Genomic DNA, 48,727 nt, shown 5'->3' on the forward strand with positions numbered 1-48,727 from the left:
ATGACAATCAAGACCCATCAGTTGATACAAAAGACCCTGATGAGCCGAAGAAAGAAGGTCAAGTAGATGAAAATCAAAAAGATGAAGCAAGTAAAGAAGATGGTTTAAAAGCTGAAGATACTCCAAAAGTAGATGAAACTCCAAAAGTAGATGAAGGTTCAAAAACTGAAGATAAAAAAGAAGAAGTTAAAGAGCCAGAATCAAGCAAAGAAGATACAAATAAAGAAGATGCAAATAAAGGTGAAGAAGATAGCAAAAAAGATGAAGCTACTAAACCAATCAAACCTGATGTAAGCACACCAGCTGTCCCAGAGAAATCTCCTGAAGAAGTTAAAAAAGAGCAACTAATCAAACAAACAGAAGAAATAGTAAAAAATCTAGGTAATCTAGGAAATATGGCAAAAGATAAAGTAAATGAACTTGTAACTATCCTAGTAGATAGCGGAGTTAGTGATTTAGCTACATTTAATGCAAATAAATTAGACGCTACTACAAAAGCAAAAGTTCAAACAGCAGCAAATGCAATAGCAACAAAAGTAATTGATAATGAAAAATCAAATATCACAAGCAATGCTCTAGGTGCGTTTAATGTGCAAATTAATAATATGAACAAGCGTTTAGGTGAGATTAGGGGATTAAATTCTGATATTGGAACTTGGTTTAGAGCTTATGGCGGAAGATTTAGCGATAGTAGCAATCATATTAATTTCTACTCAACTCAATTTGGTGCTGATAAGATGAGTAATTTAAGTGATGCTGATGTGATAACTGGTGCGATGATAGGATTTGATAAAGTTAATGCTGATACTAAGGCAAATGGCTTTAATATTGGTGTATATGGAAGTTATATCCATAATAATGGTTTATTTGTTGATAGCGTTTTAAAATATGCAAATACAAGCTTTAAAAAGACTGGCGTAGAGTTTAAAAAACAAAACTCTGTATTATTAAGCGTTGAAGGTGGATATAGAGCTAAGATTAATGAAAAAGCTTATGTAGAGCCAAGTTTAGAAATAATCACTGGTCGTGTAGGTAAATATGAAGCTAAGAGCAAGGCTAATACAATAAGTGTTAAATCATTTACGCCAATTATGATTAAGCCACAAGTTTATACAGGTATAGAGCATAAAGACTTTGTATTTAGAGCTGGAGTTGGTGCTGTAGTTAATGCGAAAAAACAAGAAGCTGATATAGTAATCAACAATATCGTAAATGGAATTGATGCTAAAGCTAAAACTAAGTTAAATAGCAATAATCACGGATTTGCAAGTGTAGGTGGTAGCTATAAAGTAAATGATAATCTAAGAATTAATTTAGGCGTAGAAAAGAGCTTCGGAAGTAAGTTCAAAAAAGACTATGAAGTAAATGCAGTTATTAGATATACATTCTAATTTGTTTAAAGCTTAAGGTATTTAAACCTTAGGCTTTAAAATTTAGATGGTTTTGTTTGATAAAGAAGATAAAGAGCTTTTGAGTATGATTGTAATAGCAATGGTTGATGAATTGCCAAATCCTAAAAAGAAGCTTAAAAATAGTAAAGATTGTATTAGTAATTAAAATATTTATAAAAATTCTTAATTTTTAAATTCTCATAGCTATTTTGATTGAAATCTTGTGAAAAGTATTTAATATATTTATAATATATCAAGATAACTTGATATTTAGAATACTATAATAAATTTTCAAAATTATTTTATTTTGAAAAAGGATTTTTATGGAATTTACAAGTGAGAAATTATTAGAAACTTTTTATGAGTTTTTGTTTTTAACTGCTGAAATAAGCTTTTTATTTATTTTTATCAATATGATTATGTTTTATATTAATTCAAGATATAGCTTTAATAAATATTTAAAGAATAATGTTTTTTCATATTTTATAGCAATATTTTTAGGCTCAATTACTACTTTTTGTTCTTGTTCAACTATACCTGTTTTTAATTCTTTAATTAAAAATAATATTAATCACGGAGTAGCTAGTGCTTTTTTACTAACTTCGCCATTAATTAATCCTATGCTAATTACTATGCTACTTAGTACATTTGGTTTTAGCATAACTTTTTATTACATTATTTATATAGTTATATTTGTATTTATTATAAGCTATTTAATAGGTTTAATACCTGCAAGATTGCTATTAAAAGATATTGTAACTAAAGAATTTCAATTTAATCAAAATACCAAGCTTAATTTGTATGAATGTTTATACAAGTCTTTAAAATCATATAAGGATATCTTTTATTATGTATTATTTGGTATGTTAATAGGTGCTTTTTTGCATAATTTTATGCCTGTTGAATTTATTAAAGATTATTTATCTAGTTTTGGAATTTATGGTATATTTTTGGCTAGTTTTGTTGGTTTGTTGCTTTATATACAAACTTGCTTGATTATTCCATTGGGAGTAACTTTAATAAATGTTGGGTTTCCTATCGGTATATTTTTTAGTTTTTTAATAGCTGGTGGGGGTTGTTCTTTACCTGAATTAATTTTACTTAGGTCAATGTTTAAAATTCGTATGATGATAATATTTATACTTAGTATTTTATCAATGGCAAATATTTTTGGAATTTTACTTTATTTATTTTATTAAGGATTAAAATGAAGAATTTATTAAATTATACAGCAGCTATAAATGATGAAACTAGGCTTAAAATATTAGCTTTTTTAGATATTCATAAAAAATGTTGCGTATGTGAGATATGTGAGAGTTTTATGATGCTTCAGTCTAGGATTTCAAGGCATTTAAAGATATTAAAAGATGCTGATTTATTAATAGCTAGTAGAGATGGGGCGTTTATTTATTATGAGATAAATTATGAAAATACTAAAGAGATTTTAGAGCTTTTAAAAAAGGCTAATTTTACTTTACCTGATTTAAAAACCCCAAAAGAATGTAATTCCTAGAAAATCTAGGAATTAAAATAAAAATCCAACAAAGCCATTAACAACAAGAGCATTTACAATATCTACTAAAAATCCACCCATAATAGGAACGATAATAAATGCTATTTTGCAAGGTCCGAAGTGATTTGTTACTGCTTGAAGATTTGCAATCGCGGTTGGAGTTGCACCCATACCAAAGCCACAATGTCCTGCTACAAGGCAAGCTGCTGCGTAGTTTTTGCCACAAATAACAAAGGTTACATATCTTACATAAATAATAATTGCTATTGTTTGAATTATTAATAAAACGCTGATTGGAACAGCTAATTTTATAAGTTCAACGATATTTAAAGTCATAATTGACATAGCAAGGAATAATGATAAAGCCACATTTCCTATCACACCTACTTCTCTATCAAATACTTTATGAATATTTAGTGAGCTAAAGCCATTTCTAATAATAATACCTGAAAATAAGCACCATACAAATGTCGGCATACTATCTAAGAATTTTAAAAAGCCAATTTCTTTATTGGTAGCTACATTTGCTGCTTGGCACGCATAATCAATTGCATTACCAATCACTAAAGCAAGAGCAATTAAACTTAAGCTTGTAATAAAACTATAACTTGTAATTAATCTTACTTTTTGCGGACTTGTAAATGCTTCATCACTTGATGTTTCGTTGTTTTCTACTTCATCGCTTTTTAGATTAAATTTTTTGATTAAATAATTCGCCATAGGACCACCAATAAGCCCACCAGAAATTAATCCATAAGTAGCACACGCCATTGCTATATCAGTTGCTTGTGCGAAATTATAAGGTGCTTCTTGAAATGTAGCTCCCCAAGCAGCACCAGTTCCGTGTCCGCCACTAAGTGTAATTGAGCCACCAAGTAAGCCTATTAATGGATTTTCACCCATAGCACTCATTACTCCAACACCAATTGCGTTTTGAACCACTAATAAGACGAAAACAGCAATTGAAAAAGTAATTAGTAATTTCCCGCCCTTTTTGATACTATCAAAATCAGCACTAAGCCCAACCGTTGCATAAAATGCTAACAAAAGTGGGGTTTTTATATCTTCTGCGAATTTGATTGTAAAATTTGCATAATAACTAGATAAGAATAAAATAAATGCTACTATGATACCACCAGTTACAGGCTCTGGAATATCGTAATTTCTTAAAAAGCTAGAATATTTAGTAATTATTCTACCCAAAATTAAGACAAGCATAATACAAATAAATGTGCTATAAAAATTAAGTTCAAGCACACTAGTGCCATTATCATTGCTAAGCAAAGTTGCAATACCGAGATTGATTTTTTCCATTAAAACTCCTTTTATTAAATCGCTTTATTTTGTCTTAAAATATTTAATTTGTTACAAATATAAGCAATTAATTTTGTTTTTTTAAAAAAGTGAGTAATTTTGTAATAATTTTGAGATTTTATTTAATAAAGTTTTGATTGATATATAAAGAGGAGCTACCTAAAAGGTAGCTTAGAAATTATTTGCTTTCAGCGTCTTTTTTTTCTGCTTCTGGCTCAACTGCAACTGCTTGTGCGTTTGCATCAGCATTTTCTACTGATTGAGTTTGTTCTACTGGTTGAACTTTTGTAGCGTCTGTATTTTCTTCTGCGAATAAACCTGCACTAAATGCACCTAAGATAGCTGTTAAAACTAATAACTTTTTCATTTTTTCTTCCTTTTTAATTAAAATGCGCCGGCATTCTACTCCTACAATCTTAAACTTTACTTAAAAAAAATAAATTTTGAAAAAATATTCTGAAATTCCTAATATATAGTCAAATTAGCGATTTTAAATTAGCAAAATATTTATAAAATTATTAAATATATTTATATAATTTAAATTAAATAATTATAGATTTTAAAATAGGAATTTAGTTCCTATTTTATTGATTTTGTTTTTGCATTATCTGTGTTTAGTAAAGAACTAATTCTTACTCCATTAAGATAAATTATCCAAGAAAAATAAAGCCATATAAAGAAAAATAAAACAGCAGAAAAACTACCATAAATGCTAGCATATACTTTATTTAATGATATATAAAATACAAAAAGACTTTTAAAAATGCTCCAAACCAAAGCTACTAAAAAGCTTACTAGAGCTATGATTTTAGGATTTAAATGTTTATTAATTGATATATGAAAACATACAAAAAACAAAGCCCAAATGATTAAAAAAGGTAAAATTCCTAAGAAATTAAACTTAAGTCCTATTGCATCTATATATTTTTGAATTTTATAACTTAAATAAAAGCTAGTTAATAAGCCTAAAGGCGCTAGAGTAATTAGCGACCAATATGTGCTAAGTGATGAAAAAAAGCCCTTTTTAGGAGTATTGCTAATGTGTGAGATGGTATTTTCATAAGCATTAAAAAACATAAATAAAGCAAAAACCATAGCGATAATTCCTGCTACATCAAGTTTTGTGCTATTTTGTAAAAATTGCTCTATGTAATTTACAGAATTTGCTTCTTGGTTTGGCAAAATTAAGCTAAATATAAAATTATTTAATTGGCTGCTTTGTTCTTTAAAACTTGGCATATGAGCGAATACAAAAAAACTTAAAGATAAAATCGGAATAATATTTAAAACACTATAAAAAGAAAGCGAGCTAGCGTGTTGTAAAATACCTTTATCACTTACATTAATAATTGTTTTTAAAATGTGTAAAATCTTTTTCATAAAAATCCTAGATAAATAAAAAATATTAAGTTCAAACTTATAACAAAAATTGCTAAATACCTATGAAAAATTGATAAAAAACTAAGTATTAAATAAATGAAAAAATATTTAAATTCCAATTTAAAATTAATTGCAAACATTTTAAAATCTAAAAATATTAATAAGTATTTATCTAATAAATCTCCTAAATTAATAATATGTAAAAACAAAACTAAAGGATAAAAAATCACAAAAATAGGAGTTAAAATAATCCCTAATAATTGTTGAAAACTAAGCAATGGAAAAAAGTATAAAACAGGTGCAACCATTGCAAAAAAGGTGCTAAGTTCAAGGCAGATTAGTTTTGTAAGTGAATTAGCATTAAAATGATAAATAAATAAAAATATATAAAAGACCCCAAGGCAAGAGAAGAAAAACCCTACATTAAATAAAAAACTAGGATTAATAGCAATGCAAATAAAAAATGCTAAAAATAAATGTGAAAAACTAAGAATTTTAATTGCTCTAATTATAAAATAAAATCCCAAAATAGCCATTATAAATGAGCGAAAATAGCTTGCAACTAGACCAATTTCATAAAAATATAAGGCTAGGATTATGAAAATAATTATTCCTAAATCAAAATGAATTGACCTATATGGAAAAAATCTTTTTTGAAAATATTTATAAATAATTGAAAATATAAAGAAAAATATGGAATAAATAAGCCCTAAATGATAGCCTGATATTGCTAGTAAATGTGCAATTCCATAGTAATTTACGCTATCTCTTAAATCCTTGCTAATGCTTTTTGCAAAAAATAAAGCTCCAAAAAATTGCTTCATAGTTAAATTCTCGTGCTGATTTATAAAATAACTTACAAAAGCGTTTTCTTTAATCTCATCTAATTCTTCTAAAGCATAGCTTGGTAAATAAAATCTAGCTTGTAAGTATTCATAAAAATTAAGCTTATTTTTAGCTGCGAATTTTAAGCTGATTTGATTGGATTTAATTTCTTTTTTAGTAGTTGTGTATATTAAAACATCTTTATATGCAAGTGCTAGAACATAATAACTTTTATTATTTTTAGTTTTTGAATAATTATTGCTTATTTTTAACTCATAACTATCTTGTTCTAAAAACTCGCAAAAATCTAAGAATTTCAAGTGCACTTGCAAACAAAATATAGCAATTAAAACAATAAATATTATAAAATAATGTTTTTTATTGATTATTAGAGTTCTTTTGCTCTTTATATTCATCACATAAATCGTTTAAAAAACAATTATTACAATCAGGTTTTTTAGCCTTGCAAATATATCTTCCAAACAAAACCATTCCTTTATGCAATTTATCAAGGTCGGTTTTAAATAGTTTTGTAAGCTCTTTAGCACAATCATTAGGAGTTTTTGCATTTGATATTTTTAATCTTTTGCTAACTCTAAAAATATGAGTATCTACAGCCATTACATTTGCACCCAAACTCTCGCATAAAACCACATTAGCAGTCTTTTCTCCAACCCCTGCAAGATTTATTAAATCATCAAATCTCATAGGTATAATTCCTGAATGAAATTCCACAACACTTTTTGCCATTTTGATAAGATTAATTGCTTTATTTTGATAAAAATTACAACTTTTAATTAATTCTTTTATATTCATTAAATTTGCATTTGCTAAAGAATTTATATCAGGATAGTTTGCAAATAAACTTGGTGTTATTAGATTAACTCTACTATCAAGGCATTGAGCTGATAGCATAACACAAACTAAAAGTTCATAATCATTATTAAAAATTAATTCACTTTTTGCGTTTTTATAATTATTTAAAAATCTATTTTTAATTTCTTTTTCTCTTCTTCTCATAATTACTATCTTACTATTTTTTTACACAATATTTGTAAAATGATATATCAAATCAATTGAAAAAGGAAGATATTATGAAAAAAATTTCATTAGTTCTAGCAGGACTTTTATGTGGTGTAAGCTTAAATGCAGCTGTGGTTGCAACTTATAAAGGTGGAGAAATTACAAGCGATGATTTAGCACCTTATTTAGCTCAATTTCAAATAAGCGATGTAAGTGCGCTTCCAAAAGAAGTTAAAGATGGTTTAATAAGAGATGTATTATCAAAAAGACTTTTTGCTAAAGAAGCTGAAAAGATGAAATTAGATAAAGATGCGAAATTTCAATCAGCTTTAAATAGTGCAAAAGAATTATTACTTGCTCAACAATATTTATTGAAAAAATTTGAAGGTATCAAGGTAAGTGATGCTGAAATTAAAAAATATTATGATGAACATTTAAATGATTTTAAAGTTCCTGAAGCTGTAAAAACTAAACATATTTTAGTTGCTAGCGAAGCTGATGCTAAAGAAATATTAAAACAATTAAAAGGTCTTAAAGGAGATAAATTAGTAGCTAAATTTAGCGAACTTGCTAAATCAAAATCACTTGATAAAGGTTCAGGAGCAATGGGTGGCGATTTACCTTATATGAGTGCAAATGAATTAGTTCCTGAGTTTTTCAATGCAGCTAAAAAACTTAAAAAAGATGAAGTGTCAGAACCTGTAAAATCTCAATTTGGTTTTCATGTAATCTTAGGAGAAGATTTTAGAGCTAGCAGACAAGGAAGCTTACAAGAAGCAACTCCATTTATTGAAAATGGTTTAAAAAATGAAAAACATAAAGAATTAATTAAAAACGAAGTTGAGAATTTAATTAAAAATTCAGGCTTACAAGTTAAATAAGGATTTATAATGGGTGTTTTAGAATTAGTAAAACCAGGTGTTATTTATGGTAAAGATTTAGAGCGTGTTTATGCTTACGCAAAAGAAAATAAATTTGCAATTCCAGCAGTAAATGTTGTAGGAACAAATTCTATAAACGCCGCATTAAAAGCTGCTCGTGAAGCAAATTCGCCTATTATTATTCAATTTAGTAATGGCGGAGCTAGTTTTTTTGCAGGAAAAGATTGTCCTAATTCAGCAGTAATTGGAGCAATTGCAGGTGCAAAGTATGTGCATGAAGTAGCAGCTGCTTATGGGGTAGTTGCTATTTTACATACTGATCACGCAGCAAAAAAACTTTTACCTTGGATAGATGATTTAATTAAGGCAAATGAAGAATTTTATGCAATTCATAAAAAACCTTTATTTAGTTCTCATATGCTTGATTTAAGCGAAGAAAGTTTAAACGAAAATATTGAAATTTCTTGCGAATATTTTAAGAAATTTAACGCATTAGAAATCGGTATAGAAATTGAATTAGGTTGCACTGGTGGAGAAGAAGATGGAGTTGATAATACAAATATTGACAATGCTAAATTATACACTCAACCAAGCGATGTAGCACTAGCTCATAAAGAATTAAGCAAAATTGGGACAAATTATACAATCGCAGCAAGTTTTGGTAATGTTCATGGGGTTTATAAACCAGGAAATGTAAGACTTGAGCCAGTAATTTTGCATAATTGTCAAGAATATTTACAAAAGGGTGCAAAACCACTTAATTTTGTATTCCACGGCGGAAGTGGTAGTGAAGCAGAAAAAATCACTGAAGCAATCAATTACGGCGTAATTAAAATGAATATAGATACTGATACTCAATGGGCATTTTGGGATGGTGTTCGTGAATATGAAGTAAAAAATCACGGATATTTACAAGGACAAATCGGAAATCCTGAAGGCGATGATAAGCCTAATAAGAAATATTATGACCCAAGAATGTGGTTAGTTGCTGGAGAAAAATCTATGCAAAAACGCCTTTTACAAGCGTTTAGCGAGTTAAATTGTATGAATAGGAATTAATCTTGCAAACAATAATTGTTAAAAAGAAGAAAAGTGTATTTTCTTCTTTTTTATTTTTAATCTTTTTACCCTTATTAGTCTTCGTGTTAGCGATTTTAGCTTATTTAAATATTATAAAACTTATTATGCCATTACATACTATTATAATGTGTGCTGTGCTTTTAGTATTTGTTATGTTTTTTGCACCGCAAAATGAATATTGTGTATATGCAAAAATTAAAAAGAATTCGTCAATTTTTGAAAATGATTTAAAAGATTTTATTAAAGATAATTCTTTAAGAATTGATGAAATTAGTAAGGCTAATGTGAGTTTTGATGAATTTTTTGATAATTATTTACATAAGCTAAAGCCACTTTCATTTGGATATATTGCTAGTGCTGTTTTTCCAATGATTGGAATTTTAGGAACTTTTATAAGTATTGCAATATCTATGCCTGATTTTAAAGTAGGTAGTTCAGCTGCGCTTGAAGGAGAAATTAGCTTATTGCTTAGTGGAATTTCAACTGCTTTTTATGTTTCAATTTACGGGATTTTTCTTACTATTTGGTGGATGTTTTATTCAAGACTTGGTATTGCTAAAATTAATAATTTTAAAGAAAATTATAGAATTAATAGTAAAAAATATTTTTGGAGTAAAGAAGAATTAGAAAGAATTTCTCTTAGAAAAAATAGTGAGTTATTTTCTAATACAAATTTATTATTATCAAAGCTTTATGATAATGAGTTTTTTAATGAAATATCAAAACTCCATCAAGATAAATTTACAGGTTTTAAAGAATTATTTAAATCTTATGAAAAAATTGCGATAGTTCATACAAATTTAGCTCAAAAATCTTTAGAATTAAGCAATAAAAATACTAAGCAAATGCAAGAAAAGATAGATGAATTTTCATTAAGAATTGAAAATAGCTTGAAAGAATTTGCTAAATTAAAAGAAGATTTAGAAGCTAAATTATTAGATTTTAAAAATATTTATGAAGATGAAAAACACGAATTTAGAATAGTTGATGAATTAAAAGCTGATATTGAAAACCTTAGTAAAGAAGCAAATCAGGTATTAAATAAAATAAATAATGCGTAATAAAGATAATAATAATTTTTGGATAGTTTATGCTGATTTGATGGCTGGATTGTTGTTTGTATTTATTTTAGTTCTTAGTGCTATTGTTTTAAAATATATTTTTACACAAAATGAGCTAAAAAATGAACAAAAACATTTAGATGAATCAAAAGCTTTAATAATTAGCAAAGATGAGCTTTTGAGCTCGTTAAATGAAGAGCTTGAAAAACTCAATATTTCATTAAACGATGAGTTAAATAAAAATAAAGATGCAAATGATTATATTAAAAAATTGCTTCTTAATTTAGATGAAAATGCAAAAAATAAGGAAGAATTATTAAGCAATATTGACAAAAAAGACGCACAGATTTTAATGCTACTTAAAAATCTTGAAGATACTGAAATAAAAATAAAAAATAAAGATGATAAAATAGACGAATTAGCAAAGCAATTGAGTGGGTTTAAGGTTGAATACGAAAAGCTTAAAAATAATAAAACAAAATTAATTCAAGCTTTACAAAATAAGTTATCAAATGATATTTTAATCAATCTTAATTCAGGCAGTATTAGCTTAAATGCTAGTATTTTGTTTGATAGTGCGGAGTATTTGATTAAAGATAGTGCAAAAGAAGAGCTTAAAAAAACTTTAATTAAGTATTTTGATGCCTTGCTTAGCTCACCTGAAATTCTAGCTAATATTGATAGTATAGTGATTGAAGGACATACTGATAGTGTTGGTGGATTTACTTATAATCTTGAGTTATCTCAAAAAAGAGCTTTGGAGATTATGAAATTTATTAATTCGTTTTATAATGATAAAAGATTAGAAAAACTACTTGTAGCAGTTGGCAAAAGCTATAATGATTTAAAATTTAAAGATGGCGTTGAAGATAAACAAGCAAGCAGAAGAATAGAAATAAAATTACAATTTTCAAATGAACAAGCAATCAAGGAATTTGAAAGTGTAATTTCAAAGGATTTAAGTGAAAATAGCAATAATTAGACTTAGTGCAATGGGCGATATTTTTCATATGCTATGGCATATTAATTATATAAGAGCTGCATATCCTAAAGCTAGGATTGATTTTTTTGTAGATTCTAGGTTTTATTTTTTATTTGATGGACTTATTTGGTTTGATAATATTTATTCGTTACCACTCAAAAAACACCCAATAAAAGCATTAAAAGAGATAAAACATTTAAAAAAATTATATGATATTAGTATTGATTATCAAGGAAGAATAAAATCAGGTTTTTTAGCAAATTATTTGAGCGCAAATTCTTATGGATATTCTAAAAATGGTTTAAGAGAAAAGTTAGCTTATTATTTTTATAAAAACCATTGCAATTGTGATTATTTAGAAAATGTGTATAAAAGAAGCCTTGAATTAACTCGCTTTGCTTTAAAAGAATTTAACAATGATGAGTTAGTAACTAGCGATGTATTAATTTATGATGAGATAAAAACTCAAAATATTATGAATAAAATAAAGCCTTTAGTAGAAGATGAATTTATATTATTACATAATGGCTCAAGCAAGATAAATAAAATGCTTCCTTTAGAAAAATTGATTGATATTTGTAAAAATTGTGATTATAAAATATTGCTTAGTTGGGGTTCTCAAATAGAACTTGATAGAGCAAATGAGATTGCAAAAGAATGTAAAAATGCTAAAGTCTTGCCTAAAATTTCATTAAATGAATTAGTATTTTTAAGCAAATTAGCAAAATTAATTATAGGAAATGATAGCGGGACTACTCATATTGCTGTGGTTTTAAATCGTCCTAATATAACTTTTTTAAACGAATGTGATAAAAAACCTGCAAAAAGATTAATAAGTCCATCTAATTTACAACATTATTTTTATAAATTTAGCGATGTAAATAAAGAAAAAGTTTTAGATATTATTAATAAGGTTTTTAGCAAATGAGAGATTATTTATATATTTTTATTTTTTATTTTTTTAATTTTTTACTAAAATTAATTCCCAATAAGATTTTAAAATTCTTTGCTAATTTAATCGGTAGCCTAGCATTTAGAATTAATAAAAAACATAAAAATATAATCTTAAAAAACTTAGAGCATTTTTGCAAACTCACACAAGCTCCAAAAAGTATAGAAATTACCAAACAAGTTTATAAAAAATTTGCCTTTTATATATTATCAATGGTAAAAAATCAAAATATAAGCCAAGAAAAATTATTAAAACAAATTAAATTATTTAAAAACGAAGAATATTTACAAGATTTATTAAGTGCTAATGCAAAAATAGTTTTTACAACAGCACATTATGGATATTGGGAGATTTTGCCATCTGCTGTTGCTATTAAGTATAATTGTAAAATTAATATAATTGGAAGAGCTTTAGAGAGTGCAAAAATTAATGCCATACTTACTAAATATAGAGAAAATTTCGGAGTAAAACTAATAGAAAAAACAAATGCTTTAAGACCTATGATTAAGGCTTTAAACAATAATGAATTAGTAGGAATTGTAAGCGATCAAGACGCACATATTAAAGAAAGTAGCGAGTTTATTTTATATGGTAGAAAAGTTACTCAAAGCAATGCAGCAAGTCTTATAGCTAAAAGGTGTGATGCTTATTTATTGCCTGTTTATATTTATGAAATTAGCGATGGTTATTGTATAGAGTTTTTTAAGCCATTAAAGGCTAGTGAAAAAACAATAGAAGAACTTAGCTTTTATCAATTAGAATGCACGAAAAAAATGTGGGAAAAAAATCCTAGCGAGTATTTTTGGTTTCACAAAAGATTTAAGACATTTTATGAGGATGAGTATTGAAAATTTTTATATATTTACCTAATTGGCTAGGCGATGCTATTATGGCTGCTGGTGCTATTAATGCTTTAATTAAAAAATATCCTAATGCAAAAATTACTTTTTATGGAAGTTTTGTAGCTTGTGAGCTTTATAAGGATTTAGGTGAAGTTGTAGTAGAGATAAAAAAACAAAGATTAAAGCAAATTAAGGCTTTAAAAGGAGAATTTGATTTAGGAATTTCATTTAAAGCAAGTTTGTCATCTAAGTTTTTGTTATTTATATTAAATGCTAAGAAAAAATTTTATTTTAAAGCAAACAAAAGTGATAATACTCATCAAGTTTTAAAATATTTTAATCTAATAAAGCCACTTGGATTAGACGAGCAATTAAACACAGCTTTACCTTTTAAAAAGCTTAAAACAAGAAAACTAATAGGAATAGCAGCTGGTGCTAATTATGGTGCTGCTAAATGCTATGAGCCTAGTTATTTTGCAAAAATTGCTAGCACTTTTAAAGAACATAAAATAATACTTTTTGGGACTAAAAATGAAGCTGGAATTTGTAATTTTATTGAAGATGAGCTTAAAAAATACGATATAAAAGCCATTAATTTGTGCGGCAGAACTAATATTAAAAGATTGGCTTTAGCAGTTTCTAGCCTTGATTATTTATTGGCAAATGATAGTGGAATTATGCATTTAGGTGCTAGTTTTAATATAAAAGTTCTAGCATTTTTCGGACCTACGAATACAAAACAAACATATCCTTTTTGTAATAATGGTAAGTTATTTTCATTGTTTTTGCCTTGTTCTCCTTGTGCTAAAAAAGTATGTCCTTTAAAGCACCACAATTGTATGAAACAAATGACACCTGAATTTGTATTAGAACAAATGAGATAAATCAAGTCTTTTTATTTCTTTAAAGAGTAAAATACTCCTAAAATTATTCAAAGGAGATTTTATGAAATTTAATGTAATTTATGAAGTAAAAGAATGGCAAGGCAATTCAAGTGGGTTAAAAATAACTCCAATTTATGATGATGAAGCAAACAAAGAAATCCAAATTATTTTACCAAAAGGTAAAATTATGCAAGAGCATAAAGCTCCAGGAGTGATTGTGGTTCAGGTTTTAAAAGGGGATATTGAGTTTATAATTGATAATAAAAGTATAAATCTAAAAGATTTGATGAGTATAAAAGTAGCTGCTAATATTAATCATAGTTTAATCGCTAATGAAGATAGTATAATTAGACTAAGTCTTGCAAAAAATGATAATTTTAGTAGGGTAAAAAGCGTTCAAATTGATTAATACTTTAGAGGTTTTTCAACCTCTAAATAATTAGCAAGAATATGTAGTTTTAAATTCGTATGCAGTTGGGCGTTGTTCTACTGGCCAAACTTGATTTTTAAACTTCATATGTTGATAATCTTGTATGCAAACATCAGTAAATGCAGGTTTTAAATAAGCATTATCACGGATTAAGCTCTCTAAAGCACCCCTTAGAGTATGTGGTAATTGCTCTATTCCTTTTTCTCTAATTTCATCAAGGCTTAATTTAAATAAATTCTCATCCATAGGTCCAGCTGCAGTAAGCTCATTTTTAATTCCATCAAGTCCTGCTAAAAGCATAGATGAAAATGCCAAATACACATTACTAGAACTATCAGGAAAACGCATTTCAACTCTAGCACTTTTTTCGTTAATTCCATAAGGCACTCTACAACTAGCTGAACGATTTTGACAAGAGTAAGTTAGAATTGATGGAGCTTCAAACCCTGGTATTAATCTTTTATAAGAATTAGTAGTTGGATTTGTAAATGCTGTTACACTTCTTGCGTGTCTTAAAACCCCACCTATATAATGAATTGCAGTCTTGCTAAGTCCTGCATAGCCACTTTTATCATAGAATAAGTTTTTACCATTTTTAAATAAGCTCATATGAACGTGCATTCCGCTACCATTATCAAGATGAAGTGGTTTTGGCATAAATGTAGCAGTTTTACCATTTAGATGAGCTACCATTTTTACTACATATTTATATATTTGAACATTATCAGCAGCTTCTACTAAAGTATTAAACTTAACCCCGATTTCTCCTTGACCTTGTGCGTTTTCGTGGTGATGAACAAAGCATTCAATACCAACACGCTCTAAAACTTGAACCATTTCAGCTCTTAAATCTTGCATACTATCAACAGGAGGAACTGGAGTATAACCACCTTTTCTTCTTGGGCGATGACCGGTGTTATAAGCGTCTTCATAATGCTTACCATCATTCCATTCACCTTCTTCTGTGTCTATTTGATACATAGCATAATTCATTGTATCTACGATTTTAATATCATCAAAGATGAAAAATTCATTTTCAGCACCAAAATACGCAGTATCAGCAATATCACTACTTTCTAGCATTTTAAGAGTTCTTTTTGCTATTGTTCTTGGGCATTTTTCATAAAAATCATTTTTATAAACATCAAAAATATCACAGATTACAATAACGGTATTGTCGCTTGTAAATGGGTCAATAAAAGTTGTTGTAACATCAGGGATTAATATCATATCACTTTTTTCAATTGGTTGCCATCCTTTATACGAGCTTGCATCAAAAGGAATTCCATTAGTAAGTGTATCTTTTGTTACACTTTTCATAGTGTATGTATGATGATTCCAAGTGCCATCAAGAGAAGTAAATCTAAAATCTACAAACTTTATTTCATTGCTTATGCAAAAATCAAAGAATTCGGTAACATTATTTACAAATTTAGCCATTTTTTTAACCTTAAGTTAGATTTGATTAGCTATGATTTTAGCTAATATTTTTTAATTAAGTATTATTTTAAGGAAGAAAAATAATGACGCAAGAAGAATTAGATGCTTTAATGGCTGGTGGGCTTGATGATTTTGAAGATGAAATTGTTAATGATATAAAAGAAGAAGTTGTAGAGCCTAGTGAAGCAATTGAAGATTTAGAAGATGAAGAATTGAGTTTAGAAGAAGAATATAAATCATATAGACCAGATTCAAGGAAATCTTGGCCACCACCACCACCAACAGAAGATCATAAAGTTGTAAATCAATTAGATGATGTAACTCGTGATAGTGAAGTTAAAGCTACTGAATTACTTGAAAAAATTGAAACAATGATGGATTATTTTGCAACTGCTGAAAAGATTATAAAAACCTTTAAAAAATCAGTTCAAAATCAAGTTGAGTTATTTACAACTTTAAATGAGAAATTTCCTAATGTTAATAAATTTAGTGAATGTTTAGCTGAATGCAAAGAACAATTAGCAAAAATTGATGAAGCATTAGATAATTTAGCAATGGGACAAGATGAAGCTATGATGGCAATGGATGCTATGCAATATCAAGATATTCATAGACAAAAAATTGAGCGTGTAATTAATGTAATGAGAGCATTATCTAAGTATATGAATAGCTTGTTTGAAGGCAGAATTGATGATGAAAAAAGAGTTAGTAGTGCTGTTCATATTGAAGGAGATAGCACAGCTGATTTGGTTACAAATGATGATATTGAAGCATTAATTGCGTCATTAGGTAAAAAATAATGCTAACTCCACAAATAATTGCTCCAGCAGGTAATTTAAAAAAATTAAAAATTGCTGTAAATTATGGTGCTGATGCTGTTTATGCAGGACTTTCATCGTTTTCTTTACGCTCTCGTGCTGCTAAAGAATTTGATGAAACTAGCTTTGCAGAAGGTATAAAATATGCTCATAGCAAAGGTGTGCAAGTTTATGCAACTGTTAATGGTTTTCATGTGAGTGCTCAATTAGAAGGTCTTAAAAGACATTTAGCCTTACTTGCTGAGTTAAAACCTGATGCGTTAATAATCGCTAGTATAGGTGCTATGAGATTAGCAAAAGAAATAGCTCCTAATATTCCTATCCATGTTAGCACTCAAGCAAATATTTTAAATTATGAAGATGCTTTAGTTTATAAGGATTTAGGTGCAAAAAGAGTTGTAATTGCTAGAGAATTAGGCTTAAAAGATGCTTGTGATATAGCAAAAAATGCAGATATTGAAATAGAAGCATTTGTGCATGGCTCAATGTGTTTTGCTTATAGTGGAAGGTGTTTAATATCAGCAGTTCAGAGTGGAAGACGCTCAAATCTTGGTGCATGTGCTAATGATTGTAGATTTCCTTATGAATTATATGCGAAAAATCCAGAAAATAATGCTTTATTTAGAATAGTAGAAGATGATTTAGGAACACATATTTTTAATTCTAAAGATTTAAAACTTGCTAATTATATAGACAAAATTATGGAAAAAAATGCCATAAATGCCTTTAAAATAGAAGGAAGAACTAAGAGTGAATATTATGTAGCTTGTGCAACTAGAACTTACAAACAAGCTGTAATTGATACTTTAAATAATCAATTTGATGCGAAAAAATATGATGATGAGTTAAATACTTTAAAATCTCGTGGATTTACTGATGGGTATTTAATGGCTAGACCTTATGAAAAAGATGATACTCAAAATCACGAAACTTCAATAATGCAAGGCACAATGCAAGTGCATGGGTTTAGTGAAAATGGTAAAAGCATAGCTAGTAAGGGAATTATTAAAAAAGATTATGAATACGAAATATTTGCTCCATTAAATGCAAGTATTGAATTAGTAAATAATGAAATAGGCGAAATTTATAAGCGTGATGATAAATATTTTTGCAAATTTAAAAAGCTTATAAATGAGAATAACAAAGAATTTGGCGAATTACATAGTGGTAATATAAATGAGATTTTAAGCCCATCTTTATTGCCAGAATTTAGCTTTTTAAGAGCATAGGAGTTTTTATGCAAACATATCTTGAACTTAGTGAATTTTGCAAATTAGTTCATTTGAATGAAGAAGTTGTAATGGCTATGATTAAAAGTGGTTCATTAAAACACAAATATGAAAATGAAAAGCTTTTAATAGAAGCAAATGCGGGGACTTTTGCAATCGTTCCTGTAAAAGATAAAAACATAGAAGTTCAAGATATTGCAAATACCCCTGCAGGTAATTTTATAGAAAAAACTATCGGAACTATTCTTAATCTTCACGAGAAAGTCTTAGATGCAAAAGATGAAACTTTAGAAGTTTTAAGGGGTGAAAATGCCTTTTTAAAAGAAGCACTTTATTCTATGCAAGAGCTTTATGATGAAGATAGAAAAGTAATAGATACGCTAAATAAAGAATTAGAATTAGCTAGAGAAGAAATTGAATATCTTAAACGCAAATATAAACTGATGTGGAATAAAGCTGTAGAAAATTATCAAAAAGATATTAAAGAATAAAAATGAGAAAAATCTTATTATTTGTATTTATTAGCGTGTTTTGTTTTGCTAATCAAGGTTTAGAGTATTATAAAAATAAAGAATACGAAAAAGCTGCTAAAATTTGGGAAAAAGAATGTGCTAAAGATAATTTTAAGTCTTGCAGTTTTTTAGGTTATATTTATAGTCAAGAAAAATATGTAAAGCAAGATTATTCAAAAGTAATTAAGCTATTTAAAAAAGCTTGTGATGCAAATGAGTTTGGTGCTTGTTTTGGTTTAGGTTGGATATATAAAAATGGAAAAAGTATAAAACAAGATGACAAAAAAGCAAATAACTTATATGAAAAAGCTTGTAATGCAGATATTTTTGAAGCGTGTTATAATTTAGGTAATTCTTATTATATTGGACAAGGTGTAAAGCAAGATTATAGTAAATCAATCAAGTTGTATGAAAAAGCTTGTGATGGAGAAGTTTTTAATGCTTGTTATAATGCTGGCGTCTCGTATAGCGAAGGAAAAGGCGTAGAACAAGATTACAATAAAGCAATTAAATTATATGAAAAAGCTTGTGATGGAGAATATCCTATGGCTTGCAATAATTTAGCTCTTGCTTATTTTAATGGTGAAGGTGTAAAAGAAGACTATGATAAAGCGCTTAAATTAAGTAAAAAAGCTTGTGATTTAGGCGAGCAGATGGGTTGTTATAATTACGACATACTTAATCAAATAAAGTATTAGAATTTAAATCATTCATTATAGATTTAAATTCCACATAATAATTTGCGTAAAATATACTTTTTTTTATTACAATCAATAATATTACAAAAAGGAGAAATTATGAAAGTTTTATTAATTAAAGATGTAAAAGGCTTAGGTAAAGCCGGAGAAGTTAAGGAAGTAAAAGATGGTTATGGTCAAAATTTCTTAATTGGTAAAGGTTTTGCAAAAGTTGCTAGCACAGAAGTGCTTAGAAAACACGCAAGTGATTTAAAGAAAAAAGAAGAGCAAGACAGATATGAGCTTGAATTAATGAATAAATTAAAAGATAGTTTAGCTGATAAAAAAGTTATTATTAAAAAACAATTAGGTGCTAATGGAGCATTATTTGGTGGAGTTACAAAAGATGAAATTTCACACGCTATTAAAGAGCAATTTAACCTTGAACTTGATAAAAAAAGTATTCAAGATTATGCTATTAAAGCAGAAGGTGAGTATAAAGTGAGTGCAAAATTAGGTCATGGCATTGTTGCTGAATTTATAGTAGTGGTAAAAGGTGCTTAATGTTTCACGCTACTACGATTTTAGCTTATAAAGGAAAAGACGCTTCAGTAATTGGTGGTGACGGGCAAGTTACTTTTGGAAATACGGTTTTAAAGGGTAATGCAGTAAAACTTAGAAAGCTTTATGAAGGAAAAGTATTAGCAGGTTTTGCAGGAAGCACTGCTGATGCTTTTACTTTATTTGATATGTTTGAAAAAATGCTTGAGAGTAAAAAAGGAGATTTAGAAAGAGCTGTTATTGAGTTTTCAAAAGAGTGGAGAAAAGATAAATACTTAAGAAAACTTGAAGCTATGATGATAGTTTTAAACAGAAAACAAATCTTTTTATTAAGCGGGACAGGCGATGTAGTTGTGCCACAAGATGAGTGCATTTGTGCTATTGGAAGTGGTGGAGCATACGCACTTAGTGCTGCAAGAGCATTGCATAATCATGCGAATTTAGATGAATTAACTTTAGTTAAAGAAAGTCTTAAAATTGCAGGAGAGATTTGTATTTATACAAACACAAATATAACTACTTATGAATTAAGGGATTAAGAATGCAGATGTTACCTAAAGAAATTGTTGAATTTTTAGATGAATATGTAATAGGTCAAGAAAAGGCTAAAAAGGTAATTGCTATTGCTTTAAGAAATAGATATAGAAGATTAAAGCTTGAAGAAAGTATGCAAGATGATGTTGTTCCTAAAAATATTTTAATGATAGGAAGCACAGGTGTGGGTAAAACAGAAATTGCAAGAAGAATTGCTAAATTAATGGGCTTACCTTTTATTAAAGTAGAAGCTAGTAAATATACTGAAGTTGGTTTTGTTGGTCGTGATGTAGAAAGTATGGTAAGAGATTTAGCTAATGCGGCTTTAACTTTAGTAAAAAATGAACATTTAGAAAAAAACAAATCAAGATTAGCTGAACTAATAGAAAATAAAATTTTAGAAAAATTATTACCGCCATTGCCAAAAGGTGTTAGTGAAGAAAAACAAGCAGAGTATGAAACTAGCTTAGAAAAGATGAAAGAGCGTTTAAGAAATAAAGAATTTGAAGATAAGGTTATAGAAATTTATGTAACCCAACGCTCACTTGAGACAAATCCAAATCTACCACCAGAACTTGCAAGTATGCAAGAGATGGTAAAAGTAATTGGTATTGCTGATAAAAAAGTGAAAAAAGAGTTAAAAATTAAAGACGCTAGAAAAGTTTTAGAAACTGAATTAACAGATAGTGTTTTAGATAATGAAAGCATTAAAGATGAAGCCTTAAAAAGAGTTCAAAATGAAGGAATAATCTTTATTGACGAGATAGATAAAGTTGCGGTAAGTTCGGGTAATTCAAGTAGACAAGACCCTAGCAAAGAAGGAGTTCAAAGAGATTTGTTACCTATCGTAGAAGGTAGTGTAGTAAATACTAAATTAGGTAATGTAAAAACTGATCATATATTATTTATTGCAGCAGGTGCATTTCATTTAAGTAAGCCAAGTGATTTAATCCCTGAATTACAAGGTAGATTTCCACTAAGAGTTGAGCTTGATAGCTTGGGTGCTGATGAATTATATGAGATTTTAACAAGACCTAAAAACTCACTTTTAAAACAATATAAAGCCCTTTTAGAAACTGAAGGAGTTAATTTAGTGTTTGAAGATGATGCTATTAAAAAAATTGCAAAAATAGCAGCACAAGCAAATGAAAGTATGGAAGATATAGGTGCTAGACGCTTACATACTGTTATTGAAAAATTAGTAGAAGATATTTCTTATGAGTGTGATAAATACAAAGATAAAGATTGTGTAATAGATACAAAATTAGTTGATGATAAATTAGGCTCTATTATAGAAAATCAAGATATAGCAAGATATATTTTATGAAAAGCGGTTTTGTAAGTGTAATCGGCAGAACAAATGCCGGTAAAAGCACAATGATTAATTCTTTACTAGGCGAAAATATTTGCCTAGTATCACATAAAGAAAATGCCACAAGAAGAAAAATGAATGTGGTAATAATGCACGATGAAAATCAAATAATATTAATAGATACTCCAGGCCTACACGAAAGCAATAAGAATTTCAATCAACTATTAATAGAAGCTGCTAAAAAGAGCTTAGATGAGTGTGATTTGATTGTATTCGTTATGAGTATTTTTGATAGTTTAGATGAATATAAAAAATTTTTAGATTTAAAGCCAAAGGTTGAGCATATTGTAGTTATAAACAAAGTTGATTTGGTTGAACCTAAAAAATTGTTAGATAAATTAGAAGAATTTAATAAATTAGATATTGTTCCTAATATCATTCCTTATTCATCAAAAAATAAATTCTATAAAAATAAATTATTAGATGAGATGGTAAAGTATTTACCAGAACACCCATATTTTTTTGACCCAGAATTTAGCACTGATAAAACAACTAAAGATGTTATTAAAGAATTAATAATAGAAAGCATTTATCAAAATCTTAGTGATGAATTGCCATATTGTTGTGAAGTGTTAATTAATAAAATTATAGAAAAAGATAATTTTTTAACTATTTATGCCGATATTATTACAGATTCAGAAAATCATAAAGCAATGCTAATCGGTCGAAATGCTAATACAATTAAGCGTATTGGAATAGTTGCTAGGAAAAGAATTGCTGAAGTTTTTTTATTAAAAATTAACTTAAAGTTGGTTGCAAAAGTTCAAAAAAAATGGTACGATAATGAGAACTTTTTAAAAAAAGTAGGCTTAAAACAATAAAAAATAAAAGGTATTTAAATGGCGAAAACAGCGAAAAAAAGAGAATTGGTCGCTTTTGATTCAAGTACAAAAAAACTCTATAAACTTGCTGATAATGTCCTTAGTGAAATTACCGTTAAGGAAAAAAGCAATTCTGCTTACAATATTGGCTATATGCCAGGTGAAAATGTAAAGTATGCTTCTGTTGAGGTTCCAAACGATACAGATGAGGATGAAATCAGTATAATTACAAACAAAACTTATGAAGTATTAGAATTAGATATAGACAAGGATTATAAGATATCTTATAGTATTTCTAATGCTAGTATGGGAATTAATACAGTATATAATGTATTTGTAGTAGAAAATGAAAAAATTGAAACAGAATTTAAAGATGTAGCTAATAAGCTTCAGTATATTGATTATATAGATATTGAACCATTGATGTATCAAAATTATTATACAAGCAAACTTATAGAAAGTGATGGAGTTCAAGTATTTATATATTTTCATAAAACATATACAACACTTACCGTGTATAAAGATGGAGAATTAATAAACTATAAGATTATTAATAAACTTAGCATAGATATGTTACATGGTAGTTTTTCTCATGATTTAGGAGAGAGAATTCCTGAACATATGTTTTTAAATGAATTATCAAAATATGGTTTTGACCATGTAGACGATGCAAAAAGAGTTTCACTTAATAAGGTTTTAAGCGAGTCTTTTAAATTCTTAATTAACAATTTATCTTTAATATTAAGAGGTGCTCAATTAGATAATGTTACTATTACAAAAGTATTTGTAGGAACTGATATTGGGTTAAGTCAAAATTTCTTAAAAAAAGTTGAAGTATTGTTTTCTTGCTTTAGGTGTCTTGATGATGATATTATACTTGAAACTATGCTTAATAATAAAGTTGAAATCGGAATTAATAGTCTTGAAGTAGCAGAATTTGTTAATATCCATAAAATTAAATATGATTTATTTAAAAATATTAGAAATTTTACCGTTGAGGTTAATACACCTTCTGAATTTACAACTACTCCTGAAAAAGAAGGCGGAGAATTAAGGATTAATCCATTTGTTTTATTAAGCTTGTTAAGAGCTAATGAACAATTAAAAATGCCAAATGATGTATTTAACATATCTACATTCTTAAGACCACCACCTTTTGCAAAGAGATATTCTGGGAAGTTAATTTTATCAATTTTAGCTGTTATTGTATTGGCTAGTATTTATCCTATATATAATTACATAAATGGTAAATTTATTGAAGTAGAAGAAAGAGATACTAGTGAAAAAATTCCTGCTAAACAAACAGAATATACAAGAATTGATAATGAAATTAAAAATCTTGAAAGTAGATTATCTAGTTTATCAGCTGAAGTAAATGAAGCTAGAAGAACTTTAGAATTTAGATATACACTTTTAGATAATATTTATGATAAAAAAGTTAATTATCTATCAAAAGCTAGTGCAGCTACAAAAATGGCTAGTATCTTAAATCAAAGCAATATTAAAGTAACAAGTATGTCTTTTGATAATGATATTATAAATGTTAATTTAAAAGGAACTGCAACAGGTATAACTTCATTCTTAAAAGAAATAGGTGCTGATGATACTTATAGTATTGAATCAAGAGATGTATTGATTAAGATATTAAATCTTGATGATAAAGATAAAGAGCATGAAAGTAATATTGTAATAAAGGTTTTAAGATGAAACAAGGTAGTATTTTTGATAAAATAGATAATTATTACGAAAAGCAGCCTAATACTAATATATTCTATATGAGTATATTTATGTGTGTATTTTTATTTGGTTATTTAATCTATGATTATACATATGAGAGTTCAGAGCAGTATGTGGCAGAACAAACAGAATTATTAAATAAAGCTAAAGAAGAGTTAAGAAGACTTGATGATTTTATTGAAAGAGAAAAGCAAAATTCAAGAATACAAAAATTAACACAAGATATCATTAGCGAAGAAAAAGCAAGAAAAGAAATCAGTGATGAGAATATGTATTTTGATGACAAATTAAAAGAAGCGTCAAAATTATTATATAATCAAAAAAATTGGTCTGAGTTTATGGCTAAAATTAATGAATTATCTAAAAAATATCAAGTAGTTTTAGGTGATGTAAGAAGTAGTGTAAATGATTTGGTAAGTCAAAAAGTAGAAGAAGTTTTTAATGTTCAATTTTCTTTAACTGGTAAATTCCAAAATATTTTACATTTTGTAAATAGCTTAGAAAAATCAATTGATGTTGTAGATGTAAATATGCTTAAACTATATAAAATTGAGCCTACAGATAATCCTAATAATGATAATAATGGTGGCGAAAATAACAAAGTTTATACAAATGACATTCAAGCTGATGTTAAAATCTCAATATGGGGGATTAAATATTAATGAAAAAAGTATTATGTATATTAGTTTGTATTCAAGCAATTTTTGCTATGACAAGAACAGAACTTGACAATAAATTTAATGAATTAGTTCAAGTTAGAAATACAATAGACTATCTTGAAATTACAAAAACAAATGATCCTTTTTATAAGGACAAAATCAAATCAGACGAGGTTATAACTTTTACTTTATATGCTATTGTAGATAAAAGAGTGAAAATCAATCAAAAATGGTATGGTTTAAACGAAATAATTACTGCAGGTTATAGGGTAGTTAGTATTAATAATGAAAGAGTTGGTCTTTCAAATTCAATTAATTATGTAGAACTTAATTTAAAGGATAATCAGAATGTTCAAATCAGTGTTAAATAAAACTATTATATCTTTAAGTGCAGCGCTAATGCTATCTAGCTCATTAAGTGCAGCAGATTGCTCAAAAAGAGCTTTTGATATTAAAGTAAATAAAGAAGATACTTCAGCTTACGAAATAATTAATCAATTATCAAAAGTATGTGATTTTAGTGTAGTTTATAAAGATTCATATTCAAAAGGAATATTGAGTACTAGACAAGATGGAATAAGTATTAAAAATATGCATATTAATGGCATTTTTGATTTGCTTATTGCTGAACAAGGTTTAGATTATGATTTTTCAAATAATATCTTAAAAATTCAAGGTTTAAATACTAAAACATTTAAATTAGATTATATTACTTCAGTTCGTAAGGGTAGTGCTATTACTAAGGCAAATGTTGAATCTCAAGCAAGCAGTAGCGATAGCAGTAGCTCAAGTTCAAGTTCAGGTTCAAGTTCAGATAGTGATAATATGATTGAAACTAAAGAAGAATTTGATTTTTGGAAAAACATAGGCAAAGAGATTTCAGAAATAGTTCAAAATTCAGGTCAAAATATTCCTATTACCCCTCCTACAATCAATGCTAATGCGGGTTTAATCACAGTTACTTCAAGTAATGAAATTTTAGATAGGATTGAAACTTATTTAAATCAAGTTCAAGAATCACTTAAAAAACAAGTAGTAATTGATGTTTCAATTATTGAAGTAAGCCTTAATAAATATCATAAAACAGGTATAGATTGGACACAATTTAATTTAGGTTTTAGTACGGCTGGTTCTACTATAGGAGACCGATTACAATTTACTGGTATTGGAAGTTACTTGCCTACAATTTCGCTTGGTACTGGTAGTCCAAGGGATAAAACAGCAAATTATACAGGTTTGCAAGTTGGTAAATCTCATAATGGTAAATGGTTTGGTAAAGAAAATATATCTTTAAATATGGGTGTTAATTTAACAGGTATGATAAATTTTCTTAAAGAAAGTGGAGATGTTAAAGTTGTTTCAAGTCCTAAAATCGCAACTTTAAATAACCAACAAGCATTAATCACGGTTGGTGATACATATAATTATAAATTAAAAGGAAGTAGCACAACTACAGATAGTGGTAGCACGGGTGATGCTGATGAAGAAAAATCAATTTTCGTAGGTATTTTATTAAATATCTTACCTGAAATATCAGATGATAATAAAATTATGCTAAGAATTAATCCAAGCATTAGTGAGCTAATAAATAGTGAAGATAAAAACGTTAAAGATGGCTATAGGGTTGTTGCTCCAGATACAAAACAAAAGAAATTATCAACAGTTGTTCAAGTAAGAGATGGAGAGACTATTGTTTTAGGTGGTCTTATTACTGATACTGAAGTTTTTAGTAAAAATGGAATTCCGGTATTACAAGACATTCCTTTATTAGGAAAATTATTTGGCTCTAAATACAAATCAAAAGACAAAACAGAATTAGTGTTTGTTATCACTCCGCATGTTGTTGATTTTACTAAAGATAAAGAAGAAGTAAGAAAATCTTTAGAAGATTTAGGATACTCTTTAGCACTAGATTATAAAGAAGATTTAAAACCTACTGCTACTAAAAACTTATTTAAAGAAAAAGCAGAAGAATTTGATTCAATAAATAATGTTGAATAAGGGTTGCTATTGAATAAATATACATTAGCTAAAGAATTATTTATAGACAATTTAGAAAGCCTTAGATTTATCAATCTTGATAAATCTAAGATTGCTTATCATAAGATTATAACTTCATTAGAAAAGCCTTTAAAATTAGTATTGTTTTATGGTAAGCCAGGTTGTGGTAAGACTTTTTTATTAAATAAAATAGAAAAAGATTTAAAAGAAAAAAATAAAAAGATTATATTATTAGAACAGCCATTTTATTCAGAATCAGGATTTTACACAGAGTTGCATAGAAAAATTTTTAATGAATATGTAGAGATTGAAAAATACGAAGATTTTTTAAGAATTTTTAAAGATAAAGTTACTCAAACTCCTGAAGAATTAAAATACGATGGATATATGGTAATGCTTGATGAAGCTCAAATGTATCCTAATATATTAATAGAAAAAATTAGACTACTATCAGATACTAGAATGTTTAAATTCTTATTTACAGTTCATAAGACAATTGCTGATGAGGATATTTTAGCTCAAGAACATTTTACTACTAGAATTTGGGAAAGTATTGAACTTAGTGAATCTAGTGAAGATGAAATTAAAACTTATATTAATAAGAAATTAGAAACTTTAAAGAATGGTTTGGATAAAGGATTTTTTAGTAATAAAAATTATAAGTTTATATATAGCGTTACTAAAGGAAACTTAAGAACTGTTAATATGTTATTGTATAAAGCATTTGAAATATATGAATTTTACGAGCAAGAAAGATTTAGTGAGTTTAGTAATCCAAAAATCAATGAAAAAGTATTAGAAATGGCTGCTCTTGATAAAGGTTTATTAAATGCTTAATTTACATGAAGTTATAGAATTAGAAAATAAATGGAAAATTTATTCAAGTAAGAAAAAAAAGAAAAAGTATATCTTTTTATACATATTAGCTTTTATTATATTTGTTATTTTTATATCTGCTTTAATATATTTTGCATACTCAAAAGGTGCTAGCGAATTAGAAACTAATGTAAAAAAAAGTAATAATGAAGTTAAAAAGATTATAAATGATACTAAGGTTAAATTAGAAAAAGAAAAAATATTAGATAATAAAAATATTATCAATAAACCAGTAGAAGTAATTAGTAATAAGCTAGATAATGATAAAAAATTAGTAGATATGCCTAAACAAGAAGAAGTTAATACTACTACTTTAGCAGACACTACAAATGATGAAACTATATCATTAAGTATTATGAATATAGATGTTAAAAACTCATCTTTTAAATCAAATACAAGTGAAACAAAATCAAGTAGTATTAAAAATAATAACATTATTAAAAATATACCTAAAAATATAGAAACTAACACAATAGTTATTACTGATTTAAATTCTAAGGCTGCACCTAAGGTAGAAAGCAAAAAAGAATTAGATGATTTAGAATATTTGAAATTAAAATTTTCTGAAACTAATAGTATATATTTTGCTTTAGATATAGCTGATGTATATTATTCTAAAGGCGATTTTAAAAACGCTAGAGAATGGGCATTGACTGCAAATAAATTAGATGTTAAAAACGATAAATCTTGGGTTATGTTTGCAAAAGCAAGTTATAAATTAGGTTTAAAAGAGCAAGCTATTAATTCTTTAACTAATTATTTAAATTCTAATAGTTCAACTCGTGTTAAACAAACTTTAGACTTAATTAAAGAAGGTAAATTATGAGAAAAATTATTTTTTTATTAATAGCTTTAAATTGTTTTGCTATTAGTTTAGCAGATATTAATAAAGCTATTGAAAATCAAGAATATTCAAAAGTATGTAATAATTTAGTATATGATTTAGCTGTAAAAAATAAAGATGATGGATTGATGAATTTGTATGGTATTGCATGTTTAAGATCAGATTATATAAATAAACTATCAGCTGTTATTATTGCACTTAGAAATTCAAAAGAAGCAAGAGCTAATGCTGTTTATTATTCAACTATTTTATATAAGAAAAAATTATTGCATTCAGCACTAGTTGATAACCTTAATATAAGCTCTATTAAGCTACCTAAGTGTGATTATATTTTATCTGATATTTACGATGATTATATATTAGGTAATTATATAAAGGAAAATGATAAATATATTTTTAGATATAATGATAAAATCTATGAAATGAGTTTGAGATTTGATAAACCATTTACTAAGATGGTTTTAACTATTTTAAATTCAAACAATCAAATATTAGAAGTGAAAGAGTACTGGTAATGGAATTTGTAGATCGTTTAGGAGTTTTAGTATATAGAAGAAAAATGGAATTAAAAGACACTATTATGTCTTTTGAAAATCCACAAGATAAGTTAAATTATTTAAAAAGCGTTTTAGATGAAAGCACATTAGAATCTTTATTGATTGACCTTTATAAGACTAATGGTATTACTTTAGATGATATTGCATTACATTTTGAAATAGGTAATAAAGAATTTTTAGAAAAAATTGCACAAAAATTAAGATTTGAATATATAGATTTAGATTCAGTTGATATTAATTATAAGATTTCTGAAAAAATTCAGTATTCAGTTTTATCAAACTATGGATTTTTACCTTTTAAAGAAGATGAAATTAATTTATATGTAGCATATAAAGAACCATTTAATTTAGAAACTCAAGATAAAGTTCAACATTTATTTAGTAGAAAACTTGTTAAAAACTATGTCGCACATCCATCTCAAATTGATAGATATTTAAGTAAAATTCAATTAAATGAAAGTATAAAGGATATTATCAATGATATTAGAAAAGAGTTAAGCTCTGATCCTACAATGACTGGTGGAGAGCAAGATAGCTCTGGAATTTTAAAATTAATTGAAGTTATCCTTAGAACTTGTATTGTAAATCGCTCAAGCGATATTCACATTGAACCAACCGAGACAAACTGCATTGTTCGTGGTAGGATTGATGGTATGCTAACTGAAATATTTATTTTTGATAAAGATATATATCCACCAATGGTTTCTAGAATGAAACTTTTATCAAATATGGATATTGCAGAAAAAAGAAAACCACAAGATGGTAGATTTTCTGCTAGGGTTTTAGATAAAGAATATGATTTTCGTATTTCAACATTACCTATTATAAATGGCGAAAGTATAGTTTTAAGGATACTTGATAAATCAAAGATTTTAATTAGTCTAGGCAATCTTGGAATGCACCCTACAAATCTTGAAAGATTTCAAGCAGCAATGCATGCACCTTATGGGATTATCCTTGTAACTGGTCCAACGGGAAGTGGTAAAACAACTACTCTTTATGCTGCGCTTAATGATATGAAAAGCGTTGAGACTAAAATCATCACGGTTGAAGACCCTGTAGAATATCAGCTAAACTTAATTCAACAAGTGCATGTTAATGAAAAAGCAGGGCTAACATTTGCGGCTGCACTTAGGTCTATTCTAAGACAAGACCCTGATATTATAATGATAGGTGAGATTAGGGATGCTGAAACATTAACAATTGCTATTCAAGCAGCACTTACAGGACACTTAGTATTTTCAACTCTTCACACGAATGACGCAGTTTCAGCCGTTACTAGGATAGTTGATATGGGGGTTGAGCCTTATATGGTTAGTGGTGCATTAACAGCAATTGAAGCACAAAGACTTGTAAGAAAGCTTTGCCCTAATTGCAAGCAAGTTACAAAATTACCTGATAATTTTTATTCAAGAATTGAAAAGTATGTAAAAGAAGTAGAAAATCCACAATTTTATAAGCCTGTAGGTTGCCCTAAATGTTCTCAAACAGGCTATACTGGTCGTGAAATGATAAGTGAAATTCTACCAATCAGCGATAGAATTTCTTCTATGGTTGCAGCGGGTGCATCTAAAGAAGAGATTAGAAAAGTAGCTTATGAAGAAGGTTTTGTTGATATGTTTCATGATGGTATAGTAAGAGCTGCTAAAGGTGTTACTAGTGTTGATGAAGTATTAAGAGTTGCGAAAGAGTAATAAATGAAGAAATTTCAAGTTGAGTATATTAGTAAAGGACAAAAAAAAGTCTTAACTCTAACAGCACAAAGCAAGGCAAGTGCTGTTGAACAAGCTAAAAATAAAAATTTAGGTCGTATAGTAAAGGCTGGCGAAGTTCAAACCGTTTCGCTAGGAAGTGCTGTTGATAAATTAAAAAATTTATCTTTTTTTTAAACCTACTATAAAATTACCTGATTTGATTGCTTCAATTAACCAATTAGGTGTTATGGCTGGTGCTGGTATTTCTATCCATGATAGTGTGAGAGAAGTTGCAAATTCAAGTGCAAATAAAAGGGTAAAAGAGATTTTTTCTAAAGTTTATGAGGACTTGAATGCTGGTCTTAGTATAAGTTTATCACTTGAGCCATTTCAAGCTGAATTAGGTGATATTACACTAGCTATGGTTAAGCTAGGTGAAAGCACTGGTAAATTGGGTGAAAGTTTAAAAAAACTTGCAGAAATTTTACAAGAATTATATGACAATCAACAAAAGTTTAAAAAGGCTTTAAGGTATCCTATAATAGTTGTTACAGCTATTGCTATAGCATTTACTATCTTAATGCTTGTTGTTGTTCCGCAGTTTAAGGAGATATTTGAACAACTAGGGGCTAATTTACCACCTGCTACTAAGGCTTTGTTATTTATTGAGCATACTTTAAGAAATTATGGGATATATGTTTTAGTTGTGCTTATTGGTGGGATATTTGCTAGTAAAAGATTTTATGGAATTAATGATAATTATAAAGCTTTAGTTGATAGATATGCTTTAAAAACTTATCTAATAGGAAAGATTATTTTATTTGCTACTATGAGTAGATTTAATCTTATTTTTACAGAGCTAGTAAGAGCAGGTATTCCTATTGCAGATGCACTTGATACTTCACTTAGAACAATATCTAATACAACTATGAAAAATAAATTAAATGCTACTAAAGTTTCAATTTCAAGAGGGCTTAGCTTAACTGAATCTTTTAAAGAAACAGAACTTTATGAGAATATGCTTATTCAAATGATTAAAGCAGGCGAAGCCAGTGGTCAATTAGATGCAATGCTTGAAAAAGTTACTGGGTATTATAAGGAAAGATTTAATAACATTATAGATAACCTATCAAGCTATATTGAGCCAATTCTTATGTTATTTATTGCTGGTATGGTTCTTTTCTTAGCACTTGGTATTTTTATGCCTATGTGGGATTTAGGAAGCGCTGTAAAAAGCTAAATAAAATCTTTAGTCAAGAATTTGACTAAAGATAATACATTTCTTTATTAGTTTGAATTTACAATAATTTAACTAAGTTCTATACAATCACTAAGCTACAATATTTTTTAATTTGATAAATAGTTTTAATTTTAATGAATTAAAATAATCTTTGTAAGCTATTTGGTTTATAATATAAATTATAGATTTTGATAAGGTTTTATCTGTATTAGTAATTATTTAAAGGAGTTAAAATGACTAGAATATTAATGATTGAAGATGATTTAGAATTAGCAGAAATTTTAAAAGAATATTTAGAGCAATATGATATGAAAGTTGATATTGCTGATGAGCCATATATTGGATTGTCAAAATTAAATCTTACTACATATGATTTGATTATATTAGATTTAACATTGCCTGGAATGGACGGACTTGAAGTGTGTAAAGAAATTAGAAAAAAATATACAAGTCCAATTATAGTATCATCTGCAAGACACGATATAAATGATAAGGTAGAAGCTTTAGAATTAGGCGCTGATGATTATTTACCAAAACCGTATGATCCAAAAGAATTAAAAGCTAGAATTACATCACATTTAAGAAGATTTGAACAAATTCAAATAAGTGCAAACGAGCATAGCAACAAGACTTTAGAATATGATGAATTTAAACATGCTATTTATTTTAGAGGCAAAGAATTAGTTTTAACAAATGCAGAATTTGATATTTTAAGTTATTTAATTAAAAAAGAAGGTGGTGTAGTTAGCCGCGAAGAATTAATTTACAATTGTTCTTCAATTAATGAAGAAAGTTCTAATAAAAGTATAGATGTAATTATTTCTAGAATAAGACAAAAAATTAGTGATGATAGCAAAACTCCAACTCATATTCACGCAATTAGGGGAATTGGTTATAAGCTAACACAATGAAATCTAGTATTTTTTATGTAATTACTTTTATTTTTATATTAGCTACTTCAACTATAGGAATGGCGTTTATTTGGTTGATTAATTATGATAAGGATAATTATTCAAACGAACTAAACGCTAGATATTCTTACTTAGCGAATTTAAAACTCCAAGAATTAAATAATGCAATTACTGAAGATGAATTTAATTACAAACAAAATCAATTTAAACTTAAATTAATAGACCAAGATAGTAAAAAATTAATTTTATTTGATGCTATAACATTGGCTGAAGATAGTAATAACTTAGGAGCAAGTAAAATTCTTACAAGTAATGGTAAGAATTATTTATATATAATAGCAAATGATAAAGATTTCTTATATGAAGATACGAATTTTAATTCTTATAGATATATGAGTATTCAAATAATATTATGTATAGTTATTTTGGTTTTATTAATTAGTTATATATTTGTTATAGGTAAATTAAGACCTATTAGAAGACTTAAAAGACAAATTACAAAATTTGCTAGCAATGACTTAGATAATATAGAAAATATAAGCAAGGGTAATGATGAGATTTCTCAAGTTTCAGATGCTTTTTATCAAGCTATTAAAAAAATTAAAGATTTAAATACTTCAAGACAATTTTTTTTAAGAAATATAATGCACGAGCTTAAAACTCCAATTACAAAAGGTAGAATTACAGCTGAAATGCTAGAAGATACGAAATTTAAGCAAAGACTTATAAATGTATTTGATAGAATGGTTATTTTAATAGATGAATTAGCCGCAGTAGAGCAAATCACAAGTGGAGTTGCAAAAAATCCAAAGAAAATTTCAATTAATCACATTTTTAATGAAGCAAAAGAAATGTTGCTTTTAGAAAATGAAAAAATTAATATTATAAGTGATAATACTTTTGTAGTTTATGTTGATTTTAAACTATTTACAACTGCAATTAAAAATTTATTAGATAACGCTATTAAATATTCAGATGATAATGCTGTAAGAGTTATAATTTGCCATGAAAGTATAAAGTTTTATAACAAAGGTAAAAAATTAGATAAAAATATTGAGTATTATTTAGAGCCTTTTACTCAAGGTGGTAATAAGAGTTCAAATTCTTTTGGCTTGGGGCTTTATGTTGTAAATACGATTTTAGAAGCTCATAAATTGAAATTAAATTATAACTATGATAATGGTTATAATATTTTTGCTATTACTAATCTTGATAATATAATCAAAGAAGAAAAAACTCAAGAAAAATAACTTTTATTAACTTTAAAAAAGCTAAAATACCCGCTTATTTCACACACACCAATCCTTATTTGTTGCAACGCTAGTTGTATTTGGGTGTGGAGGTAAAAACAATTTTTTAAGGAGAAACCTATGGTTACAATGAGAGATTTATTAGAATGTGGTGTGCATTTTGGGCATCAAACAAGACGCTGGAATCCTAAAATGAAAAAGTTCATTTTTGGTGAGAGAAAAGGTATTTATGTAATTGATTTACAAAAAACAATTAGATATTTTAGATATACATACAATATCGTTCGTGATGCAGCAGCAGAAGGTAAAACAATTTTATTTGTTGGAACTAAAAAGCAAGCAACAGATGCTATTAAAGAATATGCAATTAAATGTGGAATGCCATATGTAAATCACAGATGGTTAGGCGGTATGATGACAAACTTTGAAACTATTCGCCAATCAATTAGAAAACTTGAAGTTATTGAAAGTATGCAAGAAGATGGAAGCATTAATTTATTAACTAAAAAAGAAGCATTAATGCTAAATCGTAAAAAAGAAAAATTATTAGATTATTTAGGCGGTATTAGAGACCTTAAAACTCGCCCTGATATGATTTTTGTAATTGATACAGTAAAAGAAAAAATTGCAGTTGCAGAAGCAAATAGATTAAAAATCCCAGTAGTAGCTCCAATTGATACAAACTGCGATCCTGATGTTGTAGATTTTCCTATCCCAGGTAATGATGATGCTATTCGTTCAGTTCAATTATTCTGCCAAGAAATGTGCGAAGCTATATTAGAAGGTAAAGCTTTAAGAGAACAAGATGGTGAAGTAGTTGAAAGAGCAGAAGTTAGTGAAGATGAAAAACAAGAAGTATTAGAAGAAGCTATGATGGAAGGGGAAATGTAATGGCAGAAATTACAGCAGCAATGGTAAAAGACCTGCGCGAAAGCACAGGTGCTGGAATGATGGATTGTAAAAACGCACTTAAAGAGTGTGATGGAGATATGCAAAAAGCGGTTGAATACTTAAGAGAAAAAGGCTTAAGTAAAGCTGCTAAAAAAGCTGATAGATTAGCAGCTGAAGGTTTAATTGGTGTTAAACTTTCAAATAATTTAGCAAGTTTAGTAGAAATCAATTCAGAAACTGACTTCGTTGCTAAAAATGATAAATTTATAGATTTAGTAAATAAAACAGTTGAGCAAGTTCAAGTTAGTGGAGTTTGCGATGTTGAGAGTTTATTAAATAGCAATATTGATGGAGCTAAATTTGAAGATTATCTAAAAAATCAAATCGCAACTATTGGAGAAAATTTAGTTGTAAGAAGATTTGCTACTTTAAAAGCAAATGATAATGAAGCTTTAAGTGGTTATTTACACACAAATGGTCGTGTAGGTGTTATCGTTAAGGCTAAATTTAATAATGCTGCTAATAAAGCAAAAGTTGAAGAATTTTTAAAACAACTTTGTATGCATATTGCAGCTATGAAACCAAGTGTTTTAAGCTATAAAGATTTAGATAAGGAATTTGTAGAAGCTGAATATAGAGCTTTATGTGCTGAACTTGAAAAAGAAAATGAAGAATTAGTTCGCCTTAAAAAGCCACTTCATAAAATTCCACAATTTGCAAGTAGATTACAAATTACTGATGCAGTTTTAAAGAAAGCTGAAGAAGATATAAAAGCTGAATTAAAAGCTCAAAATAAACCAGAGCAAATTTGGGATAAAATTGTTCCTGGTCAAATGGCAAGATTTATAGCTGATAACTCAATTTTAGATTCTCGCCTTACATTAATGGGACAATTTTATGTAATGGATGATAAAAAAACTATAGAGCAAGTTATTGCTGATAAATCAGCTGAATTAAAAGATGAATTAGTAATTGAAAGCTTCGTAAAATATGAAGTTGGCGAAGGCTTAGAAAAGAAAAACGAAGATTTCGCAGCAGAAGTTGCAGCTCAAATGGGTAATTAATGTTAAAAGCAAGCGGTATTGGTAAAAAATACGATGCCGTTTTATTTAACAATTTAAATTTAACTTTAAATCCGCAACAAACTTTAGCCGTCTTAGGCAAAAGTGGTTGCGGAAAATCTACATTATTGCATATTTTATCAACACTTTTAGCACCTGATAGCGGGGAAGTCTTTTATAAAGATAAGAATATTTATAAACTTAGCGAAGATGAAAGATTATTAATAAGAAGAAATGATTTTGGAATTATTTTTCAGCAGCATTATCTTTTTAAAGGATTTTCAGCTTATGAAAATATTGAATTAGCAAGTGTTTTATCAAATAATAAAATAGATGATGAGATAATTAATTTTTTAGGTATTAAAGAAATTCTAAATAAAAAAGCTAATGAATTAAGTGGCGGAGAGCAACAAAGAGTAAGTATTGCTAGAGTTCTTTGCAAAAAACCTAAAATTATTTTTGCTGATGAGCCAACTGGAAATCTTGACCCAACAAATGCAAAAATAGCTATGAAATTATTGATTGATTATGTTAAATTAAATAATTCAGCCTTATTTTTAATTACTCACGATGAAAATTTAGCTTTAATGTGTGATGATATTTTAAGGATAAATAATGAGTAAGTTAGTTTTTTTAAGTGGAGCTGGTCTTAGTGCCCCATCTGGCTTAAGCACTTTTAGAGATAATGATGGTTTGTGGGAGCAATATGATTTAGATATAGTTTGTAATTATCAAACTTGGATTAAAAATTTTAATTTAGTTCATGAATTTTATAATAAAAGAAGACTTGAATTAAGAAAAGTAACACCTAATAAAATGCACGAAAAAATTGCTGAAATATCAAAGCGTTTTGAAATTATTAATTTTACTCAAAATGTTGATGATTTATTAGAGCGTGCAGGGTGTGAAAATGTAATTCACTTGCACGGAAAATTATTAGAATTACACTGCACTAATTGTAATGATATTACTAAGCTTAATTTAAATGATGATTTGGAATTTAAATTTGAAAATTGTAAAAAATGCCAAAGTAAATTAATTAAACCTAGTGTGGTATTTTTTGGAGAACAAGCGCCATTTTATACTGATTTATATTCAACATTTTACAATCTTAATGAAGATGATTTGGTGGTTATCATAGGAACAAGTGGTGCAGTTATTAATATAAATTATTTATTAAGGTTTGCAAAATCTAAAAATATATTAATTAATTTAGAAAAAAATAAATATATAAATGAAGCTTTATTTTCTCATATTATTTATAAATCTTGTGATGAATGTATAGATGAATTAGAGCAAATTATTCAAGAATGGAACTAGTAAGATTATTTAGTGAGCAAAACATAGTTTTGTTTATGCTATTACTTGCTAGAATGAGCGGACTTTGCTTGTTTTTTCCATTTTATTCGCATTTACAAATTCCTGTGGTTATTAAGTCTAGTTTTGTTATTATTATGACTTTTTTTTTCTATCCATTAGCTCATACTAATATAACGCCAAATTATTTAGTTATTGCTCTTATAACTGAGCTTTTGTTAGGACTTGTTGCAGGTCTTTGTTTGCAGCTTACTTTTACGATTTTACAAATGAGTGGAGAACATATTAGTTTTATTATGGGTTTTTCTATGGCTAGCGTGCTTGACCCAAATACCGGTGCAAATACTCCTATCATTGGTCACTTTATTTCTCTTATTGCATTACTTTTGTTTTTAGCTTATGATGGACATCATTTGGTTTTGTTATTTTGGGCAAAGAGTTTAAATGGTATTGCTTTAGGTGATTTTGCTTTGCATGATGGTTGGTTTAGACAGATAATGAATGAGACTAAAGACATATATTTAATTGGTCTTAGCCTTGCGTTTCCAATAATTGCTATATCAATGCTTAGTGATTTTGTATTTGGTTTGCTTATGAAAACAATGCCACAATTTAACCTTTTAGTGGTAGGCTATCCTATAAAAATAACGATAGCATTTATTGTTTTGATGACAATTTTAGCTACAATCTTGTTTTATTTTAAAGAATTGGTTTTAAAAGTGTTTTTACAACTTGAACTATTTGTAAGTTAGGAAGGTATAATGAATGCAATATTAATTAATAAAAATCCAGCAATTTCAAGATTAATAAGCCTTAGTTTGCAAAAATTAAATATTACTTATAAAGAAATAAATAATTTAGAAGAGCTTGAACCTTGTGATATTATTATAGCTGATAATGAGTGTGAAGTTGATATTAAATTATGTCAACAAATGTCTAAAAAATTAATTCTTATATTAGCAAAAAATGAAACAAGTAATGATGCAATAGTTATTCATAAACCATTTTTACCTACTGATTTTATAGATTTGATAAATAGTTTTAAAGACGAATTAAAAGAAGATTTTAATACTAGCGATTTAGATAATATTGATTTATTAAGTGATGATATTGATTTGGAAGAATTTAAAATAGATAATATCACTGATTTAGATAGTTTAGACTTGAATGATTTTGGTAATAGTTTAGGTTTGGAAACTAAGCTTGATTTAGATAATGCTGATGAATTAAATTCTATAGATGATTTTAATATAGATAATATTGAAGAACTTGATAATTTAAATAATGATGAATTATTACAAGATTTAGATAGTTCTAATGATTTAACTTCTTTAGATGATGAATTATTGCAAGATTTAGAGAATTTAGATGATGTTGATAATAAATTTAGTGAAGAATTGGATAATATTGAAGAACTTGATAATTTAAATAATGATGAACCAACTCAAGGTTTAGATGATATTAATGATGAATTAGATGAGAATTTAAGCGCTCTTAATGATTTAAATTCTTTAGATAATGAATTAGATACTAAATTATCTGATTTTAATGAAGATGAGAATTTAAATAATGATGAATTATCGCAAGATTTGGATAGTTTTAATGATTTAACTTCTTTAGATGATGAGTTAGCACAAGATTTAGATGATACTAATGATGAAATAGATGAGAATTTAAATACTCTTGATGATTTAAATTCTTTAGATGATGAATTAGATACGAAATTATCTGATTTTAACGAAGATGAGAATTTAAATAATGATGAATTATCGCAAGATTTGGATACTTTAAGTGATATTGAGAATTTAGATGAATTAAGTAATGCTATTGTTTTAGAAGAAGATTTAAAAACTACGAAAGACATAGATGATTTAGAAGAGAATTTAAATAATGATTTAAATTTAGATGATTTGAATAATATTGATGAATTTTCATTACCTGAAAGTTTTGAAGAATTAAGTAGAGATTATCAAGATTTATTGCAAGATGATATTGATTTTACAAGTTCAAATGGTTTAGAAGAAGATATAAATAATAGTTATGAAGATGATAATTTTAAAGATTTAGAAGATGATTTAAATACAGAAATAACAAATGATTTTGATGTTGTTACGGGTGATTTAGATGTAGCTGAAGATATGAAAGATGATTTTATTGATAGTGGTTTAGAAGAAGAATTTGAAGATGTGAAAGAAGATTTGAATGTTAATAATCATTTAGAAGATATTCAAGATAATGAATTAGGTTCTTTAGCTGCTTTTGATGATATTAAAGATGATATTGAAGATATTCAAGAAATTGTAGGAGATGAAAAAGTGAGTGATTTTGATGATTTAAATGAAATTGAAATTAAAAAAGCGTTAGGGGAGGAAGTTGTAGAATTATTAGACAATAATGAAGATATAAAAGAAAAAAATAATGATTTTACTAATAGCATAGAAGCAAATGTTGATGATGACATTAGTGAAGTTAGCGAAAATATTACAAAAGCAGTAAATCAAGCTATTATCAATAGCACAAAAGGCACGAAAAATCGTATAAAAGATATAAATATATCAATTAATATAAGTTTTAAAGATTAATTATGGCAGGAATTTTATTAATATCAGGCCCAAGTGGTGCGGGCAAAAGCACACTATTAGAGCGTTTAGCACAAGATTATAATGATTTTTATTTTTCAATATCAGCAACCACTAGAGCTCCTAGAGCAGGAGAAAAAGAGGGTGTAAATTATTATTATTTGACCCACGAAGAATTTGAATTAGGAATTAAAAATGATGAATTTTTAGAATATGCTAATGTTCATGGGAATTATTATGGAACGCCATTAAAACCAATTTATGACGCTTTAGAAAATGGTAAAAATGTTATTTTAGATATAGATGTTCAAGGCTTTAGAATAGTAAAAGATAAATTAGGTAAAGATTTTTTATCAGTTTTTATAAGTCCTGAGAATGAAAAAGTATTAAAAGAACGCCTTGTTTCTCGTGGCACAGAAAATCCTGATGTAATTGCTAAAAGACTTCATAATGCAACTGCTGAAGTTCAAGCTATTGGAAGATATGATTTTTTTATTATAAATGATGATTTGGAAAAAGCTTATAAAGAGCTTAAATTACTTTACCAAGCAGCAAACTTAAAAGTGTTAAATAAAGACATTAAAAAATTTATTTCAGAATGGAAAAAAGGAGAATAATATGGGAATAGGTAGTGGATGGCACTGGATTATTGTTTTATTAGTAATCATTTTATTATTTGGTGGTAAAAAATTACCAGAACTTGCAAAAGGCTTAGGAAAAGGTATTAAAACATTTAAAAAAGAAATGGCAGATGATACTACTGCAAAGCCTGTGAATGAAATTGATGAATTAGCTGATAATACTAAAAAAACTGAAGCTAATGAAGTAAAAAGCGAGCAAAAAGCCTAATGCTAAAGGAAAGTATTAAAGAGTATTTATCAAAAGTATTAGAATGCGAATTTAGTTTAGAAAGTCCAAAAGATAGAAATTTAGCTCATTTTGCAATGCCTTGCTTTAGCTTTGCAAAAGAGCTTAAATTAGCCCCAAATAAAATTGCAGCAGATTTTGCAGAAAAATTGAAAAATTGTGAGATTTTTAGCAGTGTTGAAGCAGTGAATGCTTATGTCAATTTCAAATTATCAAATGATTTTTTAGATAAATTATGTAAAAATGCTTTAAATAACCCAGAAGATTTTGCAAAAAGTCCTAAAAAAAATTATAAAATCTTGCTTGAATATGTAAGTGCAAATCCTACAGGACCACTTCACATAGGGCACGCAAGGGGTGCTATTTATGGAGATAGTTTAAATAAAATTGCAAAACATTTAGGCTATACATTTGATACAGAATATTATGTAAATGATGCAGGTAATCAAATAGATTTATTAGGCGAAAGCGTTATTTTAGCTATAAGAGATTTTGTTTTAAAAGAAAATGTTGAATATCCTGAAAGTTTTTATGGTGGCGAGTATATGCAAGAACTTGCTAGAATTTTTTATGATAAATTCAAAGATGATTTTATAAATAACAAAACCAAAATAGCAAGTTTAGCTAAAGATGAAGTCTTAAAAGAAATCAAGCAAACTTTAGCAAATGCTAGAATTAAGATTGATAATTATGTAAGCGAAACTGCTTATTATCCAAAGCTTGAAGAAACTTTAGAAAAATTAAAAAAATCCGAAGCTACATATTTAAAAGATGATAAATTATATTTAGCATCTACAAAATATGGAGATGATTTAGATAGAGTTATCGTGCGTGAAGATGGTAGGGGGACTTACTTAGCAGCTGATATTGTTTATCACGATGATAAATTAAGTAGGGGATATGATAAAGTTATTAATATATGGGGAGCTGATCATCATGGCTACATTGCTCGTGTAAAAGCTGCTATGAGTGCTTTAGGGCATGATGCTAATAATCTTGAAGTAATCCTAGCTCAAATGGTTAATTTGCTAAAAAACGGACAACCTTATAAAATGAGTAAAAGAAAAGGTAATGTCATTTTATTTAGCGATGTTTTAGATGATATTGGCGTAGATGCTTTAAGATATATTTTTATAAGCAAGCGTTGTGATAGCCCGCTTGAGTTTGATGTAGATGAGTTTAAAAAGCAAGATAATTCAAATCCTATTTTTTATATAAACTACGCACACGCAAGAATTCATCAAATATTTGCAAAAGCTAATAAAAACTTTAATGATGTAATCAATGTTAGTTTGAGTAATTTTAAGGATGAAAATGCACTTAATTTATTATTTGACGCCTTAGCTTTAAATGATGTTTTAGAAGACGCTTTTAATAGCAGAACTCTTTCTAAATTATGCGATTATTTAAAACAAATCGCAAGTTCATTTCATAAAATTTATAATGAAACTAGAGTTATTGGACATGAAAATGAAGAGCAATATTTAAAAATATTTGCTCAAGTTGCTTTATGTATAAAAACAGGTTTTAGCTTAATTGGTATAAATGCAGTAAGTAGAATGGAAAAAGAGTGAGTAAAAAACACAACAAATCCCCAGAGCAAGTAGCTTTGGGGGTAAATAAAATTTATAAAAGTAAAAAAATAGAAAGTTATGTAGTATTAGTAGTTTTAGCATTTTGTTCTTATGCTATTGGTGAATTAAGCTTTTTTAAGAACTTTGGAATATCAGCTTTAATAATTGCCGTAATTTTGGGAGCTGTTATTGGAAATTTCGCACATCATAATGTAAGCTTATTAAAAAAAACAGGTGCTTTAGGAGTATGCACTAAGCAGATTTTAAGACTAGGGATTATTCTTTATGGTTTTAGAATTTCTTTAAGTGATATTGAAAGCATTGGTTTAAGTGGAGTTGGACTTGCTTTTTTTATAGTTTTTTCTACATTTTTTATTGGCTTATTAATAGGAAAATTATTAAAAATAGACTTTTTACAATCAGCATTAATTGCTAGTGGTTCTAGTATTTGTGGAGCTGCTGCTGTTTTAGCTAGTGAGAGTGTGCTAAAAGGTGGTTCGGCAAGAGTTGGTATAGCAGTTTGCACCGTAGTTGTGTATGGTTGTATTGGAATGTTTGTTTATCCATTGGTTCAAAATCTATTTGATTTAGATGGTAGATTATTTGGCTTTTTAGTAGGTGGGACTTTACACGAAGTTGCACATGTTGTAGGAGCGGGTTCTAGTATAGGAGTTGATGGGGCAAATTCAAGTATAGTTATAAAAATGGTAAGAGTTTTAATGCTTGTTCCGTTTTTATTAATGCTTAGTTTTGGATTTAAAAAAGAAGAAAAAAAAGGCAATTTCTTAAATCAAATTCCTTGGTTTGCTTTAGGATTTTTACTAGCTTGTGGCATATCAAGTTTGCCTATTTTAAATACAGAATATGCTTTAAATGTTATAAAGCCTAATATTGCTATTTTTGATACATTTTTATTAAGCTTAGCAATGGTGGCACTTGGAGTAAATATTAGAAAGGATATGTTAAGCAAAGCTGGTCTTAAGCCATTTATTATGGCAGCAATTTTATGCGTATGGTTAGTGGTTGCAGCTTATGCTTATATAAAGGTGTTTTGTTAATGAGAGCAGAATGGCAAAAATGTGAATATATATTATTAGCATTACCTCATAAAGATAGCGATTGGTCGCCTTATTTAAATGAGATTTTAAATTCTTATTTAGAATTTGCAAAAGCTATTGCAAATCATTGTAAGGTGCTTTTAGTTCATCACGAAAGTGCAAATCTTGATGAGTTTAAAAAGTTAAATAATATAGAGTTTTATTGTTTTAATACTAATGATACTTGGATTAGAGATTTTGGTCCAATTGATAATAATTTGGATTTTGTTTTTAATGCTTGGGGGAATAAATTTAGTTCTAATTTAGACAATGCTTTTAATGAAAATTTGTTTAAAAATTATCTTAAAAAAGACCTAAATAAAATTGATTTTATTTTAGAAGGTGGTAGCATTGATACTAATGGCAAGGTATTATTAACAACTACTGAATGTTTATTAAACGATAATAGAAATCAACAAAGCAAAGAAGAAATAGAAAATACACTTAAAAAATATTTAAAAGTTCAAGAAGTTTTATGGCTTGAAAATGGTGTCATTATAGGTGATGATACGGATTCTCATGTGGATACTTTAGCTAGATTTATTGATGAAAATACTATCGCTTATAGTTCTTGCGAAGATGAAAATGATGAAAATTACGCTAGTTTAAAAGCCTTAGAAGATGAGCTTAAAAAAACTAAATATAATCTAATCTCACTACCAATTCCTAGCCCAAAACATTATAATGGCAAAAGATTAGGCTGCACTTATGCTAATTTTGTGTTTGTAAATGACGCTTTAATAGTGCCTTGTTATGATGATAAAAACGATGAATTAGTAAGACAAAAATTACAAAAAGCTTTACCTAATCATAAAATTATTTTAGTAAATGCCTTAGTCTTCGTAAGGCAAAATGGCTCATTACATTGTTCTTGTATGAATATATTTGAAGAATAATTTTATTTTCATAATTACTCTTTTTAATTAATTTTTTAATTTATAATAAAATTTTTATTTTAAAAACAAGGGGTAATTATGAAAAATATTTTAGATTTAGTAGGCAATACACCAGTAGTTAAACTCAATGCTTTAACAAATGATAAGATGGCTCAAGTTTATGTAAAACTTGAGAAATTTAATTTAAGTGGTAGTGTAAAAGATAGAGCTGCTTTAGCTATGATAGAAGAAGCTAAATTACAAGGAAAATTAAATTCTAATTCAATCATTTTAGAGCCAACTAGTGGAAATACAGGTATTTCTTTAGCGTTGATTGCTAGATTAATGGGCTATAAAGCTTGCATAGTAATGCCTGATACTATGAGTAAAGAAAGGCGAGATTTAATAAAAACTTTCGGAGCTGATTTAATTCTTACGAGTGGAAAAGATGGTATGAAAGGTGCTATTAATAAGGCTTTAGAATTAGCAAAGAGTGATAATAGATATATAATCTTACAACAATTTGAAAATCCAGCAAATACAAAAGCACATTATACGAAAACAGCAGAAGAAATCATAAAAGAATTTAAAACTCTTGATTATTTTGTAGCAGGAGTAGGCACAGGCGGGACTATTAGTGGTGCTGGTAAGAGATTAAAAGAGCATTTTAAAGATATTAAAGTAATAGCAGTAGAGCCAGAGCAATCTCCAATGCTTAGTAAAAATACAGCAGGAGCGCATAAAATTCAAGGAATAGGGGCTGGATTTGTTCCTGCTATTTATGATGCTAGTGTGGTTGATGATATTGTTTGTGTAGATGAAGCTGATGCAATTAATATGGTAAGATTATTAGCTAGTAAAGAAGGATTATTATTAGGAATTTCATCTGGTGCTAGTATATTTGCAGCTTTAGAATTGGCAAAAACTTTACCAAATGATAAAAAGATTTTAGCAATAGCTCCTGATGGCGGAGAAAAATATATTTCTATGGGGATTTTTGATGTTTGATAATTTAAAATATGATTTAGAAAATATTTTAAAAAACGACCCTGCAGCAAGAAATAAATTAGAAGTTTTTTTATTATATCCTGGTGTACATTCTGTGTTGTTTCATCGTTTAGCGCATTTTATGTATAAGAAAAAATTATTTTTTATAGCTAGATTTATATCTCAATTTTCAAGATTTTTAACAGGTATAGAAATACATCCAGGAGCAATAATTGGCAAAGGTTTATTTATTGACCACGGAATGGGAGTTGTGATTGGAGAAACGACTATTATAGGAGATAATGTTACTATTTATCACGGGGTTACTTTAGGTGGCACAGGTAAAGTTAGTGGTAAAAGACATCCTACCATTGAAGATGGAGTAATAATTGGAGCAGGTGCTACTATCTTAGGCAATATCACAATTGGTAAAAATGCAAAAATCGGTGCGAATGCTACTATTTTAAAAGATGTATCGCCAAATACAACAATGGTAGGAACTATAGGAAAGGAAATAATCAAGAATATAAAATAACTAGAATTTGATAATATCTTGAAAACTTATAAGGATAAAAATATGTTAAAAATTGGTTTAGTATCACAAAAATATAGCGAAAATATGAGAGAAATCACAAAAGCAAAGATTAAAAATGTTGCTAAAAAAGGTGCAAAATTAGTAATTTTACAAGAATTACACCAAAGTGTTTATTTTTGCCAAGTGCAAAATACTAATAATTTTGACCTAGCTAGTGATTATGAAAATGATTTGATTTTTTGGAGCGAAGTAGCAAAAGATAATAATATCGTATTAGTTACATCTTTATATGAAAAACGCCTAGAAGGTTTATATCACAATACTGCTATAGTTTATGAGAGTGATGGAAGTATTGCAGGAAAATATCGTAAAATGCACATACCTGATGATCCGCATTTTTATGAGAAATTTTATTTTACTCCAGGTGATTTAGGTTTTCATGCGATTGATACAAGCGTAGGAAAATTAGGAGTTTTAGTATGTTGGGATCAGTGGTATCCTGAAGCTGCAAGACTTATGGCTTTAGATGGAGCGCAGATTTTAATATATCCTACAGCTATTGGTTGGCTTTATGAAAACGGCGTTAGCGATGATAGTGAAACTATGCAAGACCAATTAAATGCGTGGCTAGGCGTTCAAAGAGGACATGCAATAGCTAATTGTTTGCCTGTTGTGGGGGTAAATCGTGTTGGTTTTGAAGATATAAGTCTTAGTGGCGAAAGCAGCATTACTCAAAATGAGAAAAAACATTTTATAAATAACAATGAAACTACTAAAAATGGTATTGATTTTTGGGGTAATAGTTTTGTATATGATGCACAAGGTAAAGAGCTATTTAGAAGCAATGAAAGCGAAGAGCTTGAAGTAGTAGTTGCTATAGATATGAAAAAATGCGAACAAATAAGACGCTGGTGGCCGTTTTTAAGAGATAGAAGAATAGAACATTATTCTAATCTAACAAAAAGAGCTATAAAAGAATAAATCATTTTGGAATTTAATTAGGAATTAGCATCAAGCTAATTTCTAATTGCTAGGATATTTTATGGCTTTTAAAAACGCAATTATTGATGATAGACTAGATAAAAAATACTCACTTTCTTATATCTACGGAGAACATACTAATAGTTGGTATGGCAGACAATGTCATAAATTTCCTTATGATTGGTATATTGTAATAGATGAAGAATTAGACTGCTGGTTTATGAATTGTATGTATTTTGATGACCCTGAGCTAGACCATGCAGAGCTTAATAAATCTTTGTGGATTTTATATTATAAAGGCGAGCATATAAGGATAATTTTAGATTATGATATTAGTCAAGAGATTGATAATGTAGTTTATAATAGAGTTTATAAAATCCTTTCTATAAGAGATAATAAAACATTAAGTGAAAAAGAAATAATAGCCTTATTAAGAGAAATATTAGCTGTTTATAAATGGAATGGAAGCTTAAATAATGATAAAGAATTTAAAGCATATATAATAGATGAAGTGTTTGAAGATATTTTGTAAAAAAATTAAATCATTTTAAAAATATAAAGGATGAAAATGTTTTATAAAGAATGTGAGCTTTGCTCTTGTAAGATTTCAAAATTAAAATTATATACCTATAAAAAGGATTTAGGAATTTATACTTTAAAATGTCCTAATTGCAATGCTTCTTATGGATTGAAACTTAAAGTATATTTTGTAATGATTTATGCTATTTTGAATGAGATTTTAGGATGGTCTGTGTTTTTGCTACCATTTTTTTGTGTGTTTTTATGCAGTGATTTTGTGAGTAAGAATGCTGTCTTTTTAATCTTTGTATGGCTTGTATCTTTTCTAGGTATTGGGCTTTTTGTGGTAATACTTGAGCATTATTTAAATTTATTTATATTTTCTAAATTTGTTTTAATTGATGATAATGAGAAGTTAGAAGTTAAAAAAACTAGATTAATTAAATTAAAAGATTTTTTCATAAAGCTTATAAAAAGATGAAAATGTTTTATAAAGAATGCGAGTTTTGCTCTTATAATATTTCAAAGCTAAAATCATTTTCTTATAAAAAAGACTTAGGTATTCATACCTTGCAATGTCCTAATTGTAAGGCTTCATATATTTTAAAAGGCAAAATATCAAGATTAAAAATTAGCGAAATGATAAATATTATTTTTGGTGTGTTAGATTTTAGTATTGCATTTTTTATAGCTAGGGCTTTTGTTTATGATAATATTTTAATTTTTATAATTTTGTTTTTCTTAGTTTTTGTGATTTTATCTTTTATATTCTCTATTATTCAGCGTTATTTGGATTTATTAGTATTTGCAAATTTAAGTTTAATTAAAGATATAAAAACTAAAGATAATTGGCTTAAAAAAATAAAATATTATATTTTTTATAAAAGCTAATTCTTATTTTAAATTCCATAAAATTTTAAAGAATTAAAATATGAATTTTACTTTCAAAAAAGGAGAAAGAATGGCTTTTAAAAATGCAATTATTGATGATAGATTAGAGAAGAAATATTCTTTTGTAGATATTTGTATTGAGCATACTAATGATTGGTATTTAAGACAACATCATAAATTTCCTTATGAAGAACGCATTGTAATAGATGAAGAATTAGACTGCTGGTTTATGAATTGTATGTATTTTGATGATTCAGAACTT

53 protein-coding genes and 1 pseudogene are annotated in these 48,727 nt (G+C 27.6%); 48 read left to right on the forward strand and 6 right to left on the reverse strand.

All coding sequences use genetic code 11. The annotated features are described in order from the left end of the window. The 3 genes from AVBRAN12654_RS06060 to AVBRAN12654_RS06070 form a co-directional block, all read left to right on the forward strand. A partial coding sequence (locus tag AVBRAN12654_RS06060) for an autotransporter outer membrane beta-barrel domain-containing protein (protein WP_336614136.1) occupies positions 1–1,391 on the forward strand: 1,391 nt, incomplete at its 5' end. A 323-nt stretch (positions 1,392–1,714) separates the two neighbouring features. Beyond that, positions 1,715–2,590 (forward strand): permease, encoded by an 876-nt coding sequence (locus AVBRAN12654_RS06065; RefSeq protein WP_336614137.1) that lies wholly within the window; start codon positions 1,715–1,717, stop codon positions 2,588–2,590. An 8-nt stretch (positions 2,591–2,598) separates the two neighbouring features. Next, positions 2,599–2,904 carry an ArsR/SmtB family transcription factor gene (locus AVBRAN12654_RS06070; protein WP_336606786.1) on the forward strand — a complete coding sequence of 102 codons (306 nt, stop codon included), beginning with the start codon at positions 2,599–2,601 and terminating at the stop codon, positions 2,902–2,904. A 12-nt stretch (positions 2,905–2,916) separates the two neighbouring features. Here the strand turns inward: AVBRAN12654_RS06070 and gltS are convergent, their stop codons facing one another. The 5 genes from gltS to nth all read right to left on the reverse strand — a co-directional run bounded on the left by gltS (position 2,917) and on the right by nth (position 7,443). After that, positions 2,917–4,218, reverse strand: a complete 1,302-nt coding sequence (gltS, locus tag AVBRAN12654_RS06075; RefSeq protein ID WP_336608432.1) for a sodium/glutamate symporter — start codon at positions 4,216–4,218, stop codon at positions 2,917–2,919. 178 nt (positions 4,219–4,396) lie between these two features. After that, positions 4,397–4,585: a hypothetical protein gene (locus AVBRAN12654_RS06080; protein ID WP_214115772.1), complete on the reverse strand. Its 189-nt coding sequence runs from the start codon at positions 4,583–4,585 to the stop codon at positions 4,397–4,399. A 212-nt stretch (positions 4,586–4,797) separates the two neighbouring features. Next, positions 4,798–5,598 (reverse strand): YihY family inner membrane protein, encoded by an 801-nt coding sequence (locus AVBRAN12654_RS06085; protein ID WP_214120121.1) that lies wholly within the window; start codon positions 5,596–5,598, stop codon positions 4,798–4,800. Next, on the reverse strand, positions 5,595–6,839 hold the full coding sequence (locus AVBRAN12654_RS06090; RefSeq protein WP_336614138.1) for a ComEC/Rec2 family competence protein: 1,245 nt from the start codon (positions 6,837–6,839) through the stop codon (positions 5,595–5,597). The genes AVBRAN12654_RS06085 and AVBRAN12654_RS06090 overlap by 4 nt, the downstream gene beginning before the upstream one ends. After that, positions 6,802–7,443 (reverse strand): endonuclease III, encoded by a 642-nt coding sequence (gene nth, locus AVBRAN12654_RS06095; protein ID WP_214115769.1) that lies wholly within the window; start codon positions 7,441–7,443, stop codon positions 6,802–6,804. The genes AVBRAN12654_RS06090 and nth overlap by 38 nt, the downstream gene beginning before the upstream one ends. 74 nt (positions 7,444–7,517) lie before the next feature. On the opposite strand from nth, the gene AVBRAN12654_RS06100 reads away from it, so the two are divergent. The 8 genes from AVBRAN12654_RS06100 (at position 7,518) to AVBRAN12654_RS06135 (ending at position 14,537) form a co-directional block, all read left to right on the forward strand. Further along, positions 7,518–8,327: a peptidylprolyl isomerase gene (locus tag AVBRAN12654_RS06100; protein WP_214120118.1), complete on the forward strand. Its 810-nt coding sequence runs from the start codon at positions 7,518–7,520 to the stop codon at positions 8,325–8,327. Positions 8,328–8,336: 9 nt separating this feature from the next. Further along, positions 8,337–9,386, forward strand: a complete 1,050-nt coding sequence (fbaA, locus tag AVBRAN12654_RS06105) for a class II fructose-bisphosphate aldolase (protein ID WP_214115767.1) — start codon at positions 8,337–8,339, stop codon at positions 9,384–9,386. Positions 9,387–9,388: 2 nt separating this feature from the next. Continuing rightward, a complete protein-coding gene (locus AVBRAN12654_RS06110; RefSeq protein WP_336614139.1) occupies positions 9,389–10,468 on the forward strand; it encodes a MotA/TolQ/ExbB proton channel family protein in 1,080 nt (359 codons plus the stop codon). After that, the gene (locus AVBRAN12654_RS06115) at positions 10,461–11,450 is read left to right on the forward strand and encodes an OmpA family protein (protein ID WP_214115765.1); all 990 of its coding nucleotides are present in this window, start codon (positions 10,461–10,463) and stop codon (positions 11,448–11,450) included. Before AVBRAN12654_RS06110 ends, AVBRAN12654_RS06115 begins: the two co-directional genes overlap by 8 nt. Further along, positions 11,431–12,378, forward strand: coding sequence for a glycosyltransferase family 9 protein (locus AVBRAN12654_RS06120; protein WP_336614140.1), 948 nt, complete (start codon positions 11,431–11,433; stop codon positions 12,376–12,378). The genes AVBRAN12654_RS06115 and AVBRAN12654_RS06120 overlap by 20 nt, the downstream gene beginning before the upstream one ends. Continuing rightward, positions 12,375–13,250 (forward strand): lipid A biosynthesis lauroyl acyltransferase, encoded by an 876-nt coding sequence (locus AVBRAN12654_RS06125; RefSeq protein WP_214115763.1) that lies wholly within the window; start codon positions 12,375–12,377, stop codon positions 13,248–13,250. Before AVBRAN12654_RS06120 ends, AVBRAN12654_RS06125 begins: the two co-directional genes overlap by 4 nt. Then, on the forward strand, positions 13,247–14,128 hold the full coding sequence (locus tag AVBRAN12654_RS06130) for a glycosyltransferase family 9 protein (protein ID WP_336614141.1): 882 nt from the start codon (positions 13,247–13,249) through the stop codon (positions 14,126–14,128). Before AVBRAN12654_RS06125 ends, AVBRAN12654_RS06130 begins: the two co-directional genes overlap by 4 nt. 61 nt (positions 14,129–14,189) lie before the next feature. Beyond that, the gene (locus AVBRAN12654_RS06135) at positions 14,190–14,537 is read left to right on the forward strand and encodes a cupin domain-containing protein (RefSeq protein WP_336614142.1); all 348 of its coding nucleotides are present in this window, start codon (positions 14,190–14,192) and stop codon (positions 14,535–14,537) included. Between the two features lie 30 nt (positions 14,538–14,567). On the opposite strand, the gene glnA is transcribed toward AVBRAN12654_RS06135, so the two are convergent. Beyond that, on the reverse strand, positions 14,568–15,998 hold the full coding sequence (gene glnA, locus AVBRAN12654_RS06140; protein ID WP_214115760.1) for a type I glutamate--ammonia ligase: 1,431 nt from the start codon (positions 15,996–15,998) through the stop codon (positions 14,568–14,570). An 83-nt stretch (positions 15,999–16,081) separates the two neighbouring features. On the opposite strand from glnA, the gene AVBRAN12654_RS06145 reads away from it, so the two are divergent. The 37 genes and pseudogenes from AVBRAN12654_RS06145 to AVBRAN12654_RS06325 form a co-directional block, all read left to right on the forward strand. Further along, positions 16,082–16,798, forward strand: coding sequence for a chemotaxis protein (locus tag AVBRAN12654_RS06145; protein WP_214115759.1), 717 nt, complete (start codon positions 16,082–16,084; stop codon positions 16,796–16,798). Continuing rightward, a complete protein-coding gene (locus tag AVBRAN12654_RS06150; RefSeq protein WP_336609574.1) occupies positions 16,798–18,045 on the forward strand; it encodes a peptidase U32 family protein in 1,248 nt (415 codons plus the stop codon). The genes AVBRAN12654_RS06145 and AVBRAN12654_RS06150 overlap by 1 nt, the downstream gene beginning before the upstream one ends. A gap of 8 nt (positions 18,046–18,053) precedes the next feature. Further along, positions 18,054–18,536 (forward strand): DUF3972 domain-containing protein, encoded by a 483-nt coding sequence (locus AVBRAN12654_RS06155; RefSeq protein ID WP_214115757.1) that lies wholly within the window; start codon positions 18,054–18,056, stop codon positions 18,534–18,536. 2 nt (positions 18,537–18,538) lie between these two features. Then, on the forward strand, positions 18,539–19,255 hold the full coding sequence (locus tag AVBRAN12654_RS06160; protein WP_336614143.1) for a tetratricopeptide repeat protein: 717 nt from the start codon (positions 18,539–18,541) through the stop codon (positions 19,253–19,255). A 99-nt stretch (positions 19,256–19,354) separates the two neighbouring features. Continuing rightward, positions 19,355–19,798, forward strand: coding sequence for a 50S ribosomal protein L9 (rplI, locus tag AVBRAN12654_RS06165; protein ID WP_239803488.1), 444 nt, complete (start codon positions 19,355–19,357; stop codon positions 19,796–19,798). Further along, positions 19,798–20,334, forward strand: a complete 537-nt coding sequence (hslV, locus tag AVBRAN12654_RS06170; RefSeq protein ID WP_214115754.1) for an ATP-dependent protease subunit HslV — start codon at positions 19,798–19,800, stop codon at positions 20,332–20,334. Before rplI ends, hslV begins: the two co-directional genes overlap by 1 nt. Before the next feature lie 2 nt (positions 20,335–20,336). Next, on the forward strand, positions 20,337–21,656 hold the full coding sequence (hslU, locus tag AVBRAN12654_RS06175) for an HslU--HslV peptidase ATPase subunit (RefSeq protein ID WP_214150108.1): 1,320 nt from the start codon (positions 20,337–20,339) through the stop codon (positions 21,654–21,656). Further along, positions 21,653–22,522 (forward strand): GTPase Era, encoded by an 870-nt coding sequence (gene era / locus AVBRAN12654_RS06180; RefSeq protein ID WP_214115752.1) that lies wholly within the window; start codon positions 21,653–21,655, stop codon positions 22,520–22,522. The genes hslU and era overlap by 4 nt, the downstream gene beginning before the upstream one ends. Positions 22,523–22,540: 18 nt before the next feature. Beyond that, positions 22,541–24,229: a hypothetical protein gene (locus AVBRAN12654_RS06185; protein ID WP_336614144.1), complete on the forward strand. Its 1,689-nt coding sequence runs from the start codon at positions 22,541–22,543 to the stop codon at positions 24,227–24,229. Further along, positions 24,226–24,921 (forward strand): hypothetical protein, encoded by a 696-nt coding sequence (locus AVBRAN12654_RS06190; protein WP_214115750.1) that lies wholly within the window; start codon positions 24,226–24,228, stop codon positions 24,919–24,921. Before AVBRAN12654_RS06185 ends, AVBRAN12654_RS06190 begins: the two co-directional genes overlap by 4 nt. Beyond that, positions 24,921–25,289 carry a hypothetical protein gene (locus AVBRAN12654_RS06195; RefSeq protein WP_214115749.1) on the forward strand — a complete coding sequence of 123 codons (369 nt, stop codon included), beginning with the start codon at positions 24,921–24,923 and terminating at the stop codon, positions 25,287–25,289. The genes AVBRAN12654_RS06190 and AVBRAN12654_RS06195 overlap by 1 nt, the downstream gene beginning before the upstream one ends. Beyond that, positions 25,267–26,919, forward strand: coding sequence for a pilus (MSHA type) biogenesis protein MshL (gene mshL, locus AVBRAN12654_RS06200; protein ID WP_214120103.1), 1,653 nt, complete (start codon positions 25,267–25,269; stop codon positions 26,917–26,919). The genes AVBRAN12654_RS06195 and mshL overlap by 23 nt, the downstream gene beginning before the upstream one ends. Positions 26,920–26,928: 9 nt before the next feature. Next, positions 26,929–27,756 carry an ATP-binding protein gene (locus AVBRAN12654_RS06205; RefSeq protein WP_214115747.1) on the forward strand — a complete coding sequence of 276 codons (828 nt, stop codon included), beginning with the start codon at positions 26,929–26,931 and terminating at the stop codon, positions 27,754–27,756. After that, the gene (locus AVBRAN12654_RS06210; RefSeq protein WP_336614145.1) at positions 27,749–28,621 is read left to right on the forward strand and encodes a CDC27 family protein; all 873 of its coding nucleotides are present in this window, start codon (positions 27,749–27,751) and stop codon (positions 28,619–28,621) included. The genes AVBRAN12654_RS06205 and AVBRAN12654_RS06210 overlap by 8 nt, the downstream gene beginning before the upstream one ends. Next, the gene (locus AVBRAN12654_RS06215) at positions 28,618–29,154 is read left to right on the forward strand and encodes a hypothetical protein (protein WP_336614146.1); all 537 of its coding nucleotides are present in this window, start codon (positions 28,618–28,620) and stop codon (positions 29,152–29,154) included. The genes AVBRAN12654_RS06210 and AVBRAN12654_RS06215 overlap by 4 nt, the downstream gene beginning before the upstream one ends. Positions 29,155–29,198: 44 nt before the next feature. Further along, positions 29,199–30,890 carry a GspE/PulE family protein gene (locus AVBRAN12654_RS06220; protein ID WP_442862245.1) on the forward strand — a complete coding sequence of 564 codons (1,692 nt, stop codon included), beginning with the start codon at positions 29,199–29,201 and terminating at the stop codon, positions 30,888–30,890. A gap of 3 nt (positions 30,891–30,893) precedes the next feature. Next, positions 30,894–32,130 (forward strand): annotated as a pseudogene (locus AVBRAN12654_RS06225) (type II secretion system F family protein). A gap of 233 nt (positions 32,131–32,363) precedes the next feature. Beyond that, positions 32,364–33,041: a response regulator transcription factor gene (locus AVBRAN12654_RS06230; protein ID WP_214115742.1), complete on the forward strand. Its 678-nt coding sequence runs from the start codon at positions 32,364–32,366 to the stop codon at positions 33,039–33,041. Next, on the forward strand, positions 33,038–34,291 hold the full coding sequence (locus AVBRAN12654_RS06235; RefSeq protein ID WP_214120154.1) for an ArsS family sensor histidine kinase: 1,254 nt from the start codon (positions 33,038–33,040) through the stop codon (positions 34,289–34,291). Before AVBRAN12654_RS06230 ends, AVBRAN12654_RS06235 begins: the two co-directional genes overlap by 4 nt. Before the next feature lie 120 nt (positions 34,292–34,411). Next, positions 34,412–35,182 carry a 30S ribosomal protein S2 gene (gene rpsB, locus AVBRAN12654_RS06240; protein ID WP_214115740.1) on the forward strand — a complete coding sequence of 257 codons (771 nt, stop codon included), beginning with the start codon at positions 34,412–34,414 and terminating at the stop codon, positions 35,180–35,182. After that, positions 35,182–36,246: a translation elongation factor Ts gene (gene tsf, locus AVBRAN12654_RS06245; protein WP_214120153.1), complete on the forward strand. Its 1,065-nt coding sequence runs from the start codon at positions 35,182–35,184 to the stop codon at positions 36,244–36,246. The genes rpsB and tsf overlap by 1 nt, the downstream gene beginning before the upstream one ends. Continuing rightward, positions 36,246–36,866 carry an ABC transporter ATP-binding protein gene (locus AVBRAN12654_RS06250; protein WP_214120152.1) on the forward strand — a complete coding sequence of 207 codons (621 nt, stop codon included), beginning with the start codon at positions 36,246–36,248 and terminating at the stop codon, positions 36,864–36,866. The genes tsf and AVBRAN12654_RS06250 overlap by 1 nt, the downstream gene beginning before the upstream one ends. Continuing rightward, a complete protein-coding gene (locus AVBRAN12654_RS06255) occupies positions 36,859–37,563 on the forward strand; it encodes an SIR2 family NAD-dependent protein deacylase (protein ID WP_336614147.1) in 705 nt (234 codons plus the stop codon). The genes AVBRAN12654_RS06250 and AVBRAN12654_RS06255 overlap by 8 nt, the downstream gene beginning before the upstream one ends. Next, positions 37,554–38,312 (forward strand): flagellar biosynthetic protein FliR, encoded by a 759-nt coding sequence (gene fliR / locus AVBRAN12654_RS06260; RefSeq protein ID WP_214115736.1) that lies wholly within the window; start codon positions 37,554–37,556, stop codon positions 38,310–38,312. Before AVBRAN12654_RS06255 ends, fliR begins: the two co-directional genes overlap by 10 nt. 9 nt (positions 38,313–38,321) lie before the next feature. Continuing rightward, positions 38,322–40,142, forward strand: coding sequence for a hypothetical protein (locus tag AVBRAN12654_RS06265; protein WP_336614148.1), 1,821 nt, complete (start codon positions 38,322–38,324; stop codon positions 40,140–40,142). Between the two features lie 2 nt (positions 40,143–40,144). Beyond that, positions 40,145–40,756 carry a guanylate kinase gene (gmk, locus tag AVBRAN12654_RS06270; protein ID WP_214115734.1) on the forward strand — a complete coding sequence of 204 codons (612 nt, stop codon included), beginning with the start codon at positions 40,145–40,147 and terminating at the stop codon, positions 40,754–40,756. Between the two features lies 1 nt (position 40,757). Further along, positions 40,758–40,988, forward strand: a complete 231-nt coding sequence (tatA, locus tag AVBRAN12654_RS06275; protein ID WP_214115733.1) for a twin-arginine translocase TatA/TatE family subunit — start codon at positions 40,758–40,760, stop codon at positions 40,986–40,988. Next, positions 40,988–42,580, forward strand: coding sequence for an arginine--tRNA ligase (gene argS / locus AVBRAN12654_RS06280; protein WP_336614149.1), 1,593 nt, complete (start codon positions 40,988–40,990; stop codon positions 42,578–42,580). Before tatA ends, argS begins: the two co-directional genes overlap by 1 nt. After that, positions 42,577–43,638: a YeiH family protein gene (locus tag AVBRAN12654_RS06285; RefSeq protein WP_239803498.1), complete on the forward strand. Its 1,062-nt coding sequence runs from the start codon at positions 42,577–42,579 to the stop codon at positions 43,636–43,638. The genes argS and AVBRAN12654_RS06285 overlap by 4 nt, the downstream gene beginning before the upstream one ends. Further along, on the forward strand, positions 43,638–44,573 hold the full coding sequence (locus tag AVBRAN12654_RS06290) for an agmatine deiminase family protein (protein WP_336609568.1): 936 nt from the start codon (positions 43,638–43,640) through the stop codon (positions 44,571–44,573). Before AVBRAN12654_RS06285 ends, AVBRAN12654_RS06290 begins: the two co-directional genes overlap by 1 nt. Positions 44,574–44,651: 78 nt before the next feature. Further along, positions 44,652–45,560: a cysteine synthase A gene (cysK, locus tag AVBRAN12654_RS06295; RefSeq protein WP_239803500.1), complete on the forward strand. Its 909-nt coding sequence runs from the start codon at positions 44,652–44,654 to the stop codon at positions 45,558–45,560. Then, positions 45,553–46,074, forward strand: a complete 522-nt coding sequence (gene epsC / locus AVBRAN12654_RS06300) for a serine O-acetyltransferase EpsC (RefSeq protein WP_336609567.1) — start codon at positions 45,553–45,555, stop codon at positions 46,072–46,074. Before cysK ends, epsC begins: the two co-directional genes overlap by 8 nt. Positions 46,075–46,116: 42 nt before the next feature. After that, on the forward strand, positions 46,117–47,055 hold the full coding sequence (locus AVBRAN12654_RS06305; RefSeq protein WP_442862319.1) for a carbon-nitrogen hydrolase: 939 nt from the start codon (positions 46,117–46,119) through the stop codon (positions 47,053–47,055). 61 nt (positions 47,056–47,116) lie between these two features. Then, positions 47,117–47,587 carry a hypothetical protein gene (locus AVBRAN12654_RS06310; protein WP_336614150.1) on the forward strand — a complete coding sequence of 157 codons (471 nt, stop codon included), beginning with the start codon at positions 47,117–47,119 and terminating at the stop codon, positions 47,585–47,587. Between the two features lie 36 nt (positions 47,588–47,623). Then, a complete protein-coding gene (locus tag AVBRAN12654_RS06315; RefSeq protein WP_214120144.1) occupies positions 47,624–48,055 on the forward strand; it encodes a hypothetical protein in 432 nt (143 codons plus the stop codon). Positions 48,056–48,057: 2 nt separating this feature from the next. Beyond that, positions 48,058–48,465, forward strand: a complete 408-nt coding sequence (locus AVBRAN12654_RS06320) for a hypothetical protein (protein ID WP_239803502.1) — start codon at positions 48,058–48,060, stop codon at positions 48,463–48,465. Between the two features lie 70 nt (positions 48,466–48,535). Further along, a partial coding sequence (locus tag AVBRAN12654_RS06325; RefSeq protein WP_336614151.1) for a hypothetical protein occupies positions 48,536–48,727 on the forward strand: 192 nt, incomplete at its 3' end.

This window comes from Campylobacter sp. RM12654 (assembly GCF_020137585.1).
Lineage (GTDB): Bacteria > Campylobacterota > Campylobacteria > Campylobacterales > Campylobacteraceae > Campylobacter_E.

Bases quoted from the DNA above. Each gene is read 5' to 3' on its own strand.
- AVBRAN12654_RS06065 (WP_336614137.1), top strand. From the start codon at position 1,715: ATGGAATTTACAAGTGAGAAATTATTAGAAACTTTTTATGAGTTTTTG.
- AVBRAN12654_RS06070 (WP_336606786.1), top strand. From the start codon at position 2,599: ATGAAGAATTTATTAAATTATACAGCAGCTATAAATGATGAAACTAGG.
- gltS (WP_336608432.1), bottom strand. From the start codon at position 4,218: ATGGAAAAAATCAATCTCGGTATTGCAACTTTGCTTAGCAATGATAAT.
- AVBRAN12654_RS06080 (WP_214115772.1), bottom strand. From the start codon at position 4,585: ATGAAAAAGTTATTAGTTTTAACAGCTATCTTAGGTGCATTTAGTGCA.
- AVBRAN12654_RS06085 (WP_214120121.1), bottom strand. From the start codon at position 5,598: ATGAAAAAGATTTTACACATTTTAAAAACAATTATTAATGTAAGTGAT.
- AVBRAN12654_RS06090 (WP_336614138.1), bottom strand. From the start codon at position 6,839: ATGAATATAAAGAGCAAAAGAACTCTAATAATCAATAAAAAACATTAT.
- nth (WP_214115769.1), bottom strand. From the start codon at position 7,443: ATGAGAAGAAGAGAAAAAGAAATTAAAAATAGATTTTTAAATAATTAT.
- AVBRAN12654_RS06100 (WP_214120118.1), top strand. From the start codon at position 7,518: ATGAAAAAAATTTCATTAGTTCTAGCAGGACTTTTATGTGGTGTAAGC.
- fbaA (WP_214115767.1), top strand. From the start codon at position 8,337: ATGGGTGTTTTAGAATTAGTAAAACCAGGTGTTATTTATGGTAAAGAT.
- AVBRAN12654_RS06115 (WP_214115765.1), top strand. From the start codon at position 10,461: ATGCGTAATAAAGATAATAATAATTTTTGGATAGTTTATGCTGATTTG.
- AVBRAN12654_RS06125 (WP_214115763.1), top strand. From the start codon at position 12,375: ATGAGAGATTATTTATATATTTTTATTTTTTATTTTTTTAATTTTTTA.
- AVBRAN12654_RS06135 (WP_336614142.1), top strand. From the start codon at position 14,190: ATGAAATTTAATGTAATTTATGAAGTAAAAGAATGGCAAGGCAATTCA.
- glnA (WP_214115760.1), bottom strand. From the start codon at position 15,998: ATGGCTAAATTTGTAAATAATGTTACCGAATTCTTTGATTTTTGCATA.
- AVBRAN12654_RS06145 (WP_214115759.1), top strand. From the start codon at position 16,082: ATGACGCAAGAAGAATTAGATGCTTTAATGGCTGGTGGGCTTGATGAT.
- AVBRAN12654_RS06150 (WP_336609574.1), top strand. From the start codon at position 16,798: ATGCTAACTCCACAAATAATTGCTCCAGCAGGTAATTTAAAAAAATTA.
- AVBRAN12654_RS06155 (WP_214115757.1), top strand. From the start codon at position 18,054: ATGCAAACATATCTTGAACTTAGTGAATTTTGCAAATTAGTTCATTTG.
- AVBRAN12654_RS06160 (WP_336614143.1), top strand. From the start codon at position 18,539: ATGAGAAAAATCTTATTATTTGTATTTATTAGCGTGTTTTGTTTTGCT.
- rplI (WP_239803488.1), top strand. From the start codon at position 19,355: ATGAAAGTTTTATTAATTAAAGATGTAAAAGGCTTAGGTAAAGCCGGA.
- hslV (WP_214115754.1), top strand. From the start codon at position 19,798: ATGTTTCACGCTACTACGATTTTAGCTTATAAAGGAAAAGACGCTTCA.
- hslU (WP_214150108.1), top strand. From the start codon at position 20,337: ATGCAGATGTTACCTAAAGAAATTGTTGAATTTTTAGATGAATATGTA.
- era (WP_214115752.1), top strand. From the start codon at position 21,653: ATGAAAAGCGGTTTTGTAAGTGTAATCGGCAGAACAAATGCCGGTAAA.
- AVBRAN12654_RS06185 (WP_336614144.1), top strand. From the start codon at position 22,541: ATGGCGAAAACAGCGAAAAAAAGAGAATTGGTCGCTTTTGATTCAAGT.
- AVBRAN12654_RS06190 (WP_214115750.1), top strand. From the start codon at position 24,226: ATGAAACAAGGTAGTATTTTTGATAAAATAGATAATTATTACGAAAAG.
- AVBRAN12654_RS06195 (WP_214115749.1), top strand. From the start codon at position 24,921: ATGAAAAAAGTATTATGTATATTAGTTTGTATTCAAGCAATTTTTGCT.
- mshL (WP_214120103.1), top strand. From the start codon at position 25,267: ATGTTCAAATCAGTGTTAAATAAAACTATTATATCTTTAAGTGCAGCG.
- AVBRAN12654_RS06210 (WP_336614145.1), top strand. From the start codon at position 27,749: ATGCTTAATTTACATGAAGTTATAGAATTAGAAAATAAATGGAAAATT.
- AVBRAN12654_RS06215 (WP_336614146.1), top strand. From the start codon at position 28,618: ATGAGAAAAATTATTTTTTTATTAATAGCTTTAAATTGTTTTGCTATT.
- AVBRAN12654_RS06220 (WP_442862245.1), top strand. From the start codon at position 29,199: ATGGAATTAAAAGACACTATTATGTCTTTTGAAAATCCACAAGATAAG.
- AVBRAN12654_RS06230 (WP_214115742.1), top strand. From the start codon at position 32,364: ATGACTAGAATATTAATGATTGAAGATGATTTAGAATTAGCAGAAATT.
- AVBRAN12654_RS06235 (WP_214120154.1), top strand. From the start codon at position 33,038: ATGAAATCTAGTATTTTTTATGTAATTACTTTTATTTTTATATTAGCT.
- rpsB (WP_214115740.1), top strand. From the start codon at position 34,412: ATGGTTACAATGAGAGATTTATTAGAATGTGGTGTGCATTTTGGGCAT.
- tsf (WP_214120153.1), top strand. From the start codon at position 35,182: ATGGCAGAAATTACAGCAGCAATGGTAAAAGACCTGCGCGAAAGCACA.
- AVBRAN12654_RS06250 (WP_214120152.1), top strand. From the start codon at position 36,246: ATGTTAAAAGCAAGCGGTATTGGTAAAAAATACGATGCCGTTTTATTT.
- AVBRAN12654_RS06255 (WP_336614147.1), top strand. From the start codon at position 36,859: ATGAGTAAGTTAGTTTTTTTAAGTGGAGCTGGTCTTAGTGCCCCATCT.
- fliR (WP_214115736.1), top strand. From the start codon at position 37,554: ATGGAACTAGTAAGATTATTTAGTGAGCAAAACATAGTTTTGTTTATG.
- AVBRAN12654_RS06265 (WP_336614148.1), top strand. From the start codon at position 38,322: ATGAATGCAATATTAATTAATAAAAATCCAGCAATTTCAAGATTAATA.
- gmk (WP_214115734.1), top strand. From the start codon at position 40,145: ATGGCAGGAATTTTATTAATATCAGGCCCAAGTGGTGCGGGCAAAAGC.
- tatA (WP_214115733.1), top strand. From the start codon at position 40,758: ATGGGAATAGGTAGTGGATGGCACTGGATTATTGTTTTATTAGTAATC.
- argS (WP_336614149.1), top strand. From the start codon at position 40,988: ATGCTAAAGGAAAGTATTAAAGAGTATTTATCAAAAGTATTAGAATGC.
- AVBRAN12654_RS06290 (WP_336609568.1), top strand. From the start codon at position 43,638: ATGAGAGCAGAATGGCAAAAATGTGAATATATATTATTAGCATTACCT.
- cysK (WP_239803500.1), top strand. From the start codon at position 44,652: ATGAAAAATATTTTAGATTTAGTAGGCAATACACCAGTAGTTAAACTC.
- epsC (WP_336609567.1), top strand. From the start codon at position 45,553: ATGTTTGATAATTTAAAATATGATTTAGAAAATATTTTAAAAAACGAC.
- AVBRAN12654_RS06305 (WP_442862319.1), top strand. From the start codon at position 46,117: ATGTTAAAAATTGGTTTAGTATCACAAAAATATAGCGAAAATATGAGA.
- AVBRAN12654_RS06310 (WP_336614150.1), top strand. From the start codon at position 47,117: ATGGCTTTTAAAAACGCAATTATTGATGATAGACTAGATAAAAAATAC.
- AVBRAN12654_RS06315 (WP_214120144.1), top strand. From the start codon at position 47,624: ATGTTTTATAAAGAATGTGAGCTTTGCTCTTGTAAGATTTCAAAATTA.
- AVBRAN12654_RS06320 (WP_239803502.1), top strand. From the start codon at position 48,058: ATGTTTTATAAAGAATGCGAGTTTTGCTCTTATAATATTTCAAAGCTA.